This window comes from Rhizobium sp. L43 (assembly GCF_002531725.1).
In the GTDB taxonomy this organism is placed as follows: Bacteria; Pseudomonadota; Alphaproteobacteria; order Rhizobiales; family Rhizobiaceae; genus Rhizobium.
Genome location: NZ_NWSQ01000023.1, coordinates 1 through 57671 on the forward strand (window position 1 = coordinate 1; position 57671 = coordinate 57671).

A 57671-nucleotide genomic window follows, 5' to 3' on the forward strand; every position below is an offset into this window, starting at 1 on the left:
TTGAGTTTCTCTAGAACGAAAGACTTCGTCGCCAGCAGCGCCGCCGCCCTCGTTCAGTGAGTGGGCTTATAGAACTATCCCCTTTTCCAAGTCAACACACCAAACAAAAGTTTTTTGACAATTTTGTAACAGGTTGATTCGGCAGGTTTTTTTGCCGGTCGCTATTATCCACAGGGCACCTTTTCCGCGCGGATTCCGGAAAATTCCTTTATCACTTGGTCAAAAATCCATCGGAAAGCCGCTTCCTGCTGCGGAAAGATAACGAGAAAACAGCGGCTTGAGCGGATTTATGGTTAATAGAAGATTAAACTGCCTCTAGCCGCCAGCTTCAAATTTCCGTCACATATCCGCGGCTGACATTTCGGAACCAATCTCGGTCTTGGGTGTTGTCTTTCCCATTGAAGGAAGGAGACCGACATGGCTGCCAACACCGATGATATCAGAGCATCTGTCAGCAAAGACATCGCCGCACTTCAACAGGAAGTCTCACGGCTGCAGAAGATGATTTCCGCTCAAGGGGCCGAGGCCTATTACGAAGTGCGCGGTCGCGCCGGCAAGGCTTATGACGAAGCCCTGCCCCGGGCAAAGAACGCCGTCGCCCAGATTAGGGCCGAAGGCGTCGCTGCCGCCGACGCCGCCCGAGAGCACCCGGCCGCAACGACGACTGCGCTGGTACTGGCAGGCGCCATTGGATTCCTCGCCGGATATCTGCTTTCCGGCAGTCACCAGCCGCAACCTCGCCAATGGTGGCGCTGAGCCCGCCGGATTCACGCATAAACCAATTTTTACGCACCCGCCGATCCGTTTTTCGGCCGGGTGCGTAAACGCTTATGTCTTACAAAAACCAATTTTTAATGCGAGCTGTGGGAACATAAAAAACGAAGGGAGGACTACGATGGAAAACAAGAGGGCCAACTGCATCATCGAAGTCAGCGTCGACGGCGCCAACGGCCGCCATGCGGTCGGCATCATGAATATGCGCCAGGCACTCGACTTGCCGGAAATGCCAAGCCTTTCTTATACGCATCCGGATCCGGTCAAGGCCGCCGCCGGTATCGTCATCAGCCGCAAGGAGCTGGCCGGATTCATGGTCTGCCGCTGAGGCAGCCGACCCCATCAAGTCCTGGCGGCCCTTTATCCGGAAGCGCTGAGTGTCTTTTGCGGCGCCTGATATTCCTCTCGTTTTTTATTCGTCTTGCTGGCATCCTTCCGCCGTTCATGCCAAGAGACGGCATCAAAAGCAGGACAAGGACGGCAGATGAGGGAGCGGCGCCCACCGCACAAGACGCGCGAGCGGACAAAGCTTGCCGATGACGCTGCCGGCAAGCGGGTTACCCTCCCCCGCGCCCTTTCCAAGCTCGGTTATTGCTCCCGCACGCAGGCCGAACGCCTGATTGCCGAAAACCGCGTCGCTGTCGACGGCCGGGCCGTCACGGATATTTCCGCATGGGTCGATCTTGCAACGGCAAGGATCAGCGTCGACGGCCTGGTTATCGCTGCCGAGGCGAAAATCTACCTGATGCTCAACAAGCCGCGCGGACTGGTCACCACCCGCCATGATCCCGAAGGCAGGCCGACGGTCTATGATTGCCTCAGGGATTTCGACATCCCGCATCTCTCCCCCGTCGGCCGGCTCGACAAGGCGAGCGAGGGCCTGCTGCTTTTCACCAACGACACCGAATTTGCCCAGATCCTGCTCGATCCGATCACGCATGTGACGAAGACCTATCATGTTCAGATCGACCGCATCATGGATGACGAGGCGATGGCCGCAATGACATCGGGCATTCGCCACGACGGCGAGTTGCTGACGGCAACCGCCGCGCGGCGCCTGCGCCAGGGCGACAGGAACTCATGGATCGAGGTCGAACTCGACGAGGGCCGCAACCGCCAGATCCGCCGCATGCTAGAAACGCTCGGGACGGAATGCCTGCGCCTTGTGCGCGTCGCAATCGGCGAGCTCGAACTCGGCGAACTACCGAAGGGCGCCGTGCGCGCGCTGACTGCGGCGGAATTGCAGTCGCTGCGGCGGAAAACCGGCATCGAAAAGGCAAGACGCAGTTGACTGATGTGACTGGCATGGCGCCGCACGATTTCTGGCAGGAGTTTGATCCGCCGGACACCTTTGCCGGCGATGGCGAGTTTGCCGCCTTCTATGTCGCCGCACTGGAAGATGGCCGCCAGCTTCGCCTGCCGATCCGCGTGTTGGCGGACGGCAATCACGCCCTCGCCTCGCTGATCGTCAACCAGGCAAGCTTCGCCGTGCTCGATACGCTCGCCGAAAGCCTCGCCGAAAAGATCAGGCCTAGGGGCATCGATGTCTTCGCCGGCCTGCCGACGCTCGGCCTGACGCTTGCCGCCGCCGTGGCGCAGAAGCTCGGTCATAACAGGTACGTTCCGCTCGGCACCTCACGTAAATTTTGGTACCGCGACGAGCTCTCCGTTGCCCTGTCTTCGATCACCACGCCGACGCAACAAAAGCGCCTCTATATCGATCCGCGCATGCTGCCGCTGCTGAGCGGACGGCGCGTCGCCTTGATCGACGATGTCATTTCCAGCGGCGCCTCGATCGTCGCGGCTCTTGATCTGCTGACGGCCTGCGGTATCGAACCGGTCGTCATCGGCGCCGCCATGCTGCAATCGGAGCGCTGGCGCGAAAGCCTGACGGCCGCCGGCCCGCAATGGACCGCGCGCACCGTCGGCGTCTTCGCAACGCCCCTTCTGGAGCGGAACGCCGCAGGCCGCTGGCAGGCCCCAGCGGCCTGATCGATGAACACCAAGTTACGGCCTCGCTTTGTTTCTCCTGGCTCTGTTCTGGCTGTGATGCGATACTCTGTGATGCGATACTTGGGGCCACCTTGACTTCCCGGCAATGAAACGACAGGAAGCCTTCACCCAATCACAAGGACAGTCGAGCGCCGTGCGAATCCTCTCCGAAGCCCATTTCCCGGAACTGCCGAATTATTATCGCGGCAAGGTGCGCGAGAATTATGACCTTCCGGACGGACGCCGGATTATCATCAGCACCGACCGGCTGAGCGCTTTCGACCGCATCCTCAGCTGCATTCCCTATAAGGGCCAGGTGCTGACGCAGACGGCGCGCTACTGGTTCGAGGCGACTAGGGATATCTGCCCCAACCACGTTCTCAATTATCCGGATGCGAATGTCGTCATCGGCAAGCGGCTCGACATCCTGCCGGTCGAAATCGTCGTGCGCGGTTATCTCGCCGGCACCACCGGGACCTCGATCCTGACGCTTTACAAGAAGGGTGAGCGCGAGATGTATGGCATGCGCCTGCCCGACGGCATGCGCGACAACCAGATCCTGCCCGCACCCGTCATCACCCCGACCAGCAAGGAATTCGACGGCGGCCATGACGAACCGCTGACGCCGGACGAAATCATCACGCGCGGCCTTCTGACCAAAGAGCAATGGGAGACGTTGTCGCGATACGCGCTCGCCCTCTTTGCCCGCGGCCAGGAGATGGCGGCCAAACGCGGCCTGATCCTTGTCGACACAAAATATGAATTCGGCACCGATGGCGATGGCAATATCATCCTCGCCGACGAGATCCACACGCCCGACAGCAGCCGCTACTGGCTTGCCGAAAGCTATCCGGCAAGCTTCGCCGCCGGAAAACGCCCTGATAGTTTCGACAAGGATTTCGTCCGTGCCTGGGTGGCCGAGCGCTGCGATCCCTATAAGGACGAGATTCCCGAAATCCCCGTCGAACTGATTGAGCAGACCTCGGCCGTCTATATCAAGGCTTACGAGGCGATTACCGGTGAGCGTTTTGTCCCCGACGATAGCGACGAGACGGCGCTTGCCCGTGTGCGAAACAACCTCGCCCCCTATTTCCCCTGAAAAGACGAGGGGCATAGCCGACAGGCCAAGCATCGGCTTGCGGTTTTTCTCCCAATAGCGCTAGCATTAAAAAGGGTACCGGGCCCGGCCCGGCGGGGGACGGATGATAAAAAGGCCGAGACGCAAGGCCGAGGAAACGCGGGAGGACATTCTCTCCATGGCGGAGATGCTGTTTCGCGAGCGTGGCTATCTCGCGGTGTCGATCGCCGATATATCAGGCGCCCTGCACATGTCGCCCGCCAATGTCTTCAAGCATTTCCATTCCAAGGTCGCGCTGATCGACGCGATCGCCGGACGCCATCTAGACAATGCCACCGAGCGTTTCGCCGCCTTCGAGCAGGACCTGCCGCCCAAGGAGCAACTGCTCCGTTTCGTCCTGCGCCTCCTGGAAGGCCATCTGCAGGACATCCAGAAGAACCCTTACATCTTCGAAATGGTGCTTTCGACGATCGAGGCCAAACTCGACGCCGGCAACCGTTATCGGGCCCGGATAGAACAGAAGCTCGGCGAGATCATCCGCGAGGGCATAGCGGAGGGACGCTATCAGTGCCGCGATCCCGAGAGTGCGGCACGCACCGTCGCAGACGTGCTGGCCTGCGTATTGCACCCGATCCTCATTGCCCGCGACGACAAGGAAACTCTCGTCCACCGTGCCGAGGACATCGTCGGCTTCGTCGATGCCGCATTGCAAAATAACGCTTGCTAAGTGACGATTGCTGACTTACGTCACTTCGTAAAGCCTTTGTTAAATTCGGATAATGGCATTTGAAGCCAAACCAATCCTGACGCTTATAGCAGCCTGCGCTCGGTCAAGCTGAGCCCGTGGCCGAGCCCGTGGATTGAACGGCCATTGCCACCGCACAGGGAATTCAGAATGATACGGCGCGCCCTCCTCCTCTCCTCGGCCCTGGCGTTCGGCACCCTGCTCGCCGGCTGCAGCGACGATGCCGGCAAGCCCGCCGGCAATGCAGGCGCAGGTGCCGCACAGCAGGCCGCCGCCGTCGGCGCGGTCACGATGATGAAGGGCACGTTCCCGATCACGACGATCCTTCCCGGCCGCGCCGAGACATTCCAGACGGCCGATATCCGCCCGCAGGTGAGCGGCCTCATCCGCGAGATCGCCTTTAAGGAAGGCGGAGAGATCAAGAAGGGCGACCTTCTCTACCAGATCGAAGATGCCCCCTATATCGCCGCCGTCGAGCAGGCCAAGGCGGCAATCTCCAAGGCGCAAGCCAGCGTGCCGAGCGCCGAAAGCAATCTCGACCGCTACCAGCGCCTCGTCGGCAGCGGCGCCACCCAGATCGAATTCGAAACAGCCAAGACGACGCTGCTCCAGGCCAAGGCCGAAGTCGAGTCGACGAAGGCAGCACTTTCCGCCGCGCAGATCGATCTCGACCACACCAGGATCGTCGCCCCCTTCGACGGCGTCATCGACCAGACGGCCTATAATGTCGGCAACGTCATCTCGGCCAATCAGACGACGGCGCTGACGACGATCCGCCAGCTCGATCCGATCTATATCTCGCTGACGGAATCGAGCACCAACCTTTTGAAGCTGCGCGATGCGATGGCCGCCGGCGACATCAAGGGCGCAGACAACGTCGCTTTCCACCTGATCCTCGAAGACGGCAAGGAATATAACCAGCAGGGCAAGCTCGACATGTCGAAGCAGGTGGTCAGCGAGACCACAGGCACTTTCATCATCCGCGTGCTCTTTCCCAATCCCGATCGCATCGTCCTGCCCGGCATGTATGTCCGGGCAACCGTCGTGCTCGGCGCCGAGGCCGGTTATGCGCTGCCGCAGCTGGCGACGAGCCGTGATGCCAATGGCCGGCTGACGGCACAGTTCATTTCCGCCGACGGCAAGGTCGAAACCCGCGCCTTCGAGAACAGCTCACCCTCCAACAATTCCTGGCTCGTGACCGAAGGCATCAAGGACGGCGATCAGCTAATCGTCAGCGGCCTGCAGTCGATCACCGCAGGCATGCCGGTGAAACCCGTCCCGATGAAGATCAACGACAACGGCGTGGTCGTGCCTGCCGAGCAGCCCGCGGCCGGTGATACGCAGAAGCCCGCAGCGAAATAATCGCAGCCGGCCCCATCGTCACCGTCTCAGCCGCACAGGAACAACCGATGGCCAAGTTTTTCATCCGACGTCCGATTTTCGCCTGGGTCATTGCGATCACCATCATGCTCGCCGGCCTGCTGGCGATCTTCACGCTGTCGATCTCGCAATATCCCGACATCGCCCCGACGACGGTCCGCATCAACGCCACCTACCGGGGCGCGAGCGCCGAGACTGTCGAGAAATCGGTGACGACGATCATCGAGGACGGCATGACCGGCCTCGATGATCTGACCTACATGACCTCGACCTCGTCGACCGGCTCGGCCAGCATTTCACTGACCTTCGGAACGAGCGTCGACCCCGACATCGCCCAGGTGCAGGTGCAGAACAAGCTGCAGCTGGTTCAGTCGCAGCTCCCGGGCGACGTCATCGATGCCGGCATCAGCGTCACCCGCTCGACGTCGAGCATTCTTCTCGTCGGCTCGCTCGTTTCGACCGACGGCAAGCGCAACTCGGTCGACCTCGGCAACATCATGTCGACCTCGATCGAGGATCAGATCCAGCGCCTGGAAGGTGTGGGCAGCATCAACGTCTTCGGTTCGGGTTACGCCATGCGCGTCTGGCTCGATCCGTTCAAGCTCTTGAAATACCAATTGACGCCGAGCGACGTCACGTCGGCCATCCAGGCGCAGAACACCCAGGTCTCCGTCGGTTCGCTCGGCGCCCAGCCGGCCATTCCCGGCCAGCAGATCAACGTCACCATCACCGCCCAAAGCCAGCTGACCACCGTCGCCGATTTCGAGCACATCATCTTGAAGGTTGAAAAGGACGGCGCGACGGTGCGCTTGAGCGACGTCTCGCGCATCGAGATCGGCCAGGAAAGCTACGGCGGCGGTTCGCGGTATAACGGCCAGCCGTCGACCGGTTTTGCCGTCAATCTCGCGATCGGCGCCAACGCCATCGATACCGCAGCCCGCGTCCGCTCCGCCCTCGCGGTCATCGGCCGCACCCTGCCGGCGGGCGTCGAGATCACCTATCCCTACGACACGACGCCTTTCGTGGAATTGTCGATCGAAAAGGTCGTGCATACGCTGATCGAAGCGATCGTGCTCGTCTTTGTCGTGCTGCTCGTCTTCCTGCAGAACCTGCGAGCAACGCTGATCCCGACGATTGCCGTTCCCGTGGTGCTGCTCGGCACCTTCGGGGTGCTGGCTGTCACCGGCTACTCGATCAATACCTTGACGATGTTTGCCATGGTGCTGGCGATCGGCCTTCTCGTCGACGACGCCATCGTCGTCGTCGAAAACGTCGAACGCATCATGTCCGAAGAGAAGCTTTCGCCGCTCGAGGCGACGGAAAAATCGATGGGCGAGATCACCGGCGCCATTGTCGGCATCGCACTCGTCTTGACCGCCGTCTTTATCCCGATGGCCTTCTTCGGTGGTTCGACCGGGATCATCTATCGTCAGTTCTCGATCACCATCGTCTCCGCCATGCTGCTGTCTGCGCTCGTCGCCCTTGTCCTGACGCCCGCACTTTGCGCCACGATGCTGAAGCCGGTCGGCGAACACAGGAAGCATCGCGTCGGCGACTGGTTCAATCGCAATTTCACGCGCTCGACCAACGGTTATGTCAGCGCCATCGGTTATCTCTTGAAGCGGCCGATCCGCGTCATGCTGGTTTTCCTGTTGGTCGGCGCCGGCTGCGCCTATCTCTTCACCCGCTTGCCGAGCTCCTTCCTGCCGCAGGAAGATCAGGGCGTGCTGCTGACCATCGTCACCACGCCGCCGGGCTCGACCACGCAGCAGACCCAGGCGGTCGTCGAGAAAGTCGAAAAATACTATCGCGAGAATGAGAAGGATGCCGTCGAATCGGTGTTCGGCGCGCTAGGCTTCGGCTTCAACGGCTCCGGCCAGAACAGCGCCATCGTCTTCACCAAGCTCAAGGATTTCTCGAAACGCACCGATCCGCAGCTGAGCGCCCAGTCGGTGGTCAACCGCGCGCTGCGCAGCTTCTTTGCCATCCGCGAGGCGCAGGTCTTCGCGCTCCTGCCCCCGGCGATCCAGGGTCTCGGCGTATCGAGCGGCTTCTCCATGTATCTCGTCGATACCGGCGGCCACGGCAACGACGCCCTGACGGCCGCCTCCAAGCGACTGATCCAGATGGGCAATACGTCGGGCAAGATCGTGGCGCTGCGCAGCAGCAACAAGGAAGTTGAGCCGCAGATGCGCATCGTGCTCGATCAGGAGAAGATCGGCGCCATGGGCGTCGACATCGCCTCGGTCAATTCGATGCTGTCGATCATCTTCACCGGCCGCGACGTCAACGACTTCACGCTGAACGGCGAGATCAAGCCGGTCTATGTCCAGGGCGATGCACCCTTCCGCATGCAGCCGGATGATCTCGACCATTGGTATGCCCGCAACACTGCCGGTGAAATGGTGCCCTTCTCCGCCTTTACCAAGACGGAGTGGGTGAAAGGCGCGCCATCGCTTGCCCGCTTCAACGCAGTCAGCGCCATTCCGCTCGACGGCGCTTCCGCACCCGGCGTCTCCTCCGGCGATGCGATGAACGAAATGGAAGCGCTGACCGAACAGCTCGGCGGCGGTTATACGGTCGCCTGGCAGGGTATCTCCTACCAGGAGCGCCTTTCCGGTTCGCAGGCGCCGATGCTCTATGCGATCTCGGTTCTCGTGGTCTTCCTCTGCCTGGCGGCACTTTACGAAAGCTGGTCGATTCCCTTCTCGGTGATCATGGCGGTGCCCGTCGGCATCCTCGGCGCGCTGATCGCGGCCACGCTCTTCAGCCAGGCGAACGACGTCTATTTCAAGGTCGGACTGCTGACGACCATCGGGCTGGCGGCGAAGAACGCGATCCTGATCGTCGAATTCGCCAAGGACCGCATGGAAAGCGGCATGGGGCTCTACGAAGCGACGCTGGAGGCGGCAAGATTGCGCCTGCGGCCGATCATCATGACGTCGCTCGCCTTTATCCTCGGCGTCGTGCCGCTGGCGATCGCCACAGGTGCGGGCTCCGCGGCACAGAACGCCATCGGTATCGGTGTTCTCGGCGGCATGCTGGCGGCGACGATGCTCGGAATTTTCTTCGTACCGTCCTTTTTCGTCGTCATTCGACGCATCTTTGCCACACGGGGCAAAAATGCGGCAGGAGTGTGATAAAAATGCACTGTGATAATGCTGTTCCGATTGCTACATTGCGCCCGACTGCTTCGGTGTGTGTATTTTTGGTAGGACGAGGCGCGGTTGCGTTAGTGAAGCATGAAGCTTCGGACAAGAATTGACTTGCTCGAGTACAGGAAGAAATGAATGGTATCTCTTCGTTTTGCCACCCCGGCATTATTGTTGTTGTTGTCGGGCTGCGTTGTTGGCCCGGATCATGTTCCTCCTGAAATGCCGCTGCCCGCCAAATTCGGAGAAGGCGGAACGAAGAGCGATGGTGATGTTGCGACCGCCGCATGGTGGACCGCCTTCAACGATTCGAGGCTGAACGGCTACGTCAACGCCGGCCTCGAGCAGAACCTGTCCGTTCAGCAGGCGATCGAACGCATCAATGCGGCCTCCGCCAACGTCACCACCGCCGGTGCCGGCGCCCTGCCGAACCTGACCGTCGGCGGCTCGCACACGGTCAGCGGCCAGAGAGGCGAGCTGCGCACGCAGTTCGACACGCGCAACACCAGCGCCGGCGACGTCCAGCTGAGCTGGCTGCTCGATCTCTTCGGCCTCTACAAGCGCAGCACCGAGAGCGCGCTTGCCTCGCTCGATTCCGCTTACGCATCGGCTGACGTTGCCAAGCTGACCCTCGTGCAGGACCTCGTCTCGAGCTATATCGACGTTCGTTACTATCAGCAGCGCCTGGCGCTTTCGAATGCCAACCTGAAGTCTCGCCGGGAAACCTACGAACTCACCAAGTTCCAGCTCGAAGCCGGCGCCGCCTCGCGGCTCGACGTCGTCCAGGCCGAAGGCCTGGTACAGTCGACGCTTGCCGAAATTCCCGGCCTCGAGACCAACATCCGCATATCGGCCCATCATATCGCGACGCTGCTCGGCCTGCCGGCCTCGGCCTTGGTCGATGAACTGCTGAGGGGCTCTGGTCAGCCGGTATTCCGCGGCGGCATCACCTCCGGTATCCCGGCGGATCTGATCCGCAACCGTCCCGACATTCGTGTGGCGGAACGTGATCTCGCTGCAGCAACCGCTAACATCGGTGTCGCCCAGGCGCAGCTCTATCCGAGCATCTCGCTCAGCGGCTCGATCTCGCCGTCCTACATCAACCAGCGTGGTGTCCATGGCGGCCTGACGCCTTGGTCGTTTGGCCCGACCCTCAACCTGCCGATCTTCGACGGCGGCCGCCTGCGCGCCAATGTCAAGTCCGCGCAGTCCGATGCCGCCACGGCCTACCTCAACTGGAAGTCGACGGTGCTGACCGCGGTCGAACAGGTCGAGAACGCGCTTTCGGCCGTCCGGCGCGACGCCCGCACGGTCGCCGCACTTCAGGCCCAGGTCAAGACCACCCAGGAAACACTCGAACTTTCCACCGCATCCTACAAGGACGGCGCCTCTTCGCTGCTCGACGTTCTCGACGCGCAGCGCCAGGTCTCACTGGCCCAGGCAAGCCTTGCCCAGTCCGTCCAGCAGATGGCCAAGGACTACGTCTCGCTGAACATCGCCGTCGGCGGCGGCTATGCGCCCGGCGGCAAAACCACCGCACCGGTGAAGCCCGTGCCGACAGCGAAGCCGGCCAAGAGCTGATCGGCAGTCGGTCTTTTGGAAAATTGGAAAATCGAAACCCCGCGATCGTCTCGCGGGGTTTTTTGATGCCTGCCGAATTCGCTTCGCGGATAATTGCGCATAAGATGAATTTGGATTCGACAAGCGAAAAAAGCTGAGGTAAAGCTCTGATTAAACGATTAATCAGAGCGCCGTCGATCATGGCTCAATCGCGCCCGGGACCAAACCTCAGCAGGATAGCGACGTCGCTCGGCGTCTCTGTCGCCACCGTCTCCAATGCGCTTTCCGGCAAGGGCCGGGTTTCCGGCCAGTTGATCGAAAGAATCCGTGAGCACGCAGCCGAACTCGGCTATGTCCCGAGCCAGGCCGGCCGGGCGCTCAGGACCGGACGCAGCGGCGTCCTCGGCCTGGTGCTGCCCGATATCGCCAATCCGCTGTTCCCGAAGATTGCTCAGGCGATCGAATTCGCGGCCTCCGCCGCCGGTTACGGCGTACTGATCGCCGATTCCCGCGGCGATGCCGCCGCCCAGACCGAGGCGATCAACCGGCTCGTCGAGCGCAGCGTCGACGGCATGGTCGTCATTCCCCGCCGCGCCACCCGTATTTCTGCCGCCGCCTGTCCGGTCGCCGTCATCGACACCGCCTCGACGCCAGGCAACACCGTAGCGGCCGACCATTGGCAAGGCGGCCGCGAAATCGCCGACCATCTCGCCGGCCTTGGCCATCGCCACATCCTCATCATCGGCAACAATCAGGAATCCAACGTTCAGAACGACCGTGCCGGCGGTATCCGCTCCGGCATGCGCCCGGGCATGCATGCGGAAACGCTGTGGATCGACAAGCTGGAGCGGGACGGCGGCATCGGCTGCCCGCTCGGCCTCGCTGAGAAGGTAAGACAGGGTTTCACCGCCTTTGCAGCCCTGTCCGACCTCCAGGCCCTGCGCGCGCTGACGGAACTGCAGCAGGCCGGCATCAACATTCCCGCCGATGTCAGCGTCACCGGCTTCGACGATCTCATCTGGTCACCCGTCGTTACGCCGTCGCTGACGACGGTCCGCATGGACATGGATAGGATCGCCGAGATTGCCGTGTCGGCGCTGGCGGATGCCATAAGAACAAGCGTCACCCGGGAGGGCATGCTCGTTACCGCGGAGATCGACCGTATCGCCATGCAGCTGATCGTCCGCCAATCATCCGGGCCTTGCAGGCCCGGCACCAAAAACCTCAGAGATGGAGAACATGTAGGATGAAGAATGCTGTCATTGCCGCGGTGGCGCTCTCCGCACTGTCACCGCTTGCCGTATCGGCGGCAGAACGGACACTGACCATTTCCGTCTATGCCTTTGCCCAGGACGATTTCAAGACGCTGGTCTACGATCCGTTCGAAGCCAAATGCGGCTGCAAGCTCGTGGTCGAGACCGGCAACAGCGTCGAACGCCTGGCCAAGATGGAGGCCAACAAGGCCAATCCCGTCGTCGATCTTGCCGCCGTTTCGATGGCCGATGCGCTGGCCGCCTCCCGCGCCGGGCTGATCGACAAGGTGGATACCGCGAAACTTTCCAATTTCGCCAAGCTGTACGACATCGCCAAGGATCCGAACCGCGATGGCATGAGCGTCGGTTATACCTTCTACGCCACCTCCATCGCCTATCGCTCCGACAAGATGAAGATCGACTCCTGGGCCGACCTCTTGAAGCCGGACTATGTCGGCCACGTCGCCTTTCCGAACGTGACCACCAATCAGGGGCCGCCGGCGCTCTACATGCTGGGCCAGGCGCTCGGCAGGGACACACCCGATCTGAAGGGACCGATCGAGGCGCTGGGCGAGAAGAAGGACGAAATCGTTACCTTCTACGAAAAATCCTCGCAGCTCGTGCAGCTGATGCAACAGGAGGAGATCTGGGCAGCGCCGATCGGCCGTTTCTCTTGGGCAGGTTTCACCAAGCTCGACCTCCCCATTGCGTGGGCAACGCCGAAGGAGGGCCAGACCGGTGGCATGAACGTGCTGGTGCTGACCAAAGGCTCCAAGAACCAGGATCTCGCCTTGCAGTTCATGGATTTCTGGCTTTCGACCGACACCCAGACCAAACTCGCCGAGAAGCTAATCGACAGCCCCGCAAACAGTGAGGTCAAGCTATCCGAGGCAGCGGCCGGCAATCTCACCTATGGCGAGGCGACGGCGAAGAGCCTCAAGCTGATCCCCTCCGCCGTCGCCCTCGACAATCGCGCCGGCTGGCTGAAGGCATGGAACGAGAAGGTCGGCCAGTAAGGTCCCTGTGAAAACCGGTCCCGGCGCTGCCCGGGACCGTTCTCCCGTCCGCTTGAAAGGCGCCTCATGTTCCAGAACCGCGCGGAAGCCCTGGCACTTGCCCTGCCGGCAGCCATCTTTGCGACCTTGGTCTTTCTGCTCCCGGTCACGATCCTGCTGTCGGAGGGCTTCCGCGCCGGCGGCGCCTGGAGCCTGTCGGCCTATGCCAATTTCTTTTCCGAAACGCTGAACCGCACTGTTTTCCTGCGCACCTTCCGGCTCGGCCTCGAAGTCACCGCCGTCTCCGCGGTCATCGGTTATGCCGCAGCCTTTGCCATCGTCAATCTGCCGGCGAAGGGCAAGGGCCGGATGATCGGCCTCGTCACCTTGCCGCTGATGATCTCGCCGGTCGCCCGCACCTATGCCTGGATCGTCATTCTCGGCCGCACCGGCATCGTCAACCAAGCGATCACGGGCCTCGGCCTCAGCGCCGAGCCGCTGCGGCTGCTGTTCACCGAGACCGCCGTCTTCATCGGCCTCCTGCAGCTCTTCCTGCCGCTGATGATCCTCTCCTTGATCAGCGCGCTGGAAAACATGCCGAAGGATGCCATTCCGGCGGCTCGCGTGCTTGGCGCCAACTGGTTCCAGGTCTTCTGGAAAGTCATCCTGCCGCTGACCAGGGAAGGCCTCGTCGTCGGCGGCACGCTTGTCTTCACCGGCTCGCTGACCGCCTATATCACCCCCGCCGTGCTCGGCGGCTCCAAGGTGCTGATGCTGGAGACGCTGATGTACCAGCAGGTTTCCGTCGCCAATGATTTCATCTCGGCAAGCGTCATCGCTCTCATCCTGATCATCATGAGCTTTGCCGCCAACATCCTGCTGAAACGCCTTGCGACGGCGAGGAACCGCAAATGACCCTCCGCCTGTTTTCGCCTATCGTGCTTTTCCTGCTGCTGGTCTTCCTGATCGGCCCGTTCCTGATCATCATCGCCGCGTCGCTCTCGGCCGGAGAGACGCTGGCGTTTCCGCCACAGGGCCTGTCGCTGCGCTGGATGATGAAGGTGTTCACCATCGAGAGTTTTCGCAACAGCTTCGCCATGTCGATGTTCCTCGCCGTCTTCGGAACGCTCGCAGCCCTCGTCCTCGGCATCCCGGCCGCCTACGCCCTGTCGCGCTACCGGCTGCCCTCGGCTGAAACCGTCCGCACCATCGTCTCGCTGCCGATCATCGTGCCCGGCATCATCGTCGGCCTGGCGCTGCTGCGTTATCTCGTCGTTCCCTTCGGCTTCAACATCACGCTCGCGCTTTTCTTCGCGCATACCGCCCTTGTGCTGCCCTATGCCGTGCGCGTCGTCTCCGCAAGTCTCGACAATCTGCGCTCTGATATCGAGGAGGCCGCCGTCCTGCTCGGCTCCTCCAGGCTCGGCGCCTTCTTCCGCGTGGTGATGCCGAATATCCGCGGCGGCATCCTTGCCGCCTTCATCCTCGGTTTCGTCACCAGCTTTAACCAGTTGCCAGTCTCGCTCTTCCTTTCCGGTCCCGGCGTCCGCACACTGCCGATCGATATGCTGGGTTACATGGAAACCACCTACGACCCCTCCATCGCGGCGCTCTCCGCCCTTCTCGCCTTTCTCTCGATCGGCATCGTCTTCCTCGCCGAACGCTTCCTGGGATTCTCGCGCTATGTCTGATGCCTATCTTCAACTCGACAAGCTGACGCTTGCCTATGGCGATACGGTCGCGGTCGGCAATCTCGATCTTACGATCGGTAAGGGTGAGCTCGTGGCGCTTCTCGGTCCCTCCGGCTGCGGCAAGACGACGACGATGCGCGCCATCGCCGGGCTGCTGACGCCCGCCTCCGGCCGCATCAGCCTCGACGGCGCCGATATCACCCGCGTCTCTGCCAACAAACGCGCCGTCGGCCTCGTCTTTCAGTCCTACGCCCTCTTCCCGCATCTGACGGTCTATGAGAACGTCGCCTTTGGCCTGCGCCTCAAGCGCATTTCAGGTGCGGATCTTAACGCCCGCGTCGGTTCCGGCCTCAAATCCGTCGGCCTTTCGGCCTTCGCCGGCCGCAAGCCCGCCGAGCTCTCCGGCGGCCAGCAGCAGCGCGTGGCGCTTGCCCGCTCGATGGTGATGGAGCCGAAGGTGCTGCTGCTCGACGAGCCGCTCTCCAATCTCGATGCCCGGCTTCGCCTCGAAATGCGCGCCGAATTGCAGCGTGTGCAGAAGGAGACCGGCGTCACCATGATCTTCGTTACCCACGATCAGACCGAAGCCCTGGCGCTCGCCGACCGCATCGTCGTCATGCTGAACGGCGGCATCGAGCAGATCGGCACGCCGGAAGAGATCTACAACAATCCCGCCTCTGCCTTCGTCGCCGATTTTGTCGGCTTCGAGAATGTCTTCGCGCTGAAGGACGGAAAGCTTGCGACGCCGAACGGGCCGGTCGCCCTTTTCGGCGCAGTGCCGGAAGCATCGGCGGGCTTGGCCTGGCGGCCCCGCGCGGTGAACCTCGGTTCCGGCCCCTTCCAGGGCGCCGTACGCGGCACCTCTTTCGCCGGCAGCACCCGCGAATATCTCCTCGATACGCCGCTTGGGCCTATCAAGGCCGAGATCGACGCAAGCCAGCCGCCGCACGAGATCGGCAGCGCGCTCGCCTTCGACCTGCCGGTTGCCAGCGCAGCAAACCTCAAACGGTTCGGGTAAAATCATGGGCGTCTGGATCGATACCGACATGGGCTTCGACGACATATCAGCCATTCTGGTGGTGGCACAGTCGGAATATGAGATCGACGGCCTATCACTGGTCTTCGGCAATGCGCCACTGCCGCAGGTGAGAAGGAATGCCGCCGGCGCCGCGAGTGCGTTCAGCTGGAAATTCCCGATCCACACCGGCCGCGCCATGCCGGTTCTCGGCAAGCTCGAAACCGCTCAGGCGATCCTCGGCGCAACCGGCATTCCGACCATCGGCAAGAGCCTGCCGGAGGCACTCGCCCTCGCCGAAACCGATGCCTTCACGGCGCTTTGCCGCTGGCTGGAGCGTGACGGCCAGCACCGCATCCTGGCGCTCGGGCCCCTCACCAATATCGCCGCCGTGGCGCTTGCCCGTCCCGATCTCGCCGCCCGTATCAGCGAACTCGTCTGGATGGGCGGCGGCGTCACATCGGGCAACCACACGGCCTCTGCCGAGTTCAACGCGCTGGCCGATCCCGAGGCATTGGCAATCATCATCGCCCATGGCCTGCCGCTGCGCATGGTCGATCTCGACCTCTGCCGCAAGGTGCTGGCGCGGCCCGAGGATGCCGAGCCGGTGCGCAACGCCGGCGGCGCCAATGCCGAGCTGATCGCCGATATGTTCTCAGGCTATATAAGCATCGCCACCAGCCGCGGCCGCCCCGCCATGGCGATCTATGACCCCTGCGCCGCCGTCGCCTTCGTCGCTCCCGATATCGTCAGCTTCCGCCCCGCCCGCATCGACGTCGAGCTGCAGGGCGCCCTCACCCGTGGCCGCACCGTCGTCGAGACCCGCGCCGCGCCTGCGAGTTTCAATGCACAATTCGCCGCCGACATCGATGCCGATAGAGCGCGCGTGATCATTCTCGCCGCCCTGGTCAACGAGGCTCGCAAATGACCGTCACCCCTCGCCAGGAACCCGCCGATCTCAACGATCCCGCCTTGCGCGCTCGCGCCGTTGCCGCCGCGCGCGGCGATGCCCCCTTCGACGTGCTGATTACCGGCGGCCGGCTGCTCGACGCGGTGACGGGCCTGATCCGCGAGGCCGATATCGGCCTCGTCGGCGCGCTGATCGCGAGTGTCCATGCCCCGGCAAGCCGCACGGATGCGGCCGAGATCATCCATGCGGCGGGCGGCATCCTGACCCCCGGCCTGATCGACACCCACATGCATGTCGAAAGTTCGATGGTGACACCGGCCGAATATGCAAGCGCGGTACTGCCGCGCGGCGTCACGTCAATCGTCTGGGATCCGCATGAATTCGGCAACGTCCATGGCCTCGACGGCGTGCGCTGGGCAATCGAGGCGGCGCGTTCGCTGCCGCTGCGCATGATCCTGCTCGCCCCGTCCTGCGTACCATCGGCACCCGGCCTGGAACTGGCCGGCGCCGATTTCGATGCTGCCATCGTTGCCGAGATGCTGCGCTCCTCCGCCGTCGGCGGCGTTGCCGAAGTCATGAACATGCGCGGCATCATCGACGGCGATCCGCGCATGACTGATATCGTCAATGCCGGACTTGCCTCCGGCAAGCTCGTCTGCGGCCATGCCCGCGGCCTCGAGGGCGCCGATCTCAACGCCTTCATGGCATCAGGCGTCACCTCCGACCACGAACTCACGTCAGGCGCCGACCTCGCCGCTAAGCTTGCCGCCGGCCTGACGATCGAGCTGCGCGGCTCCCACGACCATCTGCTGCAGGAATTCGTCGAGGTGCTGAACGGTCTCGGTCACCTGCCCCCGACCGTGACACTCTGCACCGACGACGTCTTTCCCGATGAGCTCTATCAAAGCGGCGGCCTCGACGACGTTATCCGCCGTCTGGTGCACTACGGGATGAAACCGGAATGGGCGCTGCGGGCCGCGACCTTCAACGCCGCGGCGCGGCTGAAACGCTCCGATCTCGGCCTCGTCGCCGCCGGCCGCCGCGCCGACATCGTGCTCTTCGAGGATCTCGAGGAATTCCGGGCACGGCTGGTCATATCAGGCGGCCGCATCGTCGCCCGCAACGGCGGCATGCAGGTCGACATCAGGCAGCTCGATACGGCACCGCTTGAAAATTCGGTAAAGCTCCCGCAATTCGGCGAAAATGATTTCCGCATTCCGTCGAGAGGCACACGCGTCCGCGTCGCCACCATCGATTGCCCGCGCTTCACGCAATGGGGCAAGGCCGAGACAGAGGTCAGGGACGGCTTCGTCATGCCGCCGGCCGGCAGCGCCATGATCGCGGTCGTCCATCGCCACGGCAAGGCCGAAGGCACCCCGCGCATCGGCTTCCTCACCGGCTGGGGCGAATGGCGCGGCGCCTTCTGCACCACCGTCTCGCATGACAGCCACAACCTCACTGTCTTCGGCGGCAATGCACGCGACATGGCGCTCGCCGCCAATGCCGTCATATCAGCCGGCGGCGGCATGGCGATCGCCAGAGACGGCGCGATCGAGGCGCTGCTGCCGCTGCCGCTCTCCGGCCTGGTGACCGATGCATCGCTTGAGGACACCGCCCTTGCCTTCGCCAACATCCGCAAGACCATGGAAAAGATCGTCGACTGGAAACCGCCCTACCGGGTCTTCAAGGCCTGCTTCGGCGCAACACTCGCCTGCAATGCCGGCCCGCACCAGACGGATCGGGGGATTGCCGATGTGGTGACGGGGAGAGTGATGGAAAGTCCGGTGCTGGAGGCTTGGTAAGTCGGGACGCACGGACTTCGTGCCGGACGTGCCGGCAGGGGGATGAGAAGGGCTACAAACGCCAAGCTTACCCTTTCAACTCCCGCTCCACCAACGCTACCCAATAGGCAGCCCCATAACCAAGCGCCCCATCGTTGAAATCATAAGCCGTATTGTGATGCAGCGCCCCATCCACCGCCGGCCCGTTGCCGAGCCAGACGTAGCAACCCGGCGCATTCTGCGCGAAGAAAGCGAAGTCATCGCCTGCCGTCGACGGCGGAAAGCTTGTCTGCACCTTTTCGCCGAAGACCGAGCCGGCCGCTGCAAGCGCCCTCATTGTCACATCCGCGTCATTGATGACAGGTGGAATCCGTCGCTCGAATGCATAGTCCACGGCGATGCCATACATAGCAGCAGTACCATGCGCCAACCGCCCGATCTCGGTCTCCAGCTGATCCCGCACCGCGGGTGAATAGGCCCGCGCCGTCCCACCGATCTCCACGACATCCGGGATGACGTTCAGGGCCTTGGAATCACCCGCCTGCAGAAAACAGGTACTGACGACGGCCGGCTGCAGCGGATCGACCACGCGTCCGACGATCGTCTGCAGTGATGACAGGAAGGTGCCGGCGGCCGTGATCGGATCGCGACCGAGATGCGGCTTGGCGCCGTGCGTGCCGGTTCCCCGGAAGGTCATGCGCCAGCTATCGGAGGAAGCAAGCTGCGGCCCTTCGACGACGGCGATCTCGTCGATCGCAAGCCCAGGCATATTGTGCAGCCCGTAGACGGCGTCGCAGGGGAAAAGCTGGAACAGCCCCTCCTCGACCATGCGCTTCGCGCCGCCGCGCCCCTCTTCGGCCGGCTGGAAGATGAAATGCACCGTGCCGGAAAAACCCCGCGTCGCCGCAAGATGCCTGGCGGCGCCGAGGAGCATTGCCGTATGGCCGTCATGGCCGCAGGCGTGCATCTTGCCGGGCACGGTCGATTTATAGGGCCGCTCCGCTATCTCAGGCATGGCGAGCGCATCCATGTCGGCCCTGAGTCCGATCCTCCGCGCGCCATTGCCGACCTGCAGCGTACCGACCACACCGGTGCCGCCGAGGCCGCGATGCACTGTGATGCCGGCCTCTTCGAGAAGCCCGGCAACGATGCTGGCGGTGCGTTCTTCCTCAAAGCCAAGTTCGGGATGGGCATGCAGATCGCGGCGCAAAGCGGTGAGGAACGGCAGATCGTCCTTGATCCCAGTGGGAATGCTCATCGGGCAATGCTCCTGGGCCTGGATATCCCCTTCATGCGAAACGGGCGCCCGAACGGCGCCCGCGTCAGATCATCCCTTGTTCATCAAACAGGCCGCAAGTTCAACCCTCATGCTTCCTCGACGAACACCTCCTCGCGCTTCTTCTTGACGCTCGGCAGGAAGACGACGATGAGCACTGCGACGGCAATGGCCAGAAGCGTGGCGCTGATCGGCCGCGTGACGAAGGTGGTGGGATCGCCGCGCGACAGGATCATCGCACGCCGCAGGTTTTCCTCGAGCAGCGGCCCGAGCACGAAGCCGAGCAGCAGCGGCGCCGGCTCGCAGCGGAGCTTGGCCAGCACATAGCCGATGAGCCCGAAAAAGGCGACGGCGTAGAGGTCGTAGACATTGGCGTTGACGCTGTAGACCCCGATCGAGCAGAAGGCCATGATGATCGGGAAGAGCACGTAGTAAGGCACGGTCAACAGCTTCACCCAGAGCCCGATCAGCGGCAGGTTGAGGATGACGAGCATCAGGTTGCCAATCCACATCGAGGCGATGATGCCCCAGAACAGCGCCGGCTGCTCGGTGGCGACATTCGGCCCCGGCACGATGCCCTGGATGATCATCGCGCCGATCATCAGCGCCATGACCGGATTGGCCGGAATGCCGAGCGTCAGGAGCGGAATGAACGAGGTCTGCGCCCCGGCATTGTTGGCCGATTCCGGCCCCGCGACGCCGGCAACCGCCCCCTTGCCGAACTCCTGCGGCGTCTTCGACATGCGCTTTTCCACCGTATAAGAGGCGAAGGAGGCAAGGATGGCGCCGCCGCCCGGCAGGATGCCGAGCGCCGAGCCGATTGCCGTGCCGCGAATGACCGGCGCGATCATTTCCTTGAATTCCTGGCGCGAGGGCAAGAGGCCGGAGACCTTGGCCATCAGCACGGTGCGCGTCGACTCGCCCTCGAGATTACGCAGGATTTCCGCCACCCCGAAAACGCCGACCGCAAGCGCCACGAAGTTCAGCCCGTCGGCATATTCGCGGATGCCGAGCGTGAAGCGTGGCGTGCCGGTATAGATGTCGGTGCCGACGAGGCCGAGCAGCAGCCCGAGCGCCACCATCGCCAAGGCCTTGACGACGGAGCCGTGCGCCAGTGCGATCGAAGAGACCAGACCGACGATCATCAGCGAGAAATATTCCGCTGAGCCGAACTGCAGGGCGATCGCGGTCAGCGGCGGCGCGAAGATGGCGACGAGGAAGGTCGAGACCGTGCCGGCAAAGAACGACCCCAGTGCCGCGATCGCAAGCGCTGCGCCGGCCCGGCCCTTGCGGGCCATCTGGTAGCCGTCGATCGCGGTCACGGCCGAGGAGGATTCGCCCGGCATGTTGATCAGGATCGCCGTCGTCGAACCACCGTACTGCGCGCCGTAATAGATGCCGGCGAGCATGATCAGCGAGGAGACCGGTTCGAGCTGGAAGGTGATCGGCAAGAGCATGGCGATCGTCGCCGTGGCGCCAATACCGGGCAGCACGCCGATCAATGTACCGAGCAGCACGCCGATCAGGCAGAAGAGCAGGTTTTCCGGGGTGCCGGCTGTCGCAAAGCCGAGCGCGAGATTGCTGAAAAGATCCATCATCGCCTCCTAGAACCGGACCCAAGGGCCGAAGCGCTCGAACGGCAGGCCGAGCCCGTAGCTGAAGACCGCCACGGAAAAGACCGTCAGCAGCAGCGAAAGAATGATCGCGGAGAATACGTTCATCTTTTGCGATGCGAAGCAGGCGATGAAGGCTGTGAAGAACAGCGCCGGCGCAAATCCGAGCCCACGTACCGTCAGCCCGAAAAAGACCGGCGCCGGCAGAATGAAGAGCATGCCGCGCCAGGCCAAGGCGCCGATCGGCTCACCCTCGACGCGCAGCGCCTGAATGAAGATGATCGCGCCGAGAAGCACGAGCACACAGGCAAGCACCAGCGGGAAATAACCCGGTCCCATGCGCACGGCCGTGCCGAGGTCGAGCCCCAGCGACTGGATGGCGAAGAAGGCGCCGGTCGCGACGAAAAGCGCGCCGCAGATCGCATTGGTGCTATCGAAACTGATTGATTTCATGGTGTCTCCTGAAGTTGGAGATGGTTCGTGACGCGTTGCTGCAGTGGCTGCCCCTCATCCGCCTGCCGGCACCTTCTCCCCGTAAACGGAGAGAAGGGTACACACCGCAGCCTCTCCGTTCCCCGCCACGTCTCGCATGGCACGTCCCCTCTCCCCGTTTTTACGGGGAGAGGGCTAGGGTGAGGGGCTCTTTCGGCATGCCCGATGAGGTAATCCTCAGTCGGCATATTCGCCGGCAGCCTCGATCACCGTTTTCCAGCGGGTGATCTCGCTTTCGAGCTTGGCCTTCAACGCCGCCGGCGTCGCATCGGCGTCGGAAGACGGCGCCGTGCCGAGCTCGGCGAAGCGGGCGCCGACATTCGGATCCTTAAGCGCGACCTGCAGCGATTTCGACAGACGTTCGTTGATCGCAGCCGGCGTGCCCTTCGGCGTGTAGATGCCGTGCCAAATGCCGACTTCGAAGCCCGGCAGGCCGGCTTCGACCGCCGTCGGAATGTCCTTCATCACGTCAAGGCGCTTGGGCGAGGTCACGGCATAGGCCTTGATCGTGCCGCCCTGAATCTGCTTCGTCGTATTGGTCGTCTGGTCGCACATGACGTCGACCTGGCCGCCGAGCAGGTCGGTCATGGCAGGGCCGGTACCCTTATAGGGAACGGTCGTGAGCGGCGTCTGGATGGCGCTCATGAACATCATGCCGCAGAGATGCGAGGCGGCACCGATGCCGGCATTGGCGACCGTCACCTTGTCCTTGTTGGCCCTGATATAATCGATCAGCCCCTTGAGATCGGCCGGCTCCATGTCCTTGCGTGCGACGATCGTCATCGGCACCTCGGTGACGAGGCCGACATAATCGAAGGCGCCGAGCGTGTCGTAGGCGAGCTTGCGGTAGAGCGTGGCGCTGGTCGCCATGCCGATATGGTGCAGCAGGATGGTGTAACCGTCGGGATCGGCATTTGCCACGCGGCCGGCACCGAGCGTGCCACCGGCGCCGCCGACATTTTCGACGACGATCTGCTGGCCGAGATCCTTCGACATGGATTCGGCGACGAGACGTGCGACGGTGTCGGTCGGGCCGCCGGCCGCAAAGGGCACGACCATGGTGATGGTGCGTTCGGGATAGGTCTGCGCCGTAGCGGCGCCGGCGAGAAGAGAGACCGCTGCAGCCGCGGTCAGGCCGAGCATGGCCTTCAGGATTTTCATCGTTTCCTCCCTGATGAAATAAGCAAGCCCGCCGACACATCCTCCGCGCCGGTTGGGATGGCCTATTTGCCGCCGCGAAAAATCGGTCCGCAATGATCGCCGCCGCTTTCGAAGGAGGATTCTGCGAAAGTGCGATGCAGCATGGGTCGATTTGGAAACAAACGACCAATGCGATGGGTGGATTTCCACCCATCGCAGCAGGTTCAGCCGCCGCAATCTAGCCGTCGGTGGTCAGCATCCGCTTGTCGAGGCCGTATTTCTGCATCTTTTCGTAGAGGGTCTTGCGGGAAATGCCGAGTGACTCGTAGACCGGCCTGAGGCTGCCGCCATGCGCCACCAGCGCGCTGGCAATGACCCCTCGTTCGAACTCGGCGACCCGCTCCGCAAGCCCGGTCGCCTCCTCGGCCTGCCGCCCGCCATTGTCGAGGCCGAGAACCAGCCGGTCGGCGGCGTTCCTGAGTTCACGCACATTGCCCGGCCAGTCGCGCTGGGCAATGTCGGAGATCATCTCCGGCGGCACGGCCCCCTCGTCGCGGCCGTAGCGGGCGGCCGCCTCCCGTACCAGCTGCAGGAAAAGCAGCGGAATATCGGCCCGCCGCTGCGACAGCGAGGGCACATGCAACGTCGCGACATCAAGCCGGTAGAAGAGGTCGGCGCGGAAGCGCCCGGCCGCCACTTCCGCTTCCAGGTCGACCTTGCTCGTGGCGATGAAGCGCACGTCGAGCGCGACGACCTCGTTCGATCCGAGCCTTGTTATCACCCGCTCCTGCAGCACCCGCAGGAACTTCGCCTGCAGGTCGAAGGGCATGGAGCCGATCTCGTCGAGCAGGATGGTGCCGCCGCGCCCATGCTCGAACTTTCCGTAGCGCGGCCTCACCGCCCCCGGAAAGGCCCCAATCTCATGGCCGAAGAGCTCGCTCTCGATCAGGTTTGCCGGCAGCGCGGCGCAGTTGATCGCGATGAACGGCCGGCTCGCCCGGGCGCTGATATCGTGCAGCGCCCGCGCCACCACTTCCTTGCCGGCGCCGGTCTCGCCGACGATGAGCGTGTCGGCATCGCTCGCGCCGATCGCGCGGATGCGGTAGCGCAGATCCACCATCACCTGCGTGCGCCCCGGCAGCCGCGCCTCGATATCGTCACGCTTGCCGGCGACCGCCTTCAGCAGCCGGTTTTCGAGCACGAGGCTACGCCGTTCCATCGCCCGGCGGATGACGCCGGCGAGCATTTCGGGCGTGAACGGTTTCTCGATGAAATCATAGGCGCCTTCGCGCATCGCCTTCACCGCCAGCTGCACGTCGCCATGGCCGGTGACGAGAATGACCGGCACCTCCGTGTCGAGTTCGCGGATCTTCTGCATCAGTGTCATGCCGTCCATGCCGGGCATGCGGATGTCGCTGACGACGACGCCGGGAAAGCTGTAGCCGATCAGCTCGAGCACATGGTCGCCGTTCGAAAAGGTCTCGACGCTGAAGCCGGAGAGCTCCAGCGCCTGCGCCGTCGAGCGGCGCAGTTCCTCCTCGTCGTCAACCAGCAGGATCTTCGCATCGTTCATTCCGCTGCCTCCGGCATCAGCCCCGCCGCCGACTGCAGCTCGATGCGGAACACCGCACCCCCTTCGGGATGATTGGCCGCAGTGAGGCTGCCGCCGAAGTCCTTGATGATGTTATAGGAGATCGAAAGCCCGAGACCGAGTCCCTTGCCGACGCCCTTGGTCGTGAAGAAGGGATCGAAAATGCGCTCGGCGATCGCCGCCGGCACACCCGGCCCGTGGTCGCGTATCGTCAGCACCACCTTGCCGGCCTCCTCGAAGGCGCAAACCTCGATGCGCCTGTCGTCCAGCCCTTCCACCGCATCGGCCGCATTCGAGATCACATTCACCAGCACCTGCTGCAGGCGCACCGAACCGGCGCGCACGACAGGCGGCCGGCCCCCCAGATTAAGCCGGAGCTCGGCATCCGCCGCCTTCAGCCGCCAGGCGATGATCTCGAGCGTGTCATGCATCGCCTCGTCGAGAGAAACCGACCCGAGCTTCTCGTTCGGTTTGCGAGCAAAGTTGCGCAGGTGCCGGCTGATCGCGGCCATGCGGTCGATGAGCCCGCCGATACGCTTAATATTGTCCCGCGCCTCCTCCGTCCGCCCACGATCGATGAGAACGGAGGCGCTGTCCGTATAGGTCTTGGCAGCGGCGAGCGGCTGGTTGAACTCGTGCGAAAGCGCAGCCGACATCTGCCCGAGCCCGGCGAGCTTGCCGGCCTGGATCAGATCGGCCTGTGTCTGGCGAAGCTGCTGCTCGGTCAGCCGCCGTTCGGCGATCTCTTCTTCGATGCGGCTGTTGACGCGGGCAAGATCGGCCGTGCGCTCATCGACGCGCCGCTCCAGCTCGTTGCGGGCGTCGGCCTGCATCTGCATGCGCTCGGCAAGCCGCGCCCGCCGCTGGCGAATGACCGCGACCGCGAGCCCGGCAATGCAGAGGATGAGAAAGACAGCCGCAAGCGCCGTGCGCGCCTGGGCACGGATGGAACTCGTCTCCATCAGCACGTTCACCGTCCAGTCCTCGGCCGGCATATAATGCGATAGCACCAGATATTCGCTCGAGCCACGCTCGCCGGCCAGCGTCATCAGTTCGTGTGGCTCGAAGCGCTGACGTGTCACCGGCAGCGCCGTCAGCCTGGCATTGGCATAACGCCGCGACGCTTCCGTGCGTGCGATGCGGTCGGCCGTCAGCGGCAGGATGGCGCCGTAGAGCCATTCCGGGCTGCCGGACATGAAGATGATGCCCTCCGGATCGGAGACGAAGATCTTGTATTCGCCGCCGCCCCAGGAGGATTCGATCATGTCGATATCGACCTTGAAGACGATGACGCCGCGAATAGCCGCGCCGATCCGGATCGGCGCGGCAAAATAATAGCCACGCTTCAGCGAGGTTGTGCCGAGCGCGTAGAACCGCGCCTGCCGGCCTTCGATCGCATCCTGAAAATAGGGCCGGTAGCTGAAATTCTGTCCGACGAAGCTTGCCGGTCCATCATAGTTGCTCGCCGCGATCGTCTCTCCATCGGGCTTGACCACATAGATATCGGAGGATTTCAGCAGCCCGTTGATCTCCTTGAGATAGAGATTGGCGGCATCGCGCAGCGCCGTATCCTCGGGCGCGCTGAGCAGTTCCTTGATGTCCTCGTGATCGGCAATCAGCGCCGGCAGCGCCTCGTAGCGGTTGAGGTGACCGCTGAGCGCCGAGACAGCAAGGCGCAGCGCCGTTCCCGCCTGCGCCGAGGCTTCCGCCATATAGGCGCGCGTCGCAATCGCGCTTCCATAGGTGAAGAAGGCGAAGGTGATCACCGGCACGACGAGCAACGCCGCTATCGCACGATATCGCAAAGACAGATCCGGCTCCTCCCCTTTCTGCCTCCACTCCCCAGCGAGGCATACCCGACAGCGCCGAGTTTAATAACCCCGGCAAGGTTTTCCAAGGGCCTGCCGAAACTTGACACCCGGCAAGGGCGGATGTCCTATTGCCGCATCGCAAGGAACCCCGCCATGAGCGACAACCCGACGCCCGCCGACAGCAAGCTCACCACATCCAAGCGTCGCTGGGCGGCCGAGGGCAAGTTTCTGACCGGCCGCATCAGCCGTCCCGAAGCCGAGCGCCTGCCGCCCGGCCAGCATCTCGTCAAGAACTGGCCGGTGCTCGATCTCGGCCAGCAGCCCGTTATCTCCACAGATAGCTGGCGGCTCGAGGTGCGCGGCCTCGTCGATACGCCACTCACCCTCACCTGGGCGGCCTTCCAGGCGATCGAGCAGAGCACTGGGGTGAGCGACATCCACTGCGTCACCACATGGTCGCGCTACGACAACAAATGGAAGGGCGTCTCGACGCGCGATCTGCTCGACCTCGCCATGCCGAAGCCCGAAGCCGGTTACGTCATGCTGACCAGTTATGACGGCTATACCACCAACCTGCCGCTTTCCGATTTCGCCGCCGAGGACGCGATCCTTGCCACCGCCTGGGAAGGCCTGCCGCTGACGCCGGATCACGGCGGCCCGATGCGCCTGGTCGTGCCGCATCTCTATTTCTGGAAAAGCGCCAAATGGCTGCGCCGCATCGAATTGATGCCGGACGACGAAGCCGGCTTCTGGGAAAAGAACGGCTACCATATGTATGGCGATCCGTGGCGCGAGCAGCGCTATTCCGACGATTGAGCCTTCGGCCGCAGCAGGCGGCGAAGCGCAAAAAACCCAACGCCGAACAATGCGGCAAGCCCCGTCAACGACGCCATGCTGGCTGGATGAAACGGTACCTTGCTCCAGTGCGGCTTGACGACATCGGCGGTGTTGAAGGCCTCGCCGCTGAACCGGCAGGTGACGAGTGCCAGGCCGCGCCGCACCATGTCCGCATCGACCGCAGAAATGATGTCACCCGCCGCAGCGCTCTCCCGCGGCATCTCGCGCATCGAAAGCAAGACGGCCTTGGTCGCTGCGAGATGGGCATGGGCGCATTCGTTGAACGGGCTCTCCTCGTCCGTCACGCTGCCCGGCATCCGGCCCCATAGACAATAGGAATACTGGATTTGGGCATAGTTCAGCACGCGGCGGAACCGCTCGTTTGTATCGACCGCTTGCGACGCAAGCTCGATGATCCCACTGCGATAGTCTGAAATCACCGCCATCTCACCATGGGAAATCTCCGGGATATCCAGCCCGGCATGGCTGCCGTCGCCGCTGCGGCTATGGGCAAAGGCGCTTCCGGCAACCACACAAAAAAAGGCGGCGCTGGCAAACGCCGTCGACAGGAGCGATATGGTTCTGCTGCTTTTCATGCTTGCCCGGAAAGTTCAGGGCGCCGGCAAAGCGGCGCCCTTCGATACGTTCAATGAAAAGCCGTGGCCGGCCGACCTCTTTGCCCGCCCTTAACGGCAAGCCGCTTTTCCGCCAGCGCTCCGAAGGCAAGGCCCAAGGTTGCCCAAAGGATCATATGCATGCCGAGCGTTGTCGTGCGGAACCGCCAGAGCACCATCGCCGAGAAGTTCTCCGGCACCTCGTTGATCGGCGGCAGCAGATAAAGCACGACACCGATGAAAACGAGATAGGCGATGCCGGCAATGATCGCACCATTCCAGAGACCGAAACGCTCGGTAAGGCGGCGCGACAGTGCCACTCCGGCAACCAGCGCAGCGAGCGAGACGACGATCATCAGGAAAAACAGCTCGGTCCTGACGCCGATCGTGTCGGGATTGCCGACTGCCGGCGGGTTGGCCGGATATTTGATCCCGGGAACGAGGACGATCGCCACGAAAGCGGCAATCGCGATGACGGCCGAAGTGCCGCGCGCCGAAAGGTTGCTGAAGCGCCCATGCACGAAAGCGAAGGCGAGTGCGAAGAGCCCGCCGACGGCCACGCTATAGGCCATGACGCCGATAAAGAGCCCCGGCCCCGCCTGGGTGGCGCGGCTGACGATCTCAGGTTCGGCAACCACGCCAGCAGCCTGCGCCGCCGCCTCTTCGAAGGCGATGGCCGCATCGACGAGCGGTTCGCCGAAGAAACGTGCAAAGGCAAAAACCAGGATGCCAGCAATTACGCCCGCGATCATGCCGCGAAGCAGAAGATTTCCAACCATGTGAGACCCTCCCCTAAAGCACGTCGCACAAAAGCGTTCGGCGGTTTTGCGATGACGACATGCAAAAACAAAAACTAAAACGTATCTCGCGGATCTGGAAGATCGCGACGCGCTCTAGTGGCAGGGGAAGCCGAGAAGGTGGCGGGCGTCATGAACGAATTCATGTACATACATGCCGTTGAACAGCGCCATCGCGCCTTCCTCGGTACCGACGAAATAGAGGACGATGAGCATCAGCAGGCCGCCGAAGATCGCCCAGGGCAGGATCTCTCCTACGGGGATCGGCGCCGGTACTGCTGCGGGCGCGAAAGTGGTGTCAGACATGTATTCCTCCGGGAATGACGCGTTCAGTCGAAAGAGTGCTTATGCAGGTGGGTCTGACTTCCAGCGCGAAGAGCTTTCGACACGCTGGTCACAGTGGCGCGACCGTGCCGGATTTCCACCGGCTTCCAAACCCGCAACAGCACGGTTATATCTGCACGCCGAAGAGACTGTCAACGAAACTTCACAAGCCGGCAAAGGACGCTGGAGCCGCATTCCGGGGGATCAGAACGATGGTGAATACGCGCCTCACCTGGATCTGCCACGGCGCGACGATGGCAAGCCGCAAAGCTCTGTTTCCGCTCGACGAACCGCTGGAAGACAAGGCGGCGGAAGAAGCGGGCAGGATGGCCGCCCCTCCCCGCGCCGACCGCGTTTCCACGAGCCCCGCCTTGCGCGCCCGCCAGACGGCGGAAGCGCTTCGCCTTGAAGCCCGGATAGATCAGGCGCTTCGCGATTGCGATCATGGCCGCTGGGCCGGCAGATCGATCACCGCGGTCGAGGCAGACGAGCCGGAGAACCTCATGGCCTGGATGAGCGATCCGGAAGCTGCCCCGCATGGCGGCGAGAGCCTTATTGATCTCAGCACACGGGTCGCCGGGTGGATGGACAATGAATCCAGCCTCGGCGGCCATGTGATCGCCGTCAGCCACGCGGCAGTCATCCGGGCGGCGGTGGCGCATGTGCTTCAGGCGCCACTCCCTTCCTTCTGGCTGAGCGACGTCGAACCACTCGCCGTCATTCACATGACCAGTAATGGCCGGCGCTGGTCTTTACGCTTTCCGCATTAGAGCCCGAGGCCGCTGTAACGCTTTGAATCGCTGCATAAACTTATCCAGCCTTACACAAGCAAATCGCGTCATCTCTATTGAACCCGGTTTGGCGGGGACTACTTCCTTATCCCAAGGAGATGGAAGAATGACATATGATTGGAGTGGGGAGCGCACGCGACGCTTGCGTTTGATGCGTTTTGCCACAGTCACAGTTCTGGTCGGTCTCATCGTCAGCGTCCCGCTGCTGATCGTCACCGCCTGAAGCACGAAAAGGGCGAGCGGTGCCATGGCACGCTCGCCTTCGTTCTTTCCGCGCCCGCCAGTCTCTCGACGGTACAGCACCAGGCTGCCGCCTCCGATAATTCGCCTTCTGGTTTCAACAAACATTTCAGACTTTCGTGCTACTTCCGCGAAGGGTGGAGATGGAGAAGGCGTAGTGCCGGTATTTTTCCAGAGCAGGGCCGGAAGGCAATGTGTGTCGATCATCGGGTTCGGGATCACTCTCTGGCTCCTCGGCACGCTGCTGCAACTCGACGACAGCCTTGTCTTCTTCATGACCGGCTTCGGCGAATACGGCGCCGACAAGCTTGTTCTGGCGCTCGGCATCGCCGGTGCCATGAGCTTCATCTATTCGGTGCTTCGCATCGCCGACCTGCGCAAGGAAACGGAACAGCGCGCCGTCGCCCAGGCAAAGGCCGATTGGACCGCAACCCACGACCACCTGACCAAATTGCCGAACCGCTACGCCTTCGAGCGCAAGATTCTCTCACGGCCGATCAAGACCGACGAGGAGGAGATCGAGGAGTGGGACCGCAACGTCACCCTCTTCTCCGTCGACCTCGACGGCTTCAAGAAAGTCAACGATCTCGTCGGCCACAAGGGCGGCGACGTCCTGCTGATCGAGGTTGCCAGACGGATCTGCGCGCTCGGCAATGCCGATTGCGTCTATCGCTTCGGTGGCGACGAATTCATCATCGTCGCCTTCGCCCTGACGGCGCAACGCGAGGAGCGTTTTGCCAAGCTTTTGATCCAGGCCGTTACCCGGCCGATCCATATCGATGGCTTTGCCGTCGAAGTCGGCGCCAGCGTCGGCTATGACCGCTGGGTCGAGGGAGCCGAACCGCTTGAGGATGCCGCCCATCGTGCCGACCTCGCCATGTACGAGGCGAAATCACGCGGCCCCAACCACTATTTCGTCTTCGAACCTTCGATGCAAGATAGGGTAACGGAACGCGCCGCCCTGGAAACCAGGCTGCGGGCCGCAATTTCCAGCAAGGCGATCAAACCCTTCTATCAGCCGCTGATCGACCTGAAGTCCGGCCAGCTCTGTGGCTTCGAGGCCTTGGCGCGCTGGATCGGCGATGATGGCGTCAACATCCCGCCGCCTGTCTTCATCGATATCGCCGAAGAGACGGGCATGATCACCGCGTTGTTCGAGGATCTTCTCGCCCAAGCCTGCAGCGACGCACTCACCTGGCCGGAGCATGTGACCTTGTCCTTCAACGTCTCGCCGGTGCAGATGGAAGACAGGCTGCTGACTTCGCGCATCCTCAAGGTTCTGTCCGCAAGCCGGCTGCCGCCGCAGCGCCTGGAAGTGGAGATCACCGAAAATGCCTTGATCCAGGATCCCGCCATCGCCGCCGTCGTTCTCGACGAACTGCACGCGGCCGGCATCCAGATCGCCCTCGACGATTTCGGCACCGGCTATTCGAGCCTCGCCCAGCTCGCCCGCTACCGTTTCGACAAGATCAAGATCGACAAAAGCTTCATCGCCACCTATCACGACGACGAACGCCAGGAAAAGATCGTCCGCGCCATGCTCGGCCTCGGCCGGAGCCTCAACATCAAAACAACAGCCGAAGGCGTCGAGGAGCATAGCCAGCTCGCCTTCCTGCTGCAGCTTGGCTGCGATATCGGCCAGGGCTATCTCTTCGGCAAGGCGATGCCCGCCGCCGAGGCGGGCATCTTCATCAGCGATCGCAATGCCAGTCTGGCCTCAACGGCCTGACGGAGCGCCTTAGAAAAGCTGGCGCAGGATCACGAACAGCACGAAGGCGATCGCGATCGAAGCCGGCAGCGTCAGCACCCAGGCCATCAGCATGTTGCGCACGGTCGACCATTGCAGGCCGGAACCATTCGCCGCCATGGTGCCGGCAACGCCTGACGACAGAACATGGGTGGTCGAGACCGGCAGGCCGAGATGATCGGCCGAGGCGATGGTGACCATCGCCACGATTTCGGCAGCCGCGCCCTGGCCGTAGGTCAGATGCGTCTTGCCGATCTTCTCGCCGACGGTGACGACGATGCGCTTCCAGCCCACCATCGTGCCGAGACCGAGCGCGATCGCCACCGCCACCTTCACCCAGAGCGGGATGAACTTCGTCGCATTGTCGACCGCCTTGTGGTAGTTCGTCACTGCCGAGAGATCGCCAGCGTCCATCGGCAGCAGCTTCTGCTTGTCGATCAGCTTCAGCGCCTCGCCGATCAGGTAGATGTCGTTACGGACGTTGCCGACGAGATTGGTCGGCACCGCTTCCAGCGTCGGGAAGGCGGCGACTTCGGCGCTCGTCTGATGGATATATTGCTGCAGGGCCGGCGTCGTCGCATCCGTCCAGGTCTTGTTCTTGACGGCGTTGCTGACTTCGGCCTTGTAGTCGGTGACGGTCACGCCGGGCTTCACATATTTGCCGAGCGCGGTTTCCACCTGAACCGATGCCGACTTGTAGGCTTCGAGATAGTTGACATCGGGCGTGCGGTTCAGCGCGAAGGCGGTCGGCACGAGGCCGATCAGGATGAGCATGATCAGGCCCATGCCCTTCTGGCCGTCGTTGGAGCCGTGGGCGAAGCTGACGCCGGTGCAGGTGAAGATCAGGATCGCACGGATCCAGAGCGGCGGCGGCTGATTGCCCTTCGGTTCGTCATAGAGCGCCTTGTTGCGCACCAGAACCTTCATGACCAGCAGAAGCACGGCAGAAAGACCGAAGCCGATCAGCGGCGAGATCAAAAGCGACAGGCCGATATTGGTCGCCTGCGACCAGTCGACGCCGCTCGTCGCCGTGCCTGCCGGCGCCAGGAACTGGTTGGCGAGGCCGACGCCGATGATCGATCCGACAAGCGTATGCGAGCTCGACGACGGCAGGCCGAGATACCAGGTGCCGAGGTTCCACACGATCGCGGCGATCAACAGCGCGAAGACCATGGCAAGGCCGGAACCGGAGCCGACCTGCAGGATCAGTTCCACCGGCAGCAGCGCCAGAATGCCGAAGGCAACGGCGCCGCTCGAGGTCAGCACGCCGAGGAAGTTGAAGAAACCCGACCAGATGACGGCGAATTCCGCCGGCAGGGAACGGGTGTAGATGACGGTGGCGACGGCATTGGCCGTATCGTGGAAACCGTTGACGAATTCGAAGCCGAGCGCGATCAGCAGCGCAAGGCCTAAGAGAATCCAGGGAACGGCAACTGCGGTCAGGTCGCGGGTGAGTGCATAGGCGACATATCCGAGGCCGCAGACCAGAACGAGTGCGAAGAGCGGCAAGAACCATTTGCCGGATGAATTCGAACTGTGGAGCGGGTGGGAAGCGTCGCTATGAACCTGGCTGGGGGCAATATCGGCCATGGCATAGTTCCTTATTCCGTTTTGCAAATTTGCCTTTTGTTAATAATTCCGCAGCGTGAAGCTCTCATGACGCCCCGCCTGCCTCTCCCCGTAAGGCACTGACATCAGGCAATATTAGTCGTCACACGCTGTCCGCCCTACGGATGAAAATACCCCGTCGCACGCCCCACCGACCGGAATGACGGGCCGGGAGCGACAAAAACACGCGACCGGCGAATAAATGCCTTTCCGTCCGAAGCCCCGGCGCTAAGTTCGGCATCTTGACGCGGAGTCTTCGAAACATGCCATCGACCGATCTCCTCCTGACCTTCAATGCCGGCTCCTCGACCGTCAAGATCGGCATCTTCGCGATGGATGGCGCTGCGGCCCGGCGCATCGGCAAGGGTGTGATCGATTTTCGCGCCGAGCCGCTCTCGCTCGGCCTGACGAAGGGATCGCAGACATTCGACATGCCATTGAAGGCCGAAGTGACGGATGACCTGCACGGCGTCATCGACGAGGTTTTCGCGCTTCTCGCCGATCATTTCGATATGACCGCCACACGCGCCGCCGGCCATCGCGTCGTCCATGGCGGCGACCGCTTCACCAAGGCGATCGCCCTCGACGCCGCCGCGATCGATGCCGTCGATGCGCTGACCCCGCTTGCGCCGCTGCACCAGCCGCAGGCGCTGCGTTTCATCCGCGCACTCCGGCATCTGAAGCCGCATCTTGCCCAGACCGCCTCCTTCGACACCGCCTTCCATGCCACGCAGGACGATCTCGTTCGCCGCTTCGCGATTCCCCGTGCCCTGCATGAAGAAGGTATCAAGCGTTACGGCTTCCACGGCCTTTCCTACAAATTCATCGCCGCTGAGCTTGCCAGCAAGGCGCCGCGCGCGGCAAAGGCCGTCGTCGCCCATCTCGGCAGCGGCGCCAGCCTCTGTGCGCTGGATCAAGGCGTCAGTCGCGATTGCAGCATGGGCTTTTCGACGCTCGACGGCATTCCGATGGCGACGCGCCCCGGCTCACTCGATCCCGGCGTCATCCTGCATCTGGCCGGTGAGAGAGAACAGTCCTTCGAGGAGATCGAAGACCTGCTCTACCACCGCTCCGGCCTGCTCGGCGTTTCCGGCATCAGCGCCGATACGCGCGAGCTCTTGAAGGACGGGCGGCCGGAGGCACGCCAGGCGATCGACCTTTTGACCCTGCGCATCGCCGGCGAAATCGGCCGCATGGCGGCAACGCTGAACGGCCTCGACACGGTCGTCTTCACCGCCGGCATCGGCGAGCATCAGCCGGAGATCCGCGCCGGCGTGGCGAAACGACTGTCCTGGCTCGGCCTTACGATCGACGAAAAGGCCAATGCCGCCAATGATTTCGCGATCGGCAGCGGGGAAAGCCGCATCGCCGCCCATGTCATCGCCGCCGATGAGGAACAGGTCATCGCCGACGAGGCGCTGTCTATTCTTCGCGGTGACTGATCCAGATCAACGGCAATTCGGCGCCGGCCGGTAGAATTGCCGTCGAACAGGTTTTCGAACGGGAGAAACCGATGGAAAAGCATGTCTCGACCGCCGCTCTGACCGATGCCGAACTCACCCTGATCGACCGCTACTGGCGGGCCGCCAACTATCTCTCCGTCGGCCAGATCTACCTGCTGGCCAATCCCCTGCTGCGCGAGCCGTTGAAAGCGGAGCACATCAAATCCCGCCTGCTCGGCCATTGGGGCACGACACCCGGCCTGAATTTCATCTATGCGCATCTCAACCGCCTGATCTGCGCCCGCGACCTCGACATCATCTACATGTGCGGCCCCGGCCATGGCGGGCCGGGCATGGTGGCCAATACCTATCTCGAAGGCACCTATAGCGAAATCTATCCCGGTATTTCCGAGGATACGGAAGGCATGCGCAAGCTCTTCCGGCAATTCTCTTTCCCCGGCGGCATCCCGAGCCATGCAGCACCCGAAACGCCGGGCTCGATCCACGAGGGCGGCGAACTCGGCTATGCCCTCGTCCATGCCTATGGCGCCGCCTTCGACAATCCCGATCTGGTCGTCGCCTGCGTCGTCGGCGACGGCGAGGCCGAAACCGGGCCGCTCGCTGCCAGTTGGCATTCCAACAAATTCCTCAATCCCGCCCGCGACGGCGCCGTGCTGCCGATCTTGCATCTGAACGGCTACAAGATCGCCAACCCGACCATTCTCGGCCGCACCGGTGATGACGACCTCAAGCGTCTCTTCGAAGGCTATGGCTACGAACCCTTCTTCGTCGAGGGGCATGAGCCGCGCGACATGCACCAGCAGATGGCCGCAACCCTGGACAAGGTGTTCGACAGCATCCGGGAGATCCAGAGGCAAGCCCGTGACGGCAAGGCCGCAGAGGCCTGCCCGCGCTGGCCGATGATCGTACTGCGCAGCCCGAAGGGCTGGACCGGCCCGAAGGAAGTCGACGGCAAGAAGGTGGAGGGCTTCTGGCGCGCCCATCAGGTGCCGGTCTCCAACTGCCGCGAGAATGACAGCCATCGCAAGATCCTCGAGGACTGGATGCGTGGCTATGATCCGGAAGACCTGTTCGGCGCCGACGGCCGGCTGAAACCGGAACTGCGCGCGCTGGCACCCGCCGGCGAACGCCGCATGGGCGCCAATCCGCACGCCAATGGCGGCTTGCTGCGTAGGGAACTGGATGTTCCCGATATACGCGACTATGCGGTCGATATCGGCAAGCGCGGCAGCGCCATGGTGCAGTCGACGGAGATTCTCGGCCATTACCTGCGCGACACGATGAAGCGCAACGCGGAGGCCGCCAACTTCCGCATCTTCGGCCCCGACGAGACGGAATCGAACCGCCTCGGCAGCGTCTTCGAAGTTACCGACCGCGTCTGGATGGAAGGAATCGAACCCTATGACGTCCACCTCTCCCGGGACGGGCGCGTCATGGAGGTGCTCTCCGAACATCTCTGCCAGGGCTGGCTGGAAGGCTACCTCTTGACCGGCCGGCACGGCCTGTTCTCCTGCTACGAAGCCTTCATCCACATCATCGATTCCATGTTCAACCAGCACGCCAAATGGCTGAAGGTGACGCGCGAACTCGAATGGCGAAAGCCGATCTCATCGCTGAATTACCTGCTGACCTCGCATGTCTGGCGTCAGGACCATAACGGCTTCAGCCATCAGGACCCCGGTTTCGTCGATCTCGTCGCCAATAAGAAGGCCGACATCGTCCGCATCTATCTGCCGCCGGATGCCAATACCCTGCTCTGGGTCGGGGACCATTGCCTTCGCACCTATGACCGCGTCAACGTCATCGTCGCCGGCAAGCAGCCTGAGCCGCAATGGCTGTCGATGGGCGAAGCGGTGAAACATTGCGAGGCCGGCATCGGCATCTGGCACTGGGCGGGCAACGAGGACGCCGCCGCCTCCCCCGATCTCGTCATGGCCTGCGCCGGCGATGTGCCCACAATGGAGACGCTCGCCGCCGTCGACCTGCTGCGCAAGGCCATCCCGGAGCTGAAGATCCGTACCGTCAACGTCGTCGATCTGCTGGCGCTGCAATCAAAGGATCAGCATCCGCACGGCCTGACCGACGCGGCTTTCGACGCGATCTTCACATCAGACAAGCCTGTCATTTTCGCCTATCACGGCTATCCCTATCTCATTCACCGCCTGACCTACAAACGCACCAATCACCACAACATCCACGTCCGCGGCTTCATCGAAGAAGGCACGACGACGACGCCCTTCGACATGACCGTCCTCAACGAACTCGACCGCTTTCATCTCGCCATCGAAGCCATCGAGCGTATGCCCGGCCTGAAGGAAAAAGCAGGCGAAGCGCTCGCCGCCTTCCGCGGCAAGCTTGCGGAGCATCGCGACTATGTCCGCGAATATGGCGAGGACATGCCGGAGGTGCGGGACTGGAAATGGCCGGCGGCGTAATGGATCCGAGGCTTGCGAATGCGCCTGAGGTGAATGCCCGAAACCTACGCGCCCTCGAGCCGGACCTTCTCCTTCACGCGCCAGACCCGCGGCGTTTCTCCGGTGTATTTGAGGAAGAAACGCGAGAAATAAGCGGGATCGGCAAAACCGAGCCGAAATCCGATCTCCTGGACGCTGCCGAGTGTAAAGACCAACTGGCGTTTCGCCTCCTCGATGAGTTTGCCGGCGAGCAATTCATGGGGAGTGTTGCCGGTCATCGACCGGACGATACGGGTCAGATGCGTCGGCGAAACGCCAAGCTCCCTGGCGTAGAAGGAAGCGGGCTTGTGCGATCGGAAATGGCGCTGAATGAGTTCGTTCAGCATTTCCAGCCGCCGCTCGTTCTCGTCGGGCGGAAGCTCGTGCGTGTTTCCCTGATGGGAAATCCTCGCTGTCAGCCTGAGCGCCAAGGCGACATAGGCAGCCAACACCTCGTTGCGGCCGCTGCGCCGGTTTTCGAATTCGTCGCCCAGCCGCCGCAACGTCTGCATGACATAGGCCGCCTCGGCATTCTCAGGAGCGAGCGGCGTCAGATGCGGTGTCGCCAGCCATTCGCCGAGCTGGCTTTTATCGCCGAGCGGATGGCTGAGATGGGATCTCAATAGGGTGATCACCAGGCCGTCGATATCGCGTGAAAAACGAAAGCCGTGATTGAGCCCGGGCGGCACCGTGATGACTGCCGGCGGCCGGATGGCATGGCTCTTTTCACCGAAGATCGCATCGCCCGAACCGCCTTCGATGTACAATATCTGAAAGAAACTTTCGTGGCGGTGCAGGCGAATTTCCCATTGATGCAGGCTGCTGCGGGAGCGAATTGTTTCGCAATGCAACCAAAAATCCGGCCCTCGGCCAGTATTCTCGCCGTAAAGCTCGTAGGTAGGAACATGTCTGCTCATAAGGCTCCTCGGGGGCTCCTCCCGCACCAATGTTCGATTAGTGCAATTTTTAGGCGGGGATGTCCATTGCTGCGGCAAAGACGGCACGGCAGAATCTGACAAAACGCAAAAATGCAGGGAGGAAGCATTTGCGAACTCAGGTCGCCATCATCGGTTCGGGACCATCCGGCCTGCTGCTTGGTCAGCTTCTGACCGAAGCCGGCATCGACAATGTCATTCTCGATCGCGTCAACAAGGATTACATCCTCGGCCGGGTTCGGGCCGGCGTTCTCGAGGAGGGCACTGTCGGGCTGCTGGATCAGGCCAAAGCGGGCGCGAGGCTGCATGCCGAAGGCCTGCCGCATGACGGTTTCTCACTGGCCTTCGACGGCCGCGACCATCGCATCGACCTGCACGAATTGACCGGCGGCAGGCGCGTCACCGTCTACGGACAGACCGAAGTGACGCGCGATCTCATGGAGCGGCGCGAAGCGAGCGGCTCCCTGTCGATCTACGATGCCGTCAATGTCACGCCGCATGATTTCGACGGCCATTCTCCCTTCGTCACCTATAGCAAGGACGGCGCAACACAACGCATCGATTGCGACTTCATCGCCGGCTGCGACGGCTTTCATGGCGCGAGCCGCAAGACAATCCCCGAAAAATCGATCAGGCATTTCGAGAAGGTCTACCCCTTCGGCTGGCTGGGCGTCCTTGCCGACGTGGCGCCGGTCAGCCATGAACTGATCTACGCCAACCATCCGAGGGGCTTTGCGCTCTGTTCGATGCGCTCGGCCACGCGCAGCCGCTACTACATCCAATGCGCGCTCGACGAGAAGATCGAGGATTGGAGCGACGATCGCTTCTGGGACGAGCTGCGAAGGCGTCTGCCGGCGCATCACGCCGAGGCATTGACGACCGCGCCGTCCTTCGAGAAATCCATCGCTCCGCTGCGCTCCTTCGTCGCCGAACCGATGCGTTTCGGCCGGCTTTTCCTTGTCGGCGACGCCGCCCATATCGTCCCGCCGACCGGCGCCAAGGGGTTGAACCTTGCCGCTAGCGACGTCCACTACCTTTTCTCCGGGCTGGTCGAACATTACCGCGAACGCTCGAATAGCGGCATCGACGCCTATTCGCAGAAGGCGCTTGCCCGGGTGTGGAAGGCCGTTCGGTTTTCCTGGTGGATGACGACGATGATGCATCGTTTTCCTGATACCGGTGATTTCGAACAGAAGATCCAAGAGGCCGAACTCGACTATCTCACCCATTCCCGCGCCGCCTCGACGGTGCTCGCGGAAAACTATGTGGGATTGCCATTCTGACGGGGAGATTGGCGACGGATGCAAGCCACGTTGAACACGGAGCTGGCCGTCCATTGTTTCCGCTCCAGTTCATAACCGTGTGAACATGAATTCCGGGATTTATTTCATTTTACATCACCATTTCGCATGACAAGCTAACGCTCAATTTTGAGAGGTTGGCGAATACGGCGCCGGGAGTGCGCCAAAAAAGGGAGAGAAGAGAATGAAGAAGCTGTTTCTGGCCGCCGTTGCGGCAATCGCCATAGGCACGAGCGCCTATGCCGAGAACATCAAGGTCGGCGTCATCGGCCCGTTCTCCGGTCCGTTCGCGCTCCAGGGCAAAAACTTCAAGGCCGGCATCGACGCCTATATGGCGGTCAACGGCAGCAAGGTCGGCAGCGACACGGTCGAAATCGTCTATCGCGACGTGCCGCAGGCCGATCCCGCCCAATCCAAGGCGCTGGCGCAGGAGCTGATCGTCAAGGAGAAGGTCCAGTATCTCACAGGCTTCTACTTCACGCCCGACGCCATGGCAGTGACGCCGATCCTGAAGCAGGGCAACGTGCCGATGGTCATCATGAACGCCGCCACCTCGGCGATCGTCACCAAGAGCCCGCTTGTCGTGCGCACCTCCTTTACCACCTGGCAGACCTCGACGCCGATCGCCAAGGTCGCCTTTGACGCCGGCGTCAAGAAGGTGATTTCGGTCGTCAGCGATTACGGCCCCGGCATCGACGCCGAGAATGCCTTCAAGGCAGGGTTCGAAAAGGCCGGCGGCCAGGTGGTCGAAGCGATCCGCATGCCGCTTGCGACCAACGACTTCAGCCCGATCATGCAGCGCATCAAGGATTCCGGCGCGCAGGGCGTCTTCGCCTTCCTGCCGTCCGGTCCGACGACGCTCGGCTTCGTCAAGGCTTACAACGACAATGGCCTGAAGGCCGCCGGCATCAAATTCTTCGCGCCGGGCGATCTGACGCAGGAATCCGATCTGCCGGCACTGGGCGATGCCGCGCTCGGCATTCAGACGACCTTCCACTACGCGGTGTCGCACGACTCTCCCGAGAACAAGGCTTTCGTCGAGGCGGCCGCCAAGGCGATCGGCAACAAGGCCGAACTCTCCTTCCCCGCGGTCAGCGCCTATGACGGCATGTATGTGATCTACAAGATGATCGAGGCGACGGGTGGCAAGCAGGATGCCGAGAAGGCCGTCGATGCGGTCAAGGGCCTTGCCTGGGTGAGCCCGCGCGGCCCGGTTTCGATCGACCCGGAGAGCCGTCACATCACCCAGAACATCTATCTGCGCGAAGTCGTCAAAACCGATGACGGAACCTACATCAACAAGGAGGTCCAGACCTTCGAGAAACAGGGCGATCCGGGTCTGGCGGCTGTGAAGTAAGCTCCGGCATCCTGATATGCGACGGGCTCCGCGATTGCCCCCGGGCAGGTTTCCGATCTCCGGAACTGCCCGGGCGCGCCGAGCCCGCCGCATTGAAGCAAGGTAGTTCCATGCAGACAGTCTTCAGCATAGCCGTCGATGCCTTTGCCTACGGCATGGTGCTCTTCGTGATATCTATCGGCCTTTCCGTCACCATGGGGCTGATGCGTGTCGTCAACCTCGCCCATGGCGCCTTCGCGATGATCGGCGGCTATATCGCCTCCTATGCCGCTCGCGACCTCGGCCTCGGTTATGCGGTGGCGGTCCTCGCCGCCATTGTCATCACCATCATCGTCGCAATCCCGATCGAGCGTTTCCTCTACCGCCGGATCTATGGCGCGCCTGAGCTGACCCAGGTGCTGATGACCATCGGCCTCACCTTCTGCATCATCGGCATCGCAAATTACCTGATGGGGCCGACGCTGAAGACCATACCGCTGCCTGGTGCGCTGCAGGGATCGGCCGATCTCGGCTTCCGCACCATTCCCCTTCATCGGCTTTTCGTCATCCTCTGCGGCCTGGCCGTCGCGCTCGCGCTCTGGTTTGCGATCGACAGGACGAGCTTCGGCGTCAAGCTGCGTGCTTCCGTCGACGATGCGGCGATGGCCGCGGCACTCGGCGTGCGCACCGAGATCATCTATGCGGTGAGCTTTGCCGTTGCCGTCGGGCTTGCCGCCTTCGGCGGCGTGGTCGGCGCCGAACTGCTGCCGGTCGAACCCTATTACGCGCTGCGCTACATGGTCACCTTCCTGGTCGTCGTTTCCGTCGGCGGCGCCGGCTCTATTCCGGGCGCGCTGATCGCCTGCCTGCTGCTCGGCGCGATCGATACGACGGGACGGTATCTGATGCCCGAATTCGGCGAATTCTTCTTCTATCTCGCCGTGATCGCAATCATCTGCGTCTTCCCGCGCGGCCTGGCCGGAAGGGCGAAATGAGATGGCGCTGGTGGTGAACAACGAAAACGGACGTCTCCAGCATCGGCGCAGAACCATCAGCCGCGATCTCGCTGGAATAGCGGTGATCACAGCCATCGCCGCGATCGGCTATTTCGCCTTCCCCGACAATCTCGCACTGCTGACCCGGATGATCACGATCGCACTGCTCGTCCTGTCGCTCGATCTCGTCACCGGTTATTGCGGCGTCGCAACGCTCGGCCATGCAGCACTTTTCGGGTCCGGCGCCTATGCCGCCGGGATCCTGTCGGCACATTACGGCATCAACGACCCGCTGCTGATGATGCTGGTCGGCATAATAGGCGGCGCGGTTGCCGGGCTGCTCTGCGGCGTCATTATTCTGCGTGCGCATGGATTGCCGCAGCTCGTGCTGTCGATTGCGCTCATCAACCTCTTCCATGAATTCGCCAACAAGGCGTCGTCATGGACAGGCGGCAGCGATGGACTTTCCGGCATCGCGCCGGATCCGGTACTCGGCCTCTTCGAATTCGATCTCTACGGTCACACCGCCTTCTTCTTCGGAATGGCGCTGCTGCTCATCGTCTTCGTGCTGCTGCGGTTCCTGGTCCGCTCGCCCTTCGGCATACTCTGCCGCGCCATCAAGCAGGACCCGCTGCGCGTTCGCGCCATGGGCGCTTCGCCGAAGGCCGCTCTCATCAGGATGTATGGAATCTCGGGCGCGGTTGCCGGTGTCGGCGGCGCCTTGAATGCGATCTCGACGCAGGTCGTCGGCCTGGACAGCCTGTCCTTCACCCAGTCGGCCGAAGCGCTTGTCATGCTGGTGCTCGGCGGCACCGGCTCTCTCTTCGGCGCGCTCTCCGGCACTGTCATCTTCATGCTCTTTGAAGACTACGTCTCGGCCGCCAATCCCTTCCACTGGCTGACCATGGTCGGCGCGCTGCTGATCGCCGTCGTGCTCTTTGCACCGAAAGGCCTCTATGGCACAGCAGCGGCCTTCATTCGACGCCGCACGGAGCAGCGTTCATGAGCCCGGTCTTCGAAGTCGCCAATCTCAGGAAAGCCTTCGGCGGCCTTGCCGTCACCAATGATGTCTCGCTGGCGATGGCGCCAGGCGATCGCATCGCATTGATCGGCCCGAACGGCGCCGGCAAGACCACCTTCGTCAACCTCGTGACCGGCAATCTGTCGCCCGATTCCGGCGAGGTTCGCCTCGGCGGCGATAGGGTGACGAAGGTCGATGCCATCGGCAGGGTCAAGCGTGGGCTTGTCAGGTCCTTTCAGGTGACACGGCTGTTTCAGGAGATGACGCCGGCCGAACATGTGGGGCTTGCCGTCCTGCAACGCGACGGCAAGACCGGCCATATGTTCGGAAATTTCCTGCATATGCCCGAGGTCATGGCCGAGGTCGACGAGCTCTTGGGAAAACTGGGACTGGCTTCATTGACGCATCGCAAGGTCAGCGAGATCGCCTATGGCCAGCAGCGGCTTCTTGAGATCGCCGTGGCGCTGGCGCTGAGACCGAAGGTGCTGCTGCTCGATGAGCCGGCAGCCGGCGTGCCGCAGAGCGATACCGGCCGCATCGAGCAGGCGCTCGCCGATCTGCCTGCCGATCTCGCCGTGCTGATGATCGAACACGACATGGATCTTGTCTTCCGTTTTGCGAAACGCGTCATCGTGCTTGCGTCAGGCGCAATCATCTTCGATGGCCTGCCTGAAGACGTCACCAAAGACGCGCGCGTGCGCGAGGCCTATCTCGGGAGCTATGCCCATGCCAGCCATATCGCTTGAGGTCGAAAATCTGTCGGCCGGATATGGGCCGACACGAGTGCTCGAAAGCATTTCTCTCTCCGTGCCGGCGGGCGCACGGCTGGCCGTGCTCGGCCGCAACGGCATGGGCAAAACCACGTTGCTGGCAACGCTTGCCGGCCAGACCAGACGCTACGAGGGCAGCATCCGCCTCGGCGGTTCGGATGTCACCACGGCGCCAAGCGCGACACGGGCGCATAAGGGCCTAGGATACGTGCCGCAGACGCGCTGCGTCTTCCCGACGCTGACGGTCGAAGAGAACCTTTTCGTCGGCTTGAAAACGCGACCGAAGACGGCGCTGGAGGAAGCCTATGCCATGTTCCCGCGTCTGAAGGAGCGCCGCCGCAACCTCGGCAGCCAGCTCTCCGGCGGCGAGCAGCAGATGCTCTCCACCGCCCGCACCATTCTCGGCCGCCCCTCCGTCCTGCTGCTCGACGAACCGCTGGAGGGCCTCGCCCCCGTTATCTGCGAGGAACTGATGGCTGCCTTTGCCGAGCTCGCCAAGACGGGAGACATGACCATCCTTCTGGTCGAACAGCGTATCCAGAGCGCGCTCGATTTCGCCGATCAGGTCGTCATTCTCGAACGAGGGCGACTGGCCTGGGCGGGAACGCCAGAGAGCCTCACCAGGGATCACCAGGTCGTCGAGAGCCTGCTCGGGGTCGGCGGGCTCCATTGACGCAGCGATCGGCAGACCCGCGGACCGTGCCGATCAACTCCCTTTCACCCAGTATATCGTCATTATGACGTCATCATCTGCCTGTCATTATTGGACCGCCCGAAAGGTTTCTGCAGGCCAAATTGGTGCATCGCCAGAAGAGGCGAGAAACATCCTGATCGATGAAACGGAATCCGCGCAGGACAGTGCATAAAATCCTCACTGATAATCACGATCGACGTCGATGCCGATCCTTTTAATTGGATGCCTGGTCTATAGCTAACCCAAGTCTGTTGGATTTGATGTTTGGAATCGACTTTAAGCTCTATGAATTTCCGTTGCCACACACCCGATAGGGTTGCATAGTTGAACATAGCATTACACGGGGGATAGAAATGGCAAACCACAAGCCGGTCGCAGGCGACGTATACCAGCCTATTTTCAACATCGACAACCCGATCGACGGCAACATCCTGGACAGCACCAGTTCCACGGATGCCGACGGAGATCGGGTGCGCCTCAACTTCGTGAACGGACAGCGAATTCCGCAGCCGGCCGATCCGGATGGACCTGCCACAACGACGACAATCGAGGGAAAATACGGCACGCTGACCGTCTATTCCAACGGCAACTACACCTATGAACTCGATCACACCAACCCGGTGGTGGCAGCGCTCGGCCCGGGAGATCAACTCGTCGACCAGTTCAATTTCAAGATCTCGGATGGCAAAGGCGCCACCGACTTCGGCCTGCTCAATATCGCGGTCGACCTGCCGGAACGCGGCGACGTCTTCGTCAATTTTGAGGATGTCGGCAAACACGACTTCCCCACGGGCTACAAGGGCTTCGATTGGGGTGCCTGGCACGATGGTGATGACGCAACGATACACAAGGAAGCCGACGGCAACCATTATTTGTCAGGCGGCGTGTTCTGGACACCCGTCCAAGCCGCCGATGGCGGCACCTTCCAGATCGAGCAATTCAGTGTCGCAAACGGCACGTCGGACTATGACAACGTTCTGACGATCGAAGGTCGGCTGAACGGCGATACCGTATTCTTGGTCACGGTCAACGTCACCGCCGACAGCATTCATGACCCGCAAGTGATCGATCTCAGCGCCTACGGCGCGATCGACTACCTCGTGCTCGACACCGAGCCCGTCATCACCGAAACGAGCGGCCCGGACTATTACGGCGCGCAATACGACAACTTCCATTTCATCGTTTGATGGATCCGGAAAGGGCGTCGTATCGCCGAAAACTTGCATCTTTTCCAAGCACGCTCTGCAGCGGCTGTCCGGTACCAATTTCTTGCGATAGCTGATCGCCCTCAGCCTTGCTAGCATTGGATCGTCCGAGGGGGGACGATTATGCTGGGATGGAGGAAATGATGCAGTCAGTCGGAATCATCAGGTTAGCGGCGCTCATGTTCTCGCTGGCCGTATGGGCTATTATTATCGCTACCTCATACCATCTTTGGACGACGAAGATGCCGATATTGCTTTTGGCGCTCTACAGATAGGCCCAAGTCCTCGACGTTAGCGGAAATCCGGCAGATCCGAGCTGACCGCGACCGCCGGAACCGGCTCAAAATTAAGCCGCAAAAATCGCTAATTCTGCAATTGAGAAAATGGTAGCGGAGGAGGGATTTGAACCCCCGACACAAGGATTATGATTCCTCTGCTCTGACCTACTGAGCTACTCCGCCACTGGTCAACGATACCTGCTCGCGAAGCGATGCCGGTTCGTGGGATGAGCGGCTTATAAGGTGCGCTTCGGCTTTGTGTCAAGCGCATGATCGAGAAAAACGGTGGGCTTTGTGGGGCGCCGTTTCCTATGGCTTTCAGGCGGCGACGGGGCTGGCCAAAAGCGCCTTCAGCGAAGCTTCCGCCGCAGGTTCGCGCTCGGAGCGCTCGATGAAGCCGCCGCCGAAGACGCGGGCATTGTCGCCGGGGGCGGAATAAAGCGCGCAGGCCTGGCCGGGCGCGATGCCCGCCTCGCCGACCGTCAGGTCGACATAGGTGCCGGTCGCATCGACATGCAGCACGGCGGGCGCCGGCGCCCTCGTCGAACGGACCTTGGCGTAGCAGGCGAAACCTGTGCCGGAAGCGGCTTCCGCAAGCGTCTCATCGCCCAGCCAATTGACGTCGCGCAGATAGACGCGGTGCGTCTCCAGTGCTTCCTTCGGCCCGACGATGACACGGCGCGAGCGGGCGTCGAGTAAAACGACGTAGAGCGGCTCGCCGGTGGCGATGCCGATGCCGCGGCGCTGGCCGATGGTGAAGTGCAGGATGCCTTCATGGGTGCCGAGCACGCGGCCGTCGAGATGGACGATGTCGCCGGCCAGCGCCGCATTCGGCTTCAGCTTGGTGATGATGTCAGAATATTTGCCCTGCGGCACGAAGCAGATGTCCTGGCTGTCGGCCTTCTTGGCGACGACGAGGCCCATCTCTTCGGCAAGCCTGCGGGTCTCGGCCTTCGGCAGGCCGCCCAGGGGAAAGCGGAGATAATCGATCTGTTCCTGCGTCGTGGCGAAGAGGAAATAGCTCTGGTCGCGGTCGGCATCGGCCGGGCGGAACAGCGCGCGACGGCCGGGGCTCTCCGGCGAAGGGTTGCGGCCTGAGCGGATATAGTGGCCGGTCGCCAGCGCATCGGCGCCGAGTTCCTTGGCGGTCGCCAGCAGATCGGCAAACTTGACGGTCTGGTTGCAGGACACGCAGGGGATCGGCGTTTCGCCGGCCACATAGCTTTCGGCGAAGGGATTGATCACCGTCTCACGAAAGCGCTTCTCGTAATCCAGCACATAATGGGGGATGCCGAGCGTTTCGCAGACGCGGCGCGCATCGTCGATATCCTGGCCGGCGCAGCAGGAGCCGGCGCGGTGAACGGCGGCGCCATGATCGTAAAGCTGCAGCGTAATGCCGAGCACATCGTAACCCTGCTGTTTGAGAAGGCCGGCGACGACGGATGAATCGACGCCACCCGACATGGCGACGACGACACGGGTCTCTTCCGGCTTCTTGTCAAAATCCAGTGTGTTCAACGATGATGCCAATTCTGCTTGGGTCACGATCCGCCCTTGCGCTGCAATTGCGGCGGATTTGCTGATCTCCGGCGGGATCGGCCGCCGTCTCTCGATGAGGGACCGATATAGAAAGGATTGCCCCCGGACGCAAGGGGCGGGCCTTCGGACGCCCGATAGTTTCGTATTCCCAGGCGAAAAGGGGGCGCAGCCGAAGCCGCGCCTTGGGAAAGCAGGGGGTGCGGCTCAGGTGCCGATCAGCTTGTTACAGGCGAATGCGATGCCCGGATTGGCGATGATGGCAGTCACGAGCGCCAGTCCGATTACCGAGAATGAATAGCGTTTCATATGCATCCTCCTTCCAGCCCGCGACAATTATGACGGTTCGGCCGCTGTTCTCAAAATAAAGAATGCTTGATGATGCCCGGCAACCGCCGCCGAAGGCAGCGATCCTCTATTCCTGCTCATGCTGGGGGCCCCATCTGTTCGGCTTCTGCAAAGGGCCTATGGAAATTCGGGGCGCCTCATGCCGATCCCCAGAGAGAGTATCGAAAAAATTAAATAAAATCAGACTCATAATCGAGGCTAAATCTTAAGCTTCCACCGGCGAAATAAGCAAAGCGGCAAGCTGCGATCATGATCCTGGTTTTCCAAAAATAATTGGAGCCATGGAACAATTCCACCGGTCGTACGTTGCCGGGCTACATCGATGTCGCAACCGAATGCTGAGGAGGGTTTCATGGCCAGGGTCGGCACGACAACGGATTACAGCAAGATCAGGCATTGGATCGAAGAGCGCGGCGGCCATCCCGCCCGTATCAAGAACGCGCCGGACAGCGAAACCGTCCGCGTCGATTTCACCTCGGAACCGCTGGACGAGATTTCCTGGGACGAATTCTTCCAGGGTTTTGACGGCAGCAGGCTCGCTTTCCTTCACCGCACGAAGGCGCAGGACGATGCTGCCCGTCTCGGCAGGATTGTCCGCCGACGCCGGCATCACTGAAGCTCATCGGTTCGTAAATAGCAAAAACCCGGCGCCGTTTCCCGCGCCGGGTTTTCGATGTTTTCCTTGGGAGGAGGAAACTCAGTCGATGTTGAAGGTCAGCAGCTTTGCCTGGCGGATCGCCTGGTGGGCCGTCAGCTGCGCAAGCACGCTGTCATCAACCTCGCCGTCGACATAGAGCAGCGCGATGGCGTCGCCGCCCTGCTTGTCGCGGCCGAGCTGGAAGTTGGCGATGTTGACGCCGGCAACACCGAGCGTCGTGCCGATGAAGCCGATCATGCCGGGGACGTCGGTATTGGTGATGTAGATCATATGCGAGCCGACATCGGCATCGAGGTTGATGCCCTTGATCTGGATGAAGCGCGGCTTGCCATCCGAAAACACGGTGCCGGCGACCGAACGCGTCATGCTTTCGGTCGTCACCGTCAGCTTGATATAACCGTCGAACACACCCGTCTTGTCGCGCTTGACCTCGGACAGCACAACGCCCTTTTCCTTGACCATGATCGGCGCCGAAACCATGTTGACATCGGCGACCTGCGGGCGGATGAGGCCGGCGAGCACGGCACTCGTCAACGCCCGTGTGTTCATGTTGGCGGTGATGCCGTCATAGAGGATTTCGATTTCCTTGATCGGCTCCTCGGTGACCTGGCCGACGAAGGCGCCGAGAACATCGGCGAGACGAATGAAGGGCTTCAGGATCGGCGCTTCCTCGGCGGTGATCGATGGCATGTTGATGGCGTTGGAGACCGCGCCCTTGACGAGGTAATCGGCCATCTGTTCGGCCACCTGCAGAGCGACGTTTTCCTGCGCCTCGGTGGTCGAAGCGCCGAGATGCGGCGTGCAGACGACGTTCGGCAGGCCGAAGAGCGGGCTTTCCTTGGCGGGCTCGACCTCGAACACGTCGAAAGCGGCACCGGCGACATGGCCGGATTTGATGGCTTCAGCAAGCGCTGCCTCGTCGACCAGGCCGCCTCGAGCGCAATTGATGATGCGCACGCCGGGCTTGGTCTTTGCCAGCGCTTCCTTGTTGAGGATGCCGCGCGTCTTGTCGGTCATCGGCACATGCAGGGTGATGAAATCGGCGCGAGCGAAAAGCTCGTCGAGCTCGACCTTGGTGACGCCCATCTCCTCGGCGCGCTCCTTCGAAAGGAACGGATCGTAGGCGACGACGTGCATCTTCAGGCCGATGGCGCGGGCGCAGACGATCGAGCCGATATTGCCGGCGCCGATGACGCCGAGCGTCTTGCCGGTGATCTCGACGCCCATGAATTTCGACTTCTCCCATTTGCCGGCCTGCGTCGAGGTATCGGCGGCCGGAAGCTGGCGGGCGACGGCGAACATCAGCGCGATCGCGTGTTCGGCTGTCGTGATCGAATTGCCGAAGGGCGTGTTCATGACGATGATGCCGCGGCGCGAGGCGGCCGGGATATCGACATTGTCGACGCCGATGCCGGCGCGGCCGACGACCTTGAGGTTCTTCGCCCCTTCGATAATCTTTTCCGTCACCTTGGTGGCCGAGCGGATAGCCAGGCCATCATAGTTGCCGATGACTTCGAGCAGACGGTCTTTGTCCTTGCCGAGTTGCGGTTCGAAATCGACTTCGACGCCGCGGTCGCGGAAAATCTGGACGGCGGTTTCCGACAATTCGTCGGATACGAGAACGCGAGGTGCCATTATGGCCTCCTTCAAAAGTGTTCAGCGATGGATGAAATAGGAATGCTGGGCTCCGCCCGATGGCGGAGCCGGATGCGATCAGGTCAGGCGGCAGCCTGAGCAAGCTGCGCCTTCTGGGTTTCGAAAGCCCAGGAAAGCCACGGCATCAGCTTCTGCATGTCGGATGCCTCGATCGTGGCGCCGGCCCAGATGCGCAGGCCGGACGGCGCGTCGCGGTAGTGGCCGACGTCATAGGCGACGCCTTCCTTTTCCAGCAGGCCGACGAGACCCTTGGCGAAATTCGCCTGGCCGTCGTCGTCGAGAGCGCTCACGTCCTTATCGACGATCTTCAGGCAGACGGAGGTGTTGGAGGCCGTTTCCGCCTTGACGGCGAGATTGGCGATCCAGTCGTTTGCGGCGACGAAATCGTGGATGACCTTGGCATTGGCATCGGCGCGCGCAATCAGCGCCTTGAGGCCGCCGAGGCCCTTGGCCCAGACAAGCGCATCGATATAGTCCTCGACGCAGAGCATCGACGGCGTGTTGATCGTCTCGCCCTGGAAGATGCCTTCCGTCAGCTTGCCGCCCGAGGTCATGCGGAAGATCTTCGGCAGCGGCCAGGCGGGCGTGTAGGTGACCAGACGCTCAACGGCGCGCGGCGACAGAATGATGACGCCGTGCGCGCCCTCGCCGCCCAGAACCTTCTGCCAGGAGAAGGTGACGACATCGAGCTTGGCGAAATCGAGTTCCTGCGCAAAAGCGGCCGAGGTGGCGTCGCAGATCGTCAGGCCCTTGCGGTCGGCGGGAATGAAATCGGCGTTCGGTACGCGCACGCCCGAGGTGGTGCCGTTCCAGGTGAAGACCACGTCGCGGTCGAAATCGACGGCGGAGAGATCGGGAAGCTCGCCGTAACCGGCTTCGAGCTTGCGCACATCCTTGAGCTTCAGCTGCTTGACTACGTCGGTGACCCAGCCGGCGCCGAAGCTTTCCCAGGCGAGCATGTCGACGCCGCGTTCGCCGAGCAGCGACCAGAGCGCCATTTCGACGGCGCCGGTATCGGAGGCCGGAACGATGCCGATGCGGTAATCCGCCGGCACGTCGAGAATTTCACGGGTAAGGTCGATGGCCTGCTTGAGTTTCGTCTTACCGACCTTCGCACGGTGCGAACGGCCAAGGGCCGCGTCGGAAAGGGCTTCGAGCGACCAACCGGGGCGCTTCGAGCAGGGGCCAGAAGAAAAATGGGTATTGTGCGGACGGATGTCCGGCTTTGCAGTCTTCGCCATGATGCTATCCTCTCAGATAGAAAGCCCTTCGTTGGGGAAGGGTGTCCCGCCGCCGGGTGTATGGATAGCAGGCATCATAGTCAAGATCGAAGTGTCGCAGAGGGAGGATATTTTGACGCAGGTGAACTTGACGGCACGAAAAAGCCGCCCGGTTCGGGGCGGCTTTTTGATGTAGCGAATTGGAATTACTTGTAGACCGGCTGCTGCAGCGGAATTTCCGGCGGCGGTTCATAGGCCACCGGCTGAGCGCAGCCACCGAACAGATAGCGGGCGCCGACGCGGGCTTCGTGGACGCTGAGACCCTTGTCGCGGCCAGGGCCGCCATTCTCGGCATAGCCGAACATGTTGCCGCCGTCGATATGCAGATAGCGGTAGCCGACATCGGCCTTGACGTTGCAGGTCACGTCGATCGAGGCTCCGGCCATGAGCGCGTAGGTGAAGCGCCAGTTGCCCTTGCCGCCATGGGTGACCTGATCGTCGCAGAAGCTGCCGTCATCGGCGCAGGCAACGTTGCGCAGGTTCTTCCACTTCACGTAGGAACCACCGATACCGGCGCCGACATAAGGTGTCACGTAGCCATAGGTGCCGAGATCGACATAGGCGTTTGCAAGCAGCGTGTAGGCAGTCAGCGAAGAACGGTCGCTCGACGTGCAATCCACCAGCGGGAAGCCGCACTGCCCGGATGTCGAGCCCTTGAAATCAGCCTGCGTGAGATAGTCGAACGTCAGATCGGTACGCAGATAGCTGTTGATCTGATAACCGACACCGCCGCCGACCGTCCATGCGTCGTCGAGGTCGGCATCGTCGAAATCGACTTCCGTGGCGTTGCTGCCCTGGAAATAGCGGGCGCCGCGCAGATCGGTGAAGGCATAACCGACATCGCCGCGCAGGTACCAGCCGGTCGCTTCGCTGACCGTCACCTCGGGCGGCTGCTCCGGGATAGGCTCGGCAGGGGCGAGATCCGCGGAATAGGCGTTTGTCGCGATCAACAATGCGGCAAAGATGCCGGACAAGCTTCTTTTCATGGATCCCACTCCAAAATCCCGTTGCGTCGGCAGGCTCAAGTCGCTGCCAATCTGGTACGCGTCGCATGGATAATGAATGGGAAACGTTAAAAGCTGCTTAACCACGCTTGTTTACCGTATTTCTTCGATCTTCCTGAAGAGGAGCAGGGATCGCGGCATTGAAAATCCGGTCTGCAGTAACCATACGATCTACGGGAGCAATGCGCATAACGAAAAGCCAGCGCACTCGCACCGGCTCAGTTTGTTGACAAATCTCGTTCTCTACTCGACGTCATCCTCGGCCTTGTGCCGAGGATCTGCCGCACCAACTGCAGATGCTCGGGACAAGCCCGAGCATGACGAAAGAGGGGTTGGCCGGCTCCGTTAGCCGTCAGAGCCGGCGCTCCCGTACCGGCTTCGATAGTCTTTCTGAGCGATCAGGCGGCGGTCCGGACGTTCGAGATCGTGCCGATCAGCTCGTTGACGATGCGCTCGATCTGGGCGCGGTCGTCGCCTTCGGCCATGACGCGGATCAGCGGCTCGGTGCCCGAGGGGCGAATGACGAGACGACCGCTCTTGGCGAGCTCGGCTTCGGCATCGGCGATCGCCTTCTGCACCTGGATATCCTCCAGCGGCTTGCCGCCGCTGATGCGGACATTGCGCAGGAGCTGCGGCACCGGCTCGAAACGGCGGCAGACCTCGCTGACGGTCCGGCCGGTGCGCTTCACTGCGGCCAGGATCTGCAGCGCTGCGACGAGACCGTCGCCGGTCGTGCCGTAATCCGAGAGCACGATATGGCCGGACTGCTCACCGCCGACATTGTAATTGTGCTGGCGCATATGCTCGACGACGTAGCGGTCGCCGACTTTCGTGCGGGCAAGCGCCATGCCGCGCTCGTCGAGGAAGCGCTCGAGGCCGAGGTTGGACATGACAGTGGCAACGATGCCGTTGCCCCGCAGCTGCTGGCTCTCGGCCCAGCTTTCGGCAATGACGGCCATCAGCTGGTCGCCGTCGACGATCGAACCATTCTCGTCGATAATGATGACGCGGTCCGCGTCGCCGTCGAGCGCAATGCCGATATCGGCGCGCACCTCATCGACCTTCTTCTGCAGCGCGACGGGGCTGGTGGAACCGCAATTGAGATTGATGTTGGTGCCGTTCGGCTCGTTGCCGATCGTCACGACATCAGCGCCCAGCTCCCACAGCACGGCGGGCGCCACTTTATAGGCGGCACCATTGGCGCAGTCGATCGCGATCCTCAGGCCCTGCAGCGTCACGTCGCGCGGCAAAGTCCGCTTGGCATGTTCGATGTAGCGGTCATGCACACCGTCGACGCGCTTGGCGCGGCCGATATCATCGGATTTGGCGAGCTGCGCATTCAGGTCCTTTTCGAGCAGGTCCTCGATCTCGGATTCGAGCTCGTCTGAAAGCTTGTAGCCGTCGGGCCCGAAGAGTTTGATGCCGTTATCCTCGTAGGGATTGTGCGAAGCCGAGATCATCACGCCGATATCGCAGCGCAGCGAGCGCGTCAGCATGGCGACGGCGGGTGTCGGGATCGGGCCGAGAATGAAGGCGTCGAGGCCGGCGGCGGTGAAGCCCGCGACCATGGCATTCTCAAGCATATAACCGGAAAGGCGCGTATCCTTGCCGATGACGACACGGTGGCGGTGGTTGCCACGGCGGAAGATCGTGCCGGCGGCAATGCCGACCCGCATCGCGAGATCCGGCGTCATCGGGAAGACGTTGGATTGGCCGCGAATGCCGTCGGTCCCGAAATAGCGTCTCTTCATCTGCACTCCTGCGTTTCGCGCGCCATTCAAGGCAGCGCATCCTTTCAAGCGAATCCGGCTTCAATGGGATGTCGTCAATCCAGAAGCGTGATTCATGCTTGCCTCAATTCAGCGGAATGCCACAAAATGCGGCGATCGGCACGTAAATTAGCAAGAAAAATGATTATATCCCGTTACCAATAAAAAGGCCGGATCTCCCGCCTGGGAAATCCGGCCGCCTCATTCAAGTTGGTGCCCCGGTTCAATGCGGCTGCGGTTCGAGGCCGCCTTCGGGCTCGTCGCCCTTGGTTGCAGGCCGTGCGCCGGCCTTCGGAACCGCCGAGCCGCGGCTTGGCGGCGAATCATCGCCGAGATCGCGGGACGGCTTCTCGCCGCGGATCAGCGCCTTGATCTCTTCGCCGGTCAGCGTCTCGTATTCGAGCAGACCTTCGGCAAGGGCGACGAATTCGTCGTGCTTTTCCGTCAGGATCGTGCGGGCCTGGGTATAGGCTTCGTCGATCAGGCGGCGCACTTCATTGTCGATCTTCTGCGCGGTTGCTTCCGAAACATTCTTCGACTGCGAAACCGAGTGGCCGAGGAAGACTTCCTGCTGGTTCTCGCCATAGGCGACCTGACCGAGCTGATCGGAGAAGCCCCATTGCGTGACCATGGCGCGGGCAAGCTTGGTCGCCTGCTCGATGTCGGAGGAGGCACCTGAAGTGATGTTCTCCTTGCCGAAGGTCAGCTCTTCGGCGACGCGGCCGCCCATCATGATGCAGAGGCGCGAGACCATCCACTTGTAGCTCATCGAGTAGCGGTCGCCCTCGGGAAGCTGCATGACCATGCCGAGTGCACGGCCGCGCGGAATGATCGTCGCCTTGTGCAACGGATCGGCGACGGCGACATTGAGCGCGGTGATGGCGTGACCGGCCTCATGGTAAGCGGTGAGCTTCTTTTCCGCCTCGGTCATCGCCGAGGAACGGCGCTCGGCGCCCATCATGATCTTGTCCTTGGCGTCTTCGAATTCCTGCATGGTGACGACGCGCTTGTTGCGGCGGGCGGCCATCAGGGCGGCTTCGTTGACGAGGTTCATCAGGTCGGCGCCGGAAAAACCGGGCGTGCCGCGGGCGAGAATCTTGAGATCGACATTCGGCGCCAGCGGAACGTTGCGGGCGTGCACCTTGAGGATGCGCTCGCGGCCGACGATATCGGGGTTCGGCACGACGACCTGACGGTCGAAACGGCCGGGACGCAGCAGTGCTGGGTCGAGCACGTCGGGACGGTTGGTGGCGGCGATCAGGATGACGCCTTCATTCGCCTCGAAGCCGTCCATTTCGACCAGCAACTGGTTCAGCGTCTGCTCACGTTCGTCGTTGCCGCCGCCGAGACCGGCGCCGCGATGACGGCCGACCGCATCGATTTCGTCGATGAAGATGATGCAGGGCGCATTCTTTTTCGCCTGCTCGAACATATCGCGCACGCGGCTGGCGCCGACGCCGACGAACATTTCGACGAAGTCCGAACCTGAAATGGTGAAGAAGGGCACGTTGGCTTCGCCGGCAACCGAGCGGGCAAGCAGCGTCTTGCCGGTGCCCGGAGGACCGACGAGCAGCACGCCGCGCGGGATCTTGCCGCCGAGACGCTGGAACTTCTGCGGATCACGCAGGAATTCGACGATTTCCTCGAGATCCTGCTTGGCCTCGTCGACGCCGGCGACGTCTTCGAAGGTCACGCGGCCATGCGCTTCGGTGAGCAGCTTGGCCTTGGACTTGCCGAAGCCCATCGCGCCGCGTGAGCCGCCCTGCATCTGCCGCATGAAGAACAGCCAGACGCCGAGAATCAGAAGCATCGGCAAAAGCGTGCCGAGATAGCTGAGGAAACCCGAAGAGCCGTCCGTTTCAGGACGGGCGGAAACCAGAACGTTCTTCGACTGCAGGCGATCGAGCAGGCTGTCGTCGATCACAGGCGAATAAGTCTGAAAGGTGGTGCCATTTTCAACATAGCTCCCGGAGACACGGTTGCCCGTGACCACGACTTCCTTCACGCGGCCCGCATCGACCTCACGCAGAAACTGCGAATAAGGGATTTCGCGGGAGCCCGTCTGCGCCGGCGCCGTCTGGAACATACTGAAAAGGGCGATCAGCAGAAGCGCTATGATCGCCCACAAGGCGAAATTACGTAAGTTAGGGTTCATTGAACTCCCCAGCACTGGAACAGCCGCCTCATGGCGACCGTCTTATTCTTCTCTAACATAGGGTTGCGCCGTGCGATTGCCAAGGCGATCCCCCAGGTCAGATGGTTTTTCCGTCAATACTTCTTAAAGGCGGCCTCGCATAGGGCGCCATCGCGAAAACCGCCGAAAGCCTGTTGGCAAAGATGAAATCAAATCGTGTCAAAAAGCGGTCGAAGGGTGCGAAATAGGGCGTGAGGTCGACCCTACGGACGGATTCCTCGGATAAAGGGGCTCCTTCGGCGGTTAAAGCCGGCGCGGAGGCGACGGCGCGCTTCCATGCCGCCTTGGGAAGGCGCTCAATATGATCCTCCCTCATTCCTGTGCTCGTCACAGGAATCCAGCCACCGCGCGCGGTGATTGACTCAATAAAGCGTGAAGGGTCTTTCGCGCCCAAGGACTTGGGCGCGCTGGATTCCTGTGACAAGCACAGGAATGAGGGAGCGCATGTTGCAGCCGCCTCGACTTCAATTGAAACGGTCGATCCATTCCACGCATAAAACCTTCCATCCCAAACCCCGGCCTCTCCCGGCTGCAATACCAGCGGCACCATCCCCCGGCTCTCGCGCGTGAGATAAAGCCCGTCACGCCTGAAATCGAAAACCACTCTGCCGGCGGTCATCCGTCCCGGTTCGCTGCCGGTGGCGAATGCAAGGATACGCTCCATATGCGCCCTCCCCGGCGCAAACGGCTGTCCGCCGAAAACAGCCGTCAGGCGCCCAAGCGCATAATCGAGGACGGCCCGATCCTGCCGCAGCCCATCAGGCATCACTTGCCCGAGCAGACCGCGGTGAAGCCTGAAATGGCGATCGAGCCATTCGGCGCCGCCGGACGACAGAGCCAACCGCTCCGCCCAGGCCGCACGAATATCCTTCTGCGCCGATGTATCGGCCGAAAGCAGCCGGCGCGTCCGCACGCGCTCATACTTCATGTCCTCGTTGCTGGGATCGTCGATCCACCCCGCGCCTCGCTCTCTCAGGAAAGCGCGGACATCTGCCCGGGTGGAAAAAAGAAGCGGCCGTAAAATCCAGAAACGTCGGTCGAAGAGCACCGCATCGGCAATACCCGTCGAAACCTGCTCTGTCCGCATGCCGAGCATGGCAAGTGTTTCGCGCTGGTCATCGAATGTGTGGCCGGTGACGATGAGATCGGCGTCGAATGCTTTCGCTGCCTCGGCCAGAAGGGCATAGCGCGCCTCGCGGGCCGCAGCCATGATGCCGGTTTTCGGCTTGTCGCCCTGCCAGACCAGGGTGGTGTGGGGAATGCCGCGCGATGCGCAGAGGGCTGCGACGTCTCGCGCCTCGTCTGCGGAACCGGCGCGCAACGCATGGTCGACGGTTGCAGCGCATAGGGAAATCTTGAGATGGGGCGCGGCCTTCACGGCTTCATCGAGAAGGAGAAGCAGGCCGGTCGAATCGCTGCCGCCCGAGATCGCGACGAGGATGCGCGCGGGGCTTTGAAGCGAGTTAAGAAACTGGAGGGTCGCCTGTTGCGGCGACGGGGCTTCCGGTGACATGCCGGAAGACCTTAGCAGGCGAGGCGCTTCTGCTCGCTCGCAACCTTGCTGATGA

The 57671-nt window shown here is 62.2% G+C and carries 47 protein-coding genes, 1 tRNA gene, 1 pseudogene and 1 riboswitch (1 of these 50 running past the window's edge); of the genes and pseudogenes, 29 read left to right on the forward strand and 20 right to left on the reverse strand.

Annotated elements, in window-relative coordinates; genetic code table 11:
- The first annotated feature begins 417 nt into the window (after positions 1-417).
- The 16 genes and pseudogenes from CO667_RS25850 (at position 418) to CO667_RS25925 (ending at position 18347) form a co-directional block, all read left to right on the forward strand.
- Positions 418-756 (forward strand): hypothetical protein, encoded by a 339-nt coding sequence (locus CO667_RS25850; protein ID WP_097621139.1) that lies wholly within the window; start codon positions 418-420, stop codon positions 754-756.
- 139 nt (positions 757-895) lie between these two features.
- Complete coding sequence (locus CO667_RS25855) at positions 896-1102, forward strand: hypothetical protein (RefSeq protein ID WP_097621140.1); 207 nt, start codon at positions 896-898, stop codon at positions 1100-1102.
- A 156-nt stretch (positions 1103-1258) separates the two neighbouring features.
- On the forward strand, positions 1259-2065 hold the full coding sequence (locus CO667_RS25860; protein ID WP_097621141.1) for a pseudouridine synthase: 807 nt from the start codon (positions 1259-1261) through the stop codon (positions 2063-2065).
- A gap of 14 nt (positions 2066-2079) precedes the next feature.
- Positions 2080-2766, forward strand: a complete 687-nt coding sequence (locus CO667_RS25865) for a phosphoribosyltransferase (RefSeq protein ID WP_097621142.1) — start codon at positions 2080-2082, stop codon at positions 2764-2766.
- A 154-nt stretch (positions 2767-2920) separates the two neighbouring features.
- Complete coding sequence (locus tag CO667_RS25870; protein WP_097621143.1) at positions 2921-3865, forward strand: phosphoribosylaminoimidazolesuccinocarboxamide synthase; 945 nt, start codon at positions 2921-2923, stop codon at positions 3863-3865.
- A 103-nt stretch (positions 3866-3968) separates the two neighbouring features.
- The gene (locus tag CO667_RS25875) at positions 3969-4571 is read left to right on the forward strand and encodes a TetR family transcriptional regulator (protein WP_097621144.1); all 603 of its coding nucleotides are present in this window, start codon (positions 3969-3971) and stop codon (positions 4569-4571) included.
- 168 nt (positions 4572-4739) lie between these two features.
- Positions 4740-5951 (forward strand): efflux RND transporter periplasmic adaptor subunit, encoded by a 1212-nt coding sequence (locus tag CO667_RS25880; RefSeq protein ID WP_097621145.1) that lies wholly within the window; start codon positions 4740-4742, stop codon positions 5949-5951.
- Between the two features lie 47 nt (positions 5952-5998).
- Positions 5999-9109, forward strand: a complete 3111-nt coding sequence (locus CO667_RS25885) for an efflux RND transporter permease subunit (protein ID WP_097621146.1) — start codon at positions 5999-6001, stop codon at positions 9107-9109.
- 150 nt (positions 9110-9259) lie between these two features.
- A complete protein-coding gene (locus CO667_RS25890) occupies positions 9260-10702 on the forward strand; it encodes an efflux transporter outer membrane subunit (protein ID WP_097621147.1) in 1443 nt (480 codons plus the stop codon).
- A gap of 179 nt (positions 10703-10881) precedes the next feature.
- Positions 10882-11926: pseudogene (locus CO667_RS25895) on the forward strand (LacI family DNA-binding transcriptional regulator).
- 1 nt (position 11927) lies between these two features.
- A complete protein-coding gene (locus CO667_RS25900; protein ID WP_097621148.1) occupies positions 11928-12950 on the forward strand; it encodes an ABC transporter substrate-binding protein in 1023 nt (340 codons plus the stop codon).
- Positions 12951-13016: 66 nt separating this feature from the next.
- Complete coding sequence (locus CO667_RS25905; RefSeq protein WP_097621149.1) at positions 13017-13844, forward strand: ABC transporter permease; 828 nt, start codon at positions 13017-13019, stop codon at positions 13842-13844.
- The gene (locus tag CO667_RS25910; protein WP_097621150.1) at positions 13841-14620 is read left to right on the forward strand and encodes an ABC transporter permease; all 780 of its coding nucleotides are present in this window, start codon (positions 13841-13843) and stop codon (positions 14618-14620) included. The genes CO667_RS25905 and CO667_RS25910 overlap by 4 nt, the downstream gene beginning before the upstream one ends.
- Complete coding sequence (locus CO667_RS25915) at positions 14613-15638, forward strand: ABC transporter ATP-binding protein (protein ID WP_097621151.1); 1026 nt, start codon at positions 14613-14615, stop codon at positions 15636-15638. The genes CO667_RS25910 and CO667_RS25915 overlap by 8 nt, the downstream gene beginning before the upstream one ends.
- Before the next feature lie 4 nt (positions 15639-15642).
- Positions 15643-16563 carry a nucleoside hydrolase gene (locus CO667_RS25920; protein WP_097621152.1) on the forward strand — a complete coding sequence of 307 codons (921 nt, stop codon included), beginning with the start codon at positions 15643-15645 and terminating at the stop codon, positions 16561-16563.
- Positions 16560-18347, forward strand: a complete 1788-nt coding sequence (locus CO667_RS25925; protein ID WP_097621153.1) for an adenine deaminase C-terminal domain-containing protein — start codon at positions 16560-16562, stop codon at positions 18345-18347. Before CO667_RS25920 ends, CO667_RS25925 begins: the two co-directional genes overlap by 4 nt.
- Positions 18348-18414: 67 nt before the next feature.
- Here CO667_RS25925 and CO667_RS25930 read toward each other — a convergent pair whose 3' ends face one another.
- The 6 genes from CO667_RS25930 to CO667_RS25955 form a co-directional block, all read right to left on the reverse strand.
- Positions 18415-19584: a M20 aminoacylase family protein gene (locus tag CO667_RS25930; protein WP_097621154.1), complete on the reverse strand. Its 1170-nt coding sequence runs from the start codon at positions 19582-19584 to the stop codon at positions 18415-18417.
- 107 nt (positions 19585-19691) lie between these two features.
- Positions 19692-21197, reverse strand: coding sequence for a tripartite tricarboxylate transporter permease (locus tag CO667_RS25935; protein ID WP_097621155.1), 1506 nt, complete (start codon positions 21195-21197; stop codon positions 19692-19694).
- A gap of 9 nt (positions 21198-21206) precedes the next feature.
- Positions 21207-21668 carry a tripartite tricarboxylate transporter TctB family protein gene (locus CO667_RS25940; protein WP_097621156.1) on the reverse strand — a complete coding sequence of 154 codons (462 nt, stop codon included), beginning with the start codon at positions 21666-21668 and terminating at the stop codon, positions 21207-21209.
- A 216-nt stretch (positions 21669-21884) separates the two neighbouring features.
- Positions 21885-22868: a tripartite tricarboxylate transporter substrate-binding protein gene (locus tag CO667_RS25945; protein ID WP_097621157.1), complete on the reverse strand. Its 984-nt coding sequence runs from the start codon at positions 22866-22868 to the stop codon at positions 21885-21887.
- 217 nt (positions 22869-23085) lie between these two features.
- Positions 23086-24420, reverse strand: a complete 1335-nt coding sequence (locus tag CO667_RS25950) for a sigma-54 dependent transcriptional regulator (protein WP_097621158.1) — start codon at positions 24418-24420, stop codon at positions 23086-23088.
- Positions 24417-26243 carry a sensor histidine kinase gene (locus tag CO667_RS25955; protein ID WP_280953252.1) on the reverse strand — a complete coding sequence of 609 codons (1827 nt, stop codon included), beginning with the start codon at positions 26241-26243 and terminating at the stop codon, positions 24417-24419. The genes CO667_RS25950 and CO667_RS25955 overlap by 4 nt, the downstream gene beginning before the upstream one ends.
- Positions 26244-26402: 159 nt before the next feature.
- Between CO667_RS25955 and CO667_RS25960 the strand changes: the two genes are divergently transcribed.
- Entirely contained in the window at positions 26403-27065 is a 663-nt protein-coding gene (locus CO667_RS25960) for a sulfite oxidase-like oxidoreductase (RefSeq protein WP_097621226.1), read from the forward strand.
- Here the strand turns inward: CO667_RS25960 and CO667_RS25965 are convergent.
- The 3 genes from CO667_RS25965 to CO667_RS25975 all read right to left on the reverse strand — a co-directional run bounded on the left by CO667_RS25965 (position 27050) and on the right by CO667_RS25975 (position 28803).
- Entirely contained in the window at positions 27050-27682 is a 633-nt protein-coding gene (locus CO667_RS25965) for a hypothetical protein (RefSeq protein ID WP_097621160.1), read from the reverse strand. The two genes, CO667_RS25960 and CO667_RS25965, sit on opposite strands and share 16 nt — an antisense overlap.
- Positions 27683-27732: 50 nt before the next feature.
- Positions 27733-28479 (reverse strand): CbtA family protein, encoded by a 747-nt coding sequence (locus CO667_RS25970; protein ID WP_097621161.1) that lies wholly within the window; start codon positions 28477-28479, stop codon positions 27733-27735.
- Positions 28480-28593: 114 nt separating this feature from the next.
- Positions 28594-28803 carry a CbtB domain-containing protein gene (locus tag CO667_RS25975; RefSeq protein WP_097621162.1) on the reverse strand — a complete coding sequence of 70 codons (210 nt, stop codon included), beginning with the start codon at positions 28801-28803 and terminating at the stop codon, positions 28594-28596.
- Positions 28804-28831: 28 nt separating this feature from the next.
- Positions 28832-28953, reverse strand: a riboswitch (cobalamin riboswitch).
- Between the two features lie 83 nt (positions 28954-29036).
- Here CO667_RS25975 and CO667_RS25980 point away from each other — a divergent pair.
- Together CO667_RS25980 and CO667_RS25985 are read left to right on the forward strand one after the other, a co-directional pair.
- Positions 29037-29591: a histidine phosphatase family protein gene (locus CO667_RS25980; protein WP_097621227.1), complete on the forward strand. Its 555-nt coding sequence runs from the start codon at positions 29037-29039 to the stop codon at positions 29589-29591.
- Positions 29592-30009: 418 nt separating this feature from the next.
- Positions 30010-31581 (forward strand): bifunctional diguanylate cyclase/phosphodiesterase, encoded by a 1572-nt coding sequence (locus CO667_RS25985; protein WP_097621163.1) that lies wholly within the window; start codon positions 30010-30012, stop codon positions 31579-31581.
- 9 nt (positions 31582-31590) lie between these two features.
- Here the strand turns inward: CO667_RS25985 and CO667_RS25990 are convergent, their stop codons facing one another.
- On the reverse strand, positions 31591-33189 hold the full coding sequence (locus CO667_RS25990) for an inorganic phosphate transporter (protein WP_097621164.1): 1599 nt from the start codon (positions 33187-33189) through the stop codon (positions 31591-31593).
- A gap of 281 nt (positions 33190-33470) precedes the next feature.
- On the opposite strand from CO667_RS25990, the gene CO667_RS25995 reads away from it, so the two are divergent.
- On the forward strand, positions 33471-34649 hold the full coding sequence (locus CO667_RS25995) for an acetate/propionate family kinase (RefSeq protein ID WP_097621165.1): 1179 nt from the start codon (positions 33471-33473) through the stop codon (positions 34647-34649).
- Between the two features lie 71 nt (positions 34650-34720).
- Positions 34721-37105 carry a phosphoketolase family protein gene (locus CO667_RS26000; RefSeq protein ID WP_097621166.1) on the forward strand — a complete coding sequence of 795 codons (2385 nt, stop codon included), beginning with the start codon at positions 34721-34723 and terminating at the stop codon, positions 37103-37105.
- Between the two features lie 44 nt (positions 37106-37149).
- Here CO667_RS26000 and CO667_RS26005 read toward each other — a convergent pair whose 3' ends face one another.
- On the reverse strand, positions 37150-38040 hold the full coding sequence (locus tag CO667_RS26005) for a helix-turn-helix domain-containing protein (protein WP_097621167.1): 891 nt from the start codon (positions 38038-38040) through the stop codon (positions 37150-37152).
- 128 nt (positions 38041-38168) lie between these two features.
- On the opposite strand from CO667_RS26005, the gene pobA reads away from it, so the two are divergent.
- The 7 genes from pobA (at position 38169) to CO667_RS26040 (ending at position 45362) form a co-directional block, all read left to right on the forward strand.
- Positions 38169-39341 (forward strand): 4-hydroxybenzoate 3-monooxygenase, encoded by a 1173-nt coding sequence (gene pobA / locus CO667_RS26010; protein ID WP_097621168.1) that lies wholly within the window; start codon positions 38169-38171, stop codon positions 39339-39341.
- Positions 39342-39543: 202 nt separating this feature from the next.
- A complete protein-coding gene (locus CO667_RS26015; RefSeq protein WP_097621169.1) occupies positions 39544-40716 on the forward strand; it encodes an ABC transporter substrate-binding protein in 1173 nt (390 codons plus the stop codon).
- A gap of 110 nt (positions 40717-40826) precedes the next feature.
- Positions 40827-41690, forward strand: a complete 864-nt coding sequence (locus CO667_RS26020; protein WP_097621170.1) for a branched-chain amino acid ABC transporter permease — start codon at positions 40827-40829, stop codon at positions 41688-41690.
- Position 41691: 1 nt separating this feature from the next.
- Positions 41692-42696, forward strand: a complete 1005-nt coding sequence (locus CO667_RS26025; protein WP_097621171.1) for a branched-chain amino acid ABC transporter permease — start codon at positions 41692-41694, stop codon at positions 42694-42696.
- Positions 42693-43457: an ABC transporter ATP-binding protein gene (locus CO667_RS26030; RefSeq protein WP_097621172.1), complete on the forward strand. Its 765-nt coding sequence runs from the start codon at positions 42693-42695 to the stop codon at positions 43455-43457. The genes CO667_RS26025 and CO667_RS26030 overlap by 4 nt, the downstream gene beginning before the upstream one ends.
- Entirely contained in the window at positions 43438-44154 is a 717-nt protein-coding gene (locus CO667_RS26035) for an ABC transporter ATP-binding protein (RefSeq protein WP_097621173.1), read from the forward strand. The genes CO667_RS26030 and CO667_RS26035 overlap by 20 nt, the downstream gene beginning before the upstream one ends.
- A gap of 356 nt (positions 44155-44510) precedes the next feature.
- Entirely contained in the window at positions 44511-45362 is an 852-nt protein-coding gene (locus CO667_RS26040) for a VCBS domain-containing protein (protein WP_348627816.1), read from the forward strand.
- Positions 45363-45764: 402 nt separating this feature from the next.
- On the opposite strand, the gene CO667_RS26045 is transcribed toward CO667_RS26040, so the two are convergent.
- Together CO667_RS26045 and mnmA are read right to left on the reverse strand one after the other, a co-directional pair.
- A tRNA-Met gene (locus tag CO667_RS26045) sits at positions 45765-45841 on the reverse strand.
- A gap of 135 nt (positions 45842-45976) precedes the next feature.
- Positions 45977-47176, reverse strand: coding sequence for a tRNA 2-thiouridine(34) synthase MnmA (gene mnmA, locus CO667_RS26050; protein WP_097621175.1), 1200 nt, complete (start codon positions 47174-47176; stop codon positions 45977-45979).
- A 718-nt stretch (positions 47177-47894) separates the two neighbouring features.
- Between mnmA and CO667_RS26055 the strand changes: the two genes are divergently transcribed.
- A complete protein-coding gene (locus tag CO667_RS26055; RefSeq protein ID WP_097621228.1) occupies positions 47895-48158 on the forward strand; it encodes a hypothetical protein in 264 nt (87 codons plus the stop codon).
- Between the two features lie 81 nt (positions 48159-48239).
- Here the strand turns inward: CO667_RS26055 and serA are convergent, their stop codons facing one another.
- The 7 genes from serA to ybgF all read right to left on the reverse strand — a co-directional run.
- A complete protein-coding gene (serA, locus tag CO667_RS26060; RefSeq protein WP_097621176.1) occupies positions 48240-49835 on the reverse strand; it encodes a phosphoglycerate dehydrogenase in 1596 nt (531 codons plus the stop codon).
- 83 nt (positions 49836-49918) lie between these two features.
- Complete coding sequence (locus CO667_RS26065) at positions 49919-51097, reverse strand: phosphoserine transaminase (protein WP_097621177.1); 1179 nt, start codon at positions 51095-51097, stop codon at positions 49919-49921.
- A gap of 185 nt (positions 51098-51282) precedes the next feature.
- Positions 51283-52122 carry an outer membrane protein gene (locus CO667_RS26075; RefSeq protein ID WP_097621179.1) on the reverse strand — a complete coding sequence of 280 codons (840 nt, stop codon included), beginning with the start codon at positions 52120-52122 and terminating at the stop codon, positions 51283-51285.
- A 416-nt stretch (positions 52123-52538) separates the two neighbouring features.
- Positions 52539-53891 carry a phosphoglucosamine mutase gene (gene glmM / locus CO667_RS26080; RefSeq protein ID WP_097621180.1) on the reverse strand — a complete coding sequence of 451 codons (1353 nt, stop codon included), beginning with the start codon at positions 53889-53891 and terminating at the stop codon, positions 52539-52541.
- A 241-nt stretch (positions 53892-54132) separates the two neighbouring features.
- Positions 54133-56064, reverse strand: a complete 1932-nt coding sequence (ftsH, locus tag CO667_RS26085) for an ATP-dependent zinc metalloprotease FtsH (protein WP_097621181.1) — start codon at positions 56062-56064, stop codon at positions 54133-54135.
- Between the two features lie 97 nt (positions 56065-56161).
- Entirely contained in the window at positions 56162-57616 is a 1455-nt protein-coding gene (gene tilS / locus CO667_RS26090; protein WP_097621182.1) for a tRNA lysidine(34) synthetase TilS, read from the reverse strand.
- A gap of 11 nt (positions 57617-57627) precedes the next feature.
- On the reverse strand, positions 57628-57671 hold the 3' end of the coding sequence (gene ybgF / locus CO667_RS26095; RefSeq protein WP_097621183.1) for a tol-pal system protein YbgF. Its footprint extends 946 nt past the window's final position; the window shows 44 of its 990 coding nt (coding positions 947-990); the start codon falls outside the window, past its right edge; the stop codon is at positions 57628-57630.

Excerpts from the sequence above, each read along its gene's own strand:
- CO667_RS26055 (WP_097621228.1), top strand. The coding sequence starts at position 47,895 with ATGGCCAGGGTCGGCACGACAACGGATTACAGCAAGATCAGGCATTGG.
- CO667_RS25975 (WP_097621162.1), bottom strand. The coding sequence starts at position 28,803 with ATGTCTGACACCACTTTCGCGCCCGCAGCAGTACCGGCGCCGATCCCC.
- serA (WP_097621176.1), bottom strand. The coding sequence starts at position 49,835 with ATGGCACCTCGCGTTCTCGTATCCGACGAATTGTCGGAAACCGCCGTC.
- CO667_RS25910 (WP_097621150.1), top strand. The coding sequence starts at position 13,841 with ATGACCCTCCGCCTGTTTTCGCCTATCGTGCTTTTCCTGCTGCTGGTC.
- CO667_RS25935 (WP_097621155.1), bottom strand. The coding sequence starts at position 21,197 with ATGGATCTTTTCAGCAATCTCGCGCTCGGCTTTGCGACAGCCGGCACC.
- CO667_RS25940 (WP_097621156.1), bottom strand. The coding sequence starts at position 21,668 with ATGAAATCAATCAGTTTCGATAGCACCAATGCGATCTGCGGCGCGCTT.
- CO667_RS25945 (WP_097621157.1), bottom strand. The coding sequence starts at position 22,868 with ATGAAAATCCTGAAGGCCATGCTCGGCCTGACCGCGGCTGCAGCGGTC.
- CO667_RS25855 (WP_097621140.1), top strand. The coding sequence starts at position 896 with ATGGAAAACAAGAGGGCCAACTGCATCATCGAAGTCAGCGTCGACGGC.
- CO667_RS26000 (WP_097621166.1), top strand. The coding sequence starts at position 34,721 with ATGGAAAAGCATGTCTCGACCGCCGCTCTGACCGATGCCGAACTCACC.
- CO667_RS25875 (WP_097621144.1), top strand. The coding sequence starts at position 3,969 with ATGATAAAAAGGCCGAGACGCAAGGCCGAGGAAACGCGGGAGGACATT.
- CO667_RS25950 (WP_097621158.1), bottom strand. The coding sequence starts at position 24,420 with ATGAACGATGCGAAGATCCTGCTGGTTGACGACGAGGAGGAACTGCGC.
- CO667_RS26005 (WP_097621167.1), bottom strand. The coding sequence starts at position 38,040 with ATGAGCAGACATGTTCCTACCTACGAGCTTTACGGCGAGAATACTGGC.
- tilS (WP_097621182.1), bottom strand. The coding sequence starts at position 57,616 with ATGTCACCGGAAGCCCCGTCGCCGCAACAGGCGACCCTCCAGTTTCTT.
- CO667_RS25915 (WP_097621151.1), top strand. The coding sequence starts at position 14,613 with ATGTCTGATGCCTATCTTCAACTCGACAAGCTGACGCTTGCCTATGGC.
- CO667_RS25865 (WP_097621142.1), top strand. The coding sequence starts at position 2,080 with ATGGCGCCGCACGATTTCTGGCAGGAGTTTGATCCGCCGGACACCTTT.
- CO667_RS25925 (WP_097621153.1), top strand. The coding sequence starts at position 16,560 with ATGACCGTCACCCCTCGCCAGGAACCCGCCGATCTCAACGATCCCGCC.
- CO667_RS26025 (WP_097621171.1), top strand. The coding sequence starts at position 41,692 with ATGGCGCTGGTGGTGAACAACGAAAACGGACGTCTCCAGCATCGGCGC.
- CO667_RS26015 (WP_097621169.1), top strand. The coding sequence starts at position 39,544 with ATGAAGAAGCTGTTTCTGGCCGCCGTTGCGGCAATCGCCATAGGCACG.
- CO667_RS25885 (WP_097621146.1), top strand. The coding sequence starts at position 5,999 with ATGGCCAAGTTTTTCATCCGACGTCCGATTTTCGCCTGGGTCATTGCG.
- CO667_RS25960 (WP_097621226.1), top strand. The coding sequence starts at position 26,403 with ATGAGCGACAACCCGACGCCCGCCGACAGCAAGCTCACCACATCCAAG.
- CO667_RS25990 (WP_097621164.1), bottom strand. The coding sequence starts at position 33,189 with ATGGCCGATATTGCCCCCAGCCAGGTTCATAGCGACGCTTCCCACCCG.
- CO667_RS25965 (WP_097621160.1), bottom strand. The coding sequence starts at position 27,682 with ATGAAAAGCAGCAGAACCATATCGCTCCTGTCGACGGCGTTTGCCAGC.
- CO667_RS25880 (WP_097621145.1), top strand. The coding sequence starts at position 4,740 with ATGATACGGCGCGCCCTCCTCCTCTCCTCGGCCCTGGCGTTCGGCACC.
- CO667_RS25900 (WP_097621148.1), top strand. The coding sequence starts at position 11,928 with ATGAAGAATGCTGTCATTGCCGCGGTGGCGCTCTCCGCACTGTCACCG.
- glmM (WP_097621180.1), bottom strand. The coding sequence starts at position 53,891 with ATGAAGAGACGCTATTTCGGGACCGACGGCATTCGCGGCCAATCCAAC.
- CO667_RS25850 (WP_097621139.1), top strand. The coding sequence starts at position 418 with ATGGCTGCCAACACCGATGATATCAGAGCATCTGTCAGCAAAGACATC.
- CO667_RS25920 (WP_097621152.1), top strand. The coding sequence starts at position 15,643 with ATGGGCGTCTGGATCGATACCGACATGGGCTTCGACGACATATCAGCC.
- CO667_RS26065 (WP_097621177.1), bottom strand. The coding sequence starts at position 51,097 with ATGGCGAAGACTGCAAAGCCGGACATCCGTCCGCACAATACCCATTTT.
- CO667_RS25860 (WP_097621141.1), top strand. The coding sequence starts at position 1,259 with ATGAGGGAGCGGCGCCCACCGCACAAGACGCGCGAGCGGACAAAGCTT.
- CO667_RS26035 (WP_097621173.1), top strand. The coding sequence starts at position 43,438 with ATGCCAGCCATATCGCTTGAGGTCGAAAATCTGTCGGCCGGATATGGG.
- CO667_RS26075 (WP_097621179.1), bottom strand. The coding sequence starts at position 52,122 with ATGAAAAGAAGCTTGTCCGGCATCTTTGCCGCATTGTTGATCGCGACA.
- CO667_RS25890 (WP_097621147.1), top strand. The coding sequence starts at position 9,260 with ATGGTATCTCTTCGTTTTGCCACCCCGGCATTATTGTTGTTGTTGTCG.
- CO667_RS25970 (WP_097621161.1), bottom strand. The coding sequence starts at position 28,479 with ATGGTTGGAAATCTTCTGCTTCGCGGCATGATCGCGGGCGTAATTGCT.
- CO667_RS26030 (WP_097621172.1), top strand. The coding sequence starts at position 42,693 with ATGAGCCCGGTCTTCGAAGTCGCCAATCTCAGGAAAGCCTTCGGCGGC.
- ftsH (WP_097621181.1), bottom strand. The coding sequence starts at position 56,064 with ATGAACCCTAACTTACGTAATTTCGCCTTGTGGGCGATCATAGCGCTT.
- CO667_RS25995 (WP_097621165.1), top strand. The coding sequence starts at position 33,471 with ATGCCATCGACCGATCTCCTCCTGACCTTCAATGCCGGCTCCTCGACC.
- CO667_RS26020 (WP_097621170.1), top strand. The coding sequence starts at position 40,827 with ATGCAGACAGTCTTCAGCATAGCCGTCGATGCCTTTGCCTACGGCATG.
- CO667_RS25905 (WP_097621149.1), top strand. The coding sequence starts at position 13,017 with ATGTTCCAGAACCGCGCGGAAGCCCTGGCACTTGCCCTGCCGGCAGCC.
- CO667_RS25930 (WP_097621154.1), bottom strand. The coding sequence starts at position 19,584 with ATGAGCATTCCCACTGGGATCAAGGACGATCTGCCGTTCCTCACCGCT.